We start from the raw sequence: 55,030 nt of genomic DNA on the forward strand, positions 1-55,030 counted from the left end.
GCCGCGTGCGGTCAGGGCGTCGGCGGCGGGGCCACCGCGCCGGGCGAGGACGTCGACCTGCCAGTCGTCACCGCCGCGGCCGGAGACGTCGAGGAGCTCACGCGCGACGGCCGAACCGATCCCGCCGGTACCGCCGAGGACGACCGCGCGTCTGCTGCTCATGTGCCCACGCTAGCCGTGCCGGGACGGTCGCACGTGCCGGGTCTGCCGGGTCGGTCTCGCCGGGCGCCGGGCCGCGGTCGGCCCGGTCGGCTGCCGGGTCAGGACGCGAGCGCCTCGGGCTCGTGCCGCCACCAGTCGGCCAGCGACCCGTCGTACACCCGCACCCGGTCGTGCCCCAGCACCGTCAGGGCGAGCGCGTCGACGCAGGCGGCGCTGCCGACCCCGCAGTAGGTGACGATCTCGTCGTCGCCGATCACGTCGGCGAACGCCCGCGCCAGGGCAGGCCCGCGCAGGTACGTGCCGGTGGTCGGGTCGAGCAGCGAGTCGGCCGCCACCGAGGTGCTGCCCGGCACGAGCGGCGGGTGGTCGTCGCCGAGCGCCGACGCGGGCGCCGCCAGCACCAGCGACGCGGGCTCGTCGCCGGACACGGCCCGCAGGACCCGGTCGCGGTCGGCCCAGAGCGGACGCTCCTGACCCGCCAGGAACGCGCGGTGCGGCAGGGCGGAGTCCGCCGGCGAGGTGTGGAGGGCACCGACCCGCACAGGGCGCCCCTCGTCACGCCACTTGGCGAACCCGCCGTCGAGGACCGCGACGGCGTCGAAGCCGAACGAGCGGAAGATCCACCAGAGCCGTGCGGACCACTCACCGCTCCCGTCGTCGTAGACCACGACGGTGGCGGTGTCGGTCACGCCGAGGGCTGCGGCGGCGGCCTCGAACCGGTCGGCGTCGGGTCGGGTGAAGGGGAGCTCGGCGTCCGGCGTCGAGAACGCTCGGATGAGGTCGGCGTACCGCGCTCCCGGTACGTGGCCACGCTGCTCGTGGGCGTCCCGCGCGCTGTGCCAGGTCGTCCCACGCCCGGCACCGTCCGTGTGCACCGAGGCGTCGAGCACGATGAGCTCGTCAGCACCGAGGTGGTCTGCGAGCCACTGCGTCGACACGAGCGGCGAGGTCAGGACGGGGGCCATGCCGCACACCATAACTCCGACCCCTGACGGCTGCGAGGGGAACGGACACACGGCGCAACGGGGTGTCGGGACGGGCGCTTCGGTCGGTCGGTGCGCTCCCCCGTTCTGGTGCCACCCCGGCCGGTTCGTGCTCGGTATGTTGGTTCCCCGGATCACCCGGGGGAGGGCCACCACGTGAGCACGCGGGAACAGCACGTCGGATCAGGGACCGCGGAGGCCTTCGCGGACCGTCTGCAACGGCTGCGCCGCGCTGCCGGGGACCCGTCGTACGGGGACGTCGCCGCCCGGATCACCGCACGCCGAGTCGCCGTCGGGACACCGGAGGCGGCGGCTCGCATCGCCCGGTCCACCGTGTACGACGTGTTCCGACCCGGGCGGACCCGACTGAACGTCAGCCTCGTCGGCGAGGTCGTCCGTGTCCTCGGCGTCGCGGACGGCGACGTCGAGGAGTGGCAGCGCGCGGCGCGCTCGCCGGTGGTCGCGCGTCCGGGGCCGGGACCCGCAGGACCCGTCCGACCCGAGGTCGGTCCGGCTCCGTCCGCCCAGTCGGAGGCCGACGAGCGGCCGACCGGGAGGCCCGGGTCGGCTCGACTGACCAGCTCGGCCTCCGCGGTGGTCGCGTCGTCCCTGCGCCGGTGGCCGGACCGGTTCCGCCACGACCTCGACGCGGGTTCCGTCGTGCTGCTCGTCGCTGCCGCTGTCGGACTCGACCTCTTCGGCGCCAGCGTCTCCGAGCAGTTCCACCTGCCGATCTGGCTCGACACGATCGGCACCGCCGTCATCGCCCTCCGACTCGGCCCGTGGGCAGGCGCCGGGGTCGGTGCCGGGGCGGTGCTCCTCAACCAACTCGCCCACGGGCCCACCTCCTTCTGGTTCGCCCTCGTCGGCGTCGTGGCCGGTCTGCTCTGGGGTGCCGGCGGCCGGTTGCGGGGCCTGCAGCGGTCATCCTGGCGGTTGCTCGTGCTCGGCCTCGTGGTGGCCGTCGGGTGCACAGCGGTGGCGACGCCGGTCACCGTCCTCGCCTACCAGGCGTCGGTGACGCACGGTACCCAGGCGTACATCGACCTGCTGTCGGCAGCGGGCGACGGTCCGTGGGTCGCCGTCGCCCTGGCGAACCTCGGAGCGTCTGTCCTCGACAAGGTCCTGACCACCTTCGTGGCGTTCGCGTTGCTCGTGCTGCTCGAGCGACGGATGACGCGCGCACAGGAGACTCCGCTCCCGGACTGAAGCGCTGTCCGGGTTTGTGCGGACAGCGGTCCGGACACCGGTCCGGACACGTCCGCACACCTACGGTCGGCGGTGTGAACCAGCTCCTCTCCACGACGGCCTCGGCGGTCGCGCTCGTCGGCGGCATCGTGCTCTTCGTCGCGCTCTTCACGCCGCGACGGTTCCGGGCGCGTCGTCCGGCCCGTTTCGGGATCGGCTTCGGCCTGCTCGGGGTCTCCGCCGTCCTCTGGACGGTGGCGGGGCGGAGCTGACGGTGCGCTCGACGAGAGGAACGAAGATGAGCGGTCCGCTGGAGACCCGACGGCGGAGGTTCGCGCGTACCGCGGACATCCTGGTGGTGGTGCTGACGATCCTGAACGGTCTGAGCTGGGTGGTGGGCGGCCTGACTTCCCCCGCATGGTTCGCCGTGGTCCTCGGCCTGGCACTCGCCGGCCGGGTGACGCGAGACCACTTCCGGCCCCGGTCGGGCGTGCTCGGCACCATCGTGGCCGTCACCGCGCTCGCCACCGCGGTCCTCGGCGGGATCGTCACGGCGTCGTCGTCGCCCGTCGCCGGCCACGTGCTTCCTGTGCACCTGCTGTGGTCGCTCGTGATCGTCGCCGCGACGATCGCTCGCCCGGTCGTCGCGACGAGCATCCGGACCGGCGCCGCCGCCGACACGGCCAACCGCATCCGTGCCGCCGAGGAAGAGCGGATCCGGTCCAACCGTGAACGGGAACTCGACCACGTCGCCCGCGTCGAACGCGACCGCAAGTGGGCAGCGCGGCCGTCGGGTGACGGCGAGCGCACCGGGTACGAACCGAGCGAGCTGGTCGACGTCGAGATCGGGCCGAACGCCTGGATGTACGGGGAGCCCGGTGCCGGCCTCGGTGGGTCCGGCTTCGACGCGCGCGCGATCGAGCGCGGGCGTGAGGGAGAGGTCAACTTCGCGAAGGTCCTCGAGCAGCGCGGCCTGCTCGGACGCTTCGCGACGTTCTGGTCCGTGCACATGCCGGACGAGGGCGTCGGAGCGAGCAAGCAGTTCCAGACCGACATCGACTGCGTGGTGGTCACCGGCTCCTCGATCTGGCTCGTCGACGTGAAGAACTACGACCAGGGCGGCGTGCGCTGGACCGTCGAACGTGAGGACCCCCAAGGCCGTTCCTCGGCACCGACGCTCATCGCGATCGACCTGCAGACCGAGGGCGCGGTCGGGCACCCGCGCAAGATGTCCGGGAACATGAAGCTCGCCCGCGAGCGTTTCGGCCTCAAGATGCGCAACCTCGGCATCCGGACGATGGTGAAGCCCGTCGTCGTCATGATGCCGCGGGACGACGGCCTCGGCCGGATCCAGGACGTCGCGTGGCCGGGGGACATCCCCGCGGCCGGCCTGCCGGACCTCCTGCGCTGGCTCGAGGACGAGCCGGACTTCGTCCCCTCCGACGAGAACGCGAGGCTCCTCGTCCCGATCCTGTCGGCGCTGCTCAAGGACGAGAGCGGCTCCGCGCCGGTCGTCGGAGAGCGCCGGCGTCCGTCGCCCGCGGCGACACCGACCCGCACCGTGTCGACCGCCCGTGCCACAGCCACACGACCGGCGACGGCGCCGAGCACGACCGAGGACGCCGGGTCGCGCAGTTGCTCCTCGTGCGGAGCGACCGTGACCGCGGAGATGGGCTTCTGCGAAGCGTGCGGGGCGGCGTGACCACCTGGTTGCTCGAGGTCGAGGTCGACGACCTCCGGGCCGCACTCGCGCACGTCGCCCCGTTCGCAGCGGCTGCGAACCCGTCCCCCTGGGACCGCATCCGCATGCACGTGCTGTTCGAGGGCGGCGTGGCGGACCTGCACCTGCTCGCCGGGTCGGACCGGAACCTCGCCGACGGAGCGATCGCACACGTGAGCGGGCGGACGCTCCGCGAACGGGACGACCGCGTGTTCTTCGGGACCGATCTGGTCCGTTCGGTCAGTGTGTCGTTGCCCTCGAGCGGCCTCGTGCAGATCGGCGTCGACCCGGGCGCGGTCTCCGTCCGCCACGTCGCGGACGGAGCGGTGGTCAGCACGTCGGCGGTCGTCGCGCGGATCAGCGTCGGGTGCTTCCCGACAGGAGCGGGGTGGCGGACCCTCGTCCCTGCTTCGCGCTGGACCAGGGGCGGACGAGCAGAGGTGTTCGAGGTGTTCGAGGACGACTACAGCTCGGAGCTGGTCGAAGCTGCGCCGACCGCGGTGGTGGTCGCCCCGGTGACGGGTCCGTCGACGACCGACACCGCACCCGGCGCGCCGGCGCCGACGCCCGCGAAGGCCAGGCCGGTCGTGATGCCGTCCCTCCCCGCGCCCGCAGCCGACCCCGCGCCGCGACGGACGCCCGTGCCGGCTCGTCGGACGGGTCACCTGTCAGCGGACGGCCGACGGTGAGCGTCGGACGGATCAGGGACGTCGAGCAGGTCCTCCGGCTCACGGTCGGTGCCCTCCGCCGTGCCGTCGCCAGGACCGACGGGTTCCGAACCTCCGACGGCTCGGGTGTGCTGGACGGCGTTGGCCTGTGGGTCGACGAGGGCACTCGTGTCCAGCTGATCGCGTCGGACGGCGTGCACGTCGCCCTCGAACCGGTCCTCGACGCGGTCCCGATCCTGACGACCTGGCTGACGTTGCCGCCGAGCTTCGTGGTCGAGCTCACCGGCCACTTCGGCGACGACGACGAGGTGTCCATCGGGCTCGGCTGGGGCGAGGACGGTCGGCAGGTCGTCGTCCAGGGCGCCGCCGACGAGCCGGTGCTCCACCAGGCGATGTGGACGTCGCCGCGTCTGCTGGAGCACCTCAAGGGCTCGTACGCGTTCTTCGGCGACGGGGAGGCGAGTCTGGTGACCGTCGACCGGAACGCGTTCATGAAGACCCTCGTGACCGCTGAGGCCGTCGAACCGTCATCGATCGTCACCCTCGCCCTCGCGCCCGAACGCGTCCTCGTCCGGGGCGCCGCCGGGTTGCTCGGCGATCCCGTGGCGGGGATCCTCGCCGGCCGACCCCGCCGGCTGCACGTGCCCGTCGAGCGGCTCCGTGCAGCGGTGCGCTTCGTCTGTTGGACCGCCGAACAGCGGTACGACGCCGTGGCGCTGCAGGTCTCGGGCGACGGATCGCGCGTGCGACTCTGGGGGACGGACGCCGACGGTGCGTCGGACGGTCCTGAGTGCTTCGTGCGGACGAGCTCCGACGAAGCCGGTGCTTCGCTCCGACGGATCGCTCGCGACGAACAGGCGGCTGGCCGGGAGGAGGCCGAGCCGGACGACGGGCTCGAGGTGCTCTCACCGCTCCCGCCGGCACAGGGGCCCGAAGCCGTCGCCGCCGTGCTCGCGGAGCTGGACGCGATCGTCGGGCAGGCCCAGCTCAAGGCGCAGGTGCGCAACGTCGTCGCGCAGGCGGAGCTCGTGCAGCTCCGCAGGGAGAAGGGCTTCCACGGCGAGCTGACCGCCGGACACCTGCTGTTCGTCGGGCCTCCCGGGACCGGGAAGACCACCATCGGCCGACTGATCGCCCGGCTCTACCACGCGCTCGGGTTCCTGCCCACGGACACCCTCGTCGAGGTCGACCGTGCAGCCCTCGTCGCAGCGCACGTCGGCGGCACCGAGGAACGCACGACCGCCGCTGTGGAGCGGGCGATGGGCGGCGTCCTGCTCGTGGACGAGGCGTACGCCCTCACCAGCGGCGGCGAGAACGACTTCGGCCGACAGGCGCTGGACACCCTGCTCAAGGCGCTCGAGGACCGCCGCGGGTCGTTCGTCTGCATCGCCGCCGGCTACCCGGCCGAGATGGACGCCTTCACCGCGGCGAACCCGGGCATCGCCTCGCGGTTCCCGCAGCGCATCGAGTTCACCCCGTACTCCGCGGACGAGCTCGTCGCGATCGCCGTGCAGATGGCGTCGGACTCCGGTGCCGTCCTCACCCACGAGGCGGTCGAGCGGCTCGGGCTCCGACTCCGCGAAGCCGAGGTCTCCGGTCGCTTCGCGGAACGCACGTGGGGCAACGCGAGGACGGTGCGGACCGTGGTCGACCGAGCGGCCGCCGCTCGGGACGCCCGCCTCAGCGCGCTGCTCGCCGGTGCGCCCGGACTCGGGGGCGACACCATCGACGGAGCCGCCCTCGTCGAGATCCGGGAAGAGGACATCGTCGTCGCGTGCGACGACCAAGGTGTCGGCCGTCCGTCGGCCCCGACCGAGGACGTCGAGACCGTGCTCGCGGAACTGCGCGCCCAGATCGGGCAGGACCAGGTCGCCCGGCAGGTCGAGTCGCTCGTCGCCAACGCCCGCGCGGCTCGTGCGGCGGCCGATCGTGACGAACGTGCGACGGTGCCGGACATCCCGCACCTGCTCTTCACCGGTCCGCCCGGCACCGGCAAGACCACGATCGCCCGGCTCATCGCGCGCCTGTACCGTGCGCTCGGGCTCCTGCCGGGTGGCACCGTCGTCGAGGTTGACCGTGGCGACCTCGTCGCCGGGTTCGTGGGACAGACCGCGACGAAGACGACCGAACGGATCGACGAGGCGATGGGCGGCGTGCTCTTCGTGGACGAGGCGTACGCACTCACGGCCGGAGGCGACGCCTTCGGGCGGGAAGCCGTCGACACGCTGCTCAAGCGGATGGAGGACGACCGCGGCCGGTTCCTCGTCATCGCCGCCGGGTACCCGGAGCCGATGAGGGACTTCCTGCGGTCGAACCCAGGACTCGCCCGGCGCTTCCCGACGACCGTCGAGTTCCGGTCGTACTCGGCCGAGCAGCTCGCCGAGATCGCGACCTCGATGGCGGCGGCGAGGAACGAACGGTTCACGGAGGACGCCGCACAGGTGCTCCGCGCCCGGTTGTCGGGGGCCGAGCGCGCCGGCCTGTTCGCCCGGGCCGACTGGGGGAACGCCGGAGCCGTCCGGAACCTCGTCGACGAGGCGGTCCGGGTCCGCAACACCCGCGTGTTCGCCGACGATCGCACCCCGCCGGTCGGTGCCGGCCTCGACGAGCTCGACGCGTCGGACGTCGAGGCGGCGTGCAGGTCGGTCCTGGCGGACGACGGGCCGGCCGTCGAAGCGGTGGGGGACGTCCTGGCGGAACTCGGCGCACAGATCGGGCAGCCCGGGGTCAAGGTCCAGGTCGAGTCACTGATGGCCGGGGTCCGCGCCCAGCAGGCGCGTCTCGCCCGGGGCATGTCGACCGGGCAGTCCCTGGTCGAGCACCTGGTGTTCACCGGCCCGCCCGGGACCGGCAAGACGACGATCGCCCGGCTGCTCGCGCGGCTGTACCGCGCACTCGGCGTCCTGCCGTCCGGACACGTCGTCGAGGTCGACGCCGCGGGACTCGTCGCGGGCTACGTCGGTCAGACGGCGACGAAGACGGAGGAACGCATCGCGGAGGCCCGGGGCGGCGTGCTGTTCATCGACGAGGCGTACACGCTCGCCGGCGACCGGGACAGGAGCTTCGGGCAGGAGGCGATCGACACGCTGCTCGCTCGCATGGAGAACGACCGGGGAGCCTTCATGGTGATCGTCGCCGGGTACCCCGACGAGATGGCCGGGTTCCTGCGTTCCAACCCCGGACTCCCGTCGCGCTTCACCCAGACGATCGCGTTCCGCCCGTACTCGTCCGACGACCTCGTCGGGATCGCGGAGCACATGGCGGTCGGAGCGCACGAACAGGTCACCGAGGACGCTCGCGAGCTGCTGTTGCGCCGTCTGACGGCAGCGGAGGCGGCCGGACGGTTCTCCGACCGGGAGTGGGGCAACGGGCGTGCGGTGCGGAACATCCTCGACGACGCCGTGCGTGCCCGGGACCTGCGGTTGTTCGCGGATCCGTCGTCCGAGCCGACGTCGGACGAGATGGTGACGATCGAGGCCGTGGACATGACCGTCGCCGCCGACGCTGCTGCGCTCCCGGCCGGGGTCCCAGCAGCCTCCTGACCGAGCGGGCGAGCGGGTAGGCGGGGCAGTGGGGCAGCGTCGGGCCCTGGCCTCGGGAGCGCGCGGCGCGGGGTCCGCGACAGGACACGCGTCGATCGACACGTGGTTCGTCGGATCATGCACGCACAGAGGTTGCGCGCGCGTATTCCGTCGGACCACCTGTCGTTCGACCGGTGGTTCGTCGCACCATGCGCAGGCATGCGCCCGGCCGCCCCGCCGCCCACCGCCCCGCGTCACGGCCCGCCGCCCCACTGCCCGCCGCACGCACGACGGCCCGCCCCGGTCTCCCGGGACGGGCCGTCGCAATCGTGCTGCGGTGGATCGGCGTCAGTGAGCCGCGGCGGGGATGCTCCCGGTCGTGGCGGACCCGGCGCGGGCGAGCCGCTCGAGTCGCACGGACTGCCGGTTGATGAGCAGGCCACCCGCGAGGGCGACGAGCACCAGCACACCGGCCGAGATCCCGAAGGCCACGTGGTAGCCGTCGAGCACGGCCTGGGCCTGCTGCAGCTTCGTCGGGGCCGCGTTCAGCCCGGACAGGCTGTTCGCGACGACGTCGGCGAAGATCGTCGAGAGCAGCGCCGTGCCGATCGAGCCGCCGATCTGCTGCATCGTGTTGACCGTGGCAGAGGCGACGCCGGCGTCGGCGCGGGCGACCCCCGTCGTCGCGGTGTTCATCGCGGACGAGAAGATCGTGCCCATGCCGAGGCCGATCACGATGAGCGCCGGCAGGACGGTGCCCGCGTAGGAGCTGTCGAGGTCGGTGCGGAGCAGCAGGAGCAGCCCCGTCGCGGCGACCAGGCCGCCGGCGAAGATGAGCACCTTCGGGCCGACGCGCGGCAGCAGGCGGCCGCCGATCTGCGTCGCCGAGATCATGATCGACGCGGGCATCGGCAGGAACGCGAGACCGGTCTGCAGCGAGCTGAACCCGAGGGTCTGCTCGAGGTAGTAGGTCAGGAACAGGAAGATGCCGAACATGCCGATCGCGACGAGGCCGATGGCGATGAACGAGCCGCCGCGGTCGCGGTCGAGCACGACGCGCAGGGGGAGCAGCGGGTGGGCGACCCGGGTCTCGATGAGCACGAAGGCCGCGATCAGCAGGACACCGCCGGCGAGCATGACGATGGTGAGCGGAGCGTCCCAGCCGTTGGTCTCGGCGTTCGAGAAGCCGTAGACGACGCCGACCAGGCCGAGGGTGATGGTGAAGACGCCGGCGACGTCGATGCGGGGACGCTCGACCTTCGGCGGGCGCTCCATGAAGACGAGGGCGCCGATCACGCCGAGGACGGCGAAGACGACGTTGACGTAGAGGCACCAGCGCCAGGACGCGTACTCGGTCAGGACACCGCCGAGCAGCAGGCCGATGGCCGCACCCGAACCGGCGATCGAGCCGAAGATGCCGAACGCGCGGCCGCGTTCCTTCGGGTCGCGGAAGGTCGTGGTGAGCATGCCGAGCGCCGACGGGGCGAGCAGCGCGCCGAACACGCCCTGCAGCGCGCGGGCGGCGACGAGCAGGCCGAACGAGTCGGCGAGGCCGCCGAGCACGGAGGCGAGCGCGAACCCGACGAGGCCGATGATGAACGTGTTCTTGCGTCCGAACAGGTCGCCGAGGCGTCCGCCGAGCAGCAGGAGCGACCCGAAGGCCAGCGAGTAGGCGGTGACGATCCACTGCCGCTGGTCGGTGCCGAAGTCGAGGTCGGCCTGGGCCGAGGGGAGCGCGATGTTCACGATCGTCGCGTCGAGCACGACCATGAGCTGGGCGAGGGCGATGACCGCCAGGGCGATCCAGCGGCGGCTGCTCTTGGCGGGGGTGGTGCCCGGAGTCGTGGGTGCTGCCCCGGTGGGGGTCGGCATGGTCTGTTCTGCCGTCACGGCAGCCTCCTTCATGAAGGTTGGAGGGGGACTCGGAGCGCGCACCGTCGGGCACTCCGAAAGGAGAGGGGTCGAACCGGATGCACTGCATCCGCTTGTGGCCAGTGTAGACCGAAACGGAGGAACCGCATCCACTTGTTCCCAGATAGTTCAACTAGGTTCGTCCTCGTGAGCACCACCGAGTCCGCGTCCGACCTCGAGCGACCGCTGCGCGCCGACGCCGCGCGCAACCGCGAGCTCATCCTGCAGACCGCGCGGAAGTGCTTCGCCGAGCGCGGGCTCTCGGTCACGCTGAACGACATCGCGCACGAGGCCGGCGTCGGCGTCGGGACGGTCTACCGCCGGTTCGCCGACAAGGACTCCCTGATCGAGGCGCTGCTCGCCACGAAGTTCGAGGCCATGAACGAGGCCGCCGCACGCGCCGCCGACGTCACCGACCCGCGCGAGGCACTCCGCGTGTACCTGATGGGCGTGTTCGAGTTCCGTGCGCGGGACCGCGCCCTCGCCGACGCCATCGTCCGCGCCGGCAAGGCCCGTCCGTCGATCGTGCTCGAGCGCGACCGGCTCGAGCGTCAGGTCGCGACGATCATCGGCCGCGCCGAGACCGCGGGTGTCGTCCGTGCCGGCTTCGACTACCGCGACCTGCCGATGCTCACGACGATGGTCGGCTCCGTCGCCGACGCGACCCGCGCACACGACCCGAACGCCTGGCGTCGGTACGCCGAGGTCATCATCGAGGGCGTGCTGCCCCGCGGCGGCACCGGTGCTGCCGAGCCGATGCTCGGTGCGCCCCTCGACCGCGAGTCGATCGAGCGCGCCCTGCACGCCCAGCCCTGACGCGACGGCGCGACCGGGACGCGAACGCGCAGACGCGCGAGCGCGCATCGCGGCGCGAGCGCGGCCCTCGCGCCCTCCTGCCCTCCTGCCCTCCTGCCCGAACGGACGAACGGACGAACGGACGGGCAGGCGGACGGACCGGCAGGCGGACGGACGGATGGCCGGACGGACGGGAGGCACGTGCCGGCGCCGACCCGCGCCTCCCGTCCGACGGTCCGACGGTCCGACGGCCGGGGCGCGACCGGCGCGCCGGTCAGGACCCGCGCGCTACAGCCAGCTCGGCACCCAGTAGTGCGACCGGACGAAGTCCCACGGCACCTGCACCGCCGTCCACATCGGGTACCAGTAGACGGACGCCAGCACGACGACGCCCAGGTACACGCCCACCCACACGACCGCCCGGGTGCGTCGGCGTCGTGGATCGTCCCGCGAACCGAGCACCAGCGCGATCGCGGCGGCGAGCGCCATCACCATGAAGGGCTCGAAGGCGATCGTGTAGAACTGGAAGACCGTCCGGTTCGCGTACGCGAGCCACGGCAGGTAGCCGGCTGCGACCCCGAGCAGGACGAAGCCGTACTCCCAGCGGCGGCGCAGGACCCAGAGCACGAGCAGGGCCACCGTCGCGACGACCGACGCGTACCAGATGAACGGGTTCGCGATGCCGGTGATCGCCGCCCCGCACCGGTCGACGACGCAGCCGTCCTGGCCGGCGCTCGTGCCGAGGTAGTACATCGACGTGGGGCGCTGCATGACGAGCCAGAGCAGCGGGTTCGCCTGGTACGAGTGCGGGGTGTGCAGGCCGATGTTGAAGCCGTAGATCTCGGTCTGGTAGTGCCACCAGTTCTGCAGGCTGTCCGGCACCCAGGCGAGCACGCCGGTCCACCGCTCGCCGCCGCCGGCGATCCAGTTGCGGTCCCAGCCGTCCTTCGACACGAACCAGCCGGTCCACGACGCCAGGTACGTCACCGCGGCGACCGGGACCGTGAGCAGGAACGACACCGGTGCCTGCTGCAGCAGCGCGCTGGACGACCAGAACGCCACCCCGGCACGGCGGCGGGCCATCATGTCGCTCAGCACGGAGTACACGGCGAAGAACGCCAGGAAGTACAGACCGGACCACTTCGTGGCCGAGGCCAGCCCGAGCGCGAGCCCCATCGCGAACAGCCACGGGCGCCACCAGAGCACCGGACCCCACAGGGTGTCGCGGCCGGCGGCGGCCCGGCGGGCGACCCACGCGTCGAGCTGCCGCTGGCTGCGTCGGCGGTCGAGGAGCAGCGCACCGAAGCCGAGCACGACGAAGAACGTCACGATGCCGTCGAGCAGCGTGACCCGGGACATCACGATCGCCTGGCCGTCGATCGCGAGCAGGCCGCCGGCGAGCGTGCCGACCAGGGTCGAGCGGAACAGCGACCGCGCGATCACCGCCGTGAGGAACACCGTCGCGATGCCGAGCACGGCGACGGCGAAGCGCCAGCCGAAGGCGTTGTCCGGGCCGAAGAGCAGCATGCCGAGGCCGATGAGGTACTTGCCGAGCGGCGGGTGCGCGATGAACTCGGCGGCGCTCGTGAAGATGTCCGTCTCGCCCCGGACGAACCGGTCGTCGGTCGTCGGGGCGTCGTCACCGCTCGGGTTCGCCGGCCAGGTGCCCTCGTAGCCGAGGTGCACGATCGACCAGCCGTCCTTGACGTAGTACGTCTCGTCGAACACCAGCGCGTGCGGGTTGCCGAGGTTCACCAGCCGCAGGACGGCGGCGAGCAGCGTCACCGCGAGCGGCCCGGCCCAGCGCCACACGGCGACGCGCTGCGTGGTGGACAGCACCCGACCCCACCAGTCGTCGAGGCGCGAGCCGACCGGCCCGTCGGGCACGGCCGTGCGGTCGTCGGTCAGCTCGCTGGTCATCGAAAGAGCATCTTACGGAGCGACCGCGTGTCCCCGCTCGGACGGCCGTGCACCCACAATGGGTGGGTGATCGTCCTCGCAGCAACGCCCATCGGCAACCTCGGGGACGCCTCGCGCCGTCTCGTCGAGGCCCTCTCCAACGCCACGGTCGTCGCGGCGGAGGACACGAGGACCGCCATCCACCTCATGCGTGCCCTCGGCATCGAGAACCGTCCGCGGCTCATCGCCCTGCACGAGCACAACGAGCGGGCGAAGGCGTCCGAGGTCGTCGAGCTCGCGCGTGACGAGGACGTCGTGGTCCTCACCGACGCCGGCATGCCCGCGATCAGCGACCCCGGCTTCCCGCTGGTCGAGGCAGCAGCAGCGGCCGGGGTCACCGTCACGGCGCTGCCCGGGCCGTCGGCCGTGCTCATGGCGCTCGCCGTGTCCGGGCTGCCCACCGACCGGTTCACGTTCGAGGGGTTCCCGACCCGCAAGGCCGGGGAGCGTCGCCGGGCGTTCCAGGCGCTCGCGGGGGAGCAGCGGACGATGGTGTTCTTCGAGTCGCCGCACCGGCTGGCGGAGACGCTGGCCGACATGGCCGTCGGGTTCGGCGGCGACCGCCGCGCCGCGGTGTGCCGTGAGCTCACGAAGCTCTACGAGGAGGTCCGTCGCGGCTCGCTCGACGAGCTCACCGCGTGGGCGTCCGACGGGGTCAAGGGCGAGATCTGCATCGTCGTCGCCGGGGCGGCCGAGGCGACGGAAGAAGCGACGCTCGACGACGGCGTGCGGCTCGTGCTCGAGCGGGTGGCCGCCGGCATGCGCATGAAGGAGGCCGCGGCGGCGGTCGCGGACGCGACCGGGCTGTCGAAACGCGACCTGTACGAAGGTGCGCTCGCGGCGCGGTAGACGGCCGGGCCGTCCCGGACGGGAGGCGCGGGTCGGGCCCGCCACGGGCCTCCCGTCCGGTTCTCCACAGGCCGGGCGCGGGGCGCGTCATGCGGCTCGTGCGCGCCCGTAGGATGGTCGGCATGTCCGACGGGTCCTCGTTCAGCATCACCACGCCGATCTTCTACGTGAACGACGTGCCCCACATCGGGCACGCGTACACCGAGGTCGCCGCGGACGTCCTCGCACGCTGGCACCGGCAGCGCGGTGACGACACCTGGCTGCTCACCGGCACCGACGAGCACGGGCAGAAGATCCTGCGCACCGCCTCGGCGAACGACGTCACGCCGAAGGAGTGGGCCGACCGCCTGGTCAACGACGCCTGGAAGCCCCTGCTCGACACGGTCGACGTCGCGAACGACGACTTCATCCGCACCACCGACGAGCGTCACGAGCGCGGGGTGACGGCGTTCCTGCAGAAGCTGTACGACGACGGCTTCATCTACGCCGGCGAGTTCGAGGGCTTCTACTGCGTGGGCTGCGAGGAGTACAAGCAGCCGGGCGACCTCGTCGCCGGCACCGGGGCGTACGAGGGCCAGCAGGTCTGCGCGATCCACTCGATCCCGGTCGAGGTGCTGTCCGAGCGCAACTACTTCTTCCGGATGTCCGACTTCGAGCAGCGCCTGCTCGACCTGTACGAGTCGAACCCGCTGTTCATCCAGCCCGAGAGCGTCCGCAACGAGATCGTCTCCTTCGTCAAGCAGGGGTTGCGCGACCTGTCGATCTCGCGGTCGAGCTTCGACTGGGGCATCCAGATCCCGTGGGACAGCGACCACGTGCTGTACGTCTGGTTCGACGCCCTGCTCAACTACGTCACGGCGCTCGGCTACGGCACCGACGACGACGAGGCCTTCCGCCGCCTCTGGCCGAGCGTGCACATCGTGGGCAAGGACATCGCCCGCTTCCACGCCGTCATCTGGCCGGCGATGCTCATGGCCGCCGGTCTGCCGGTGCCGGAGCGCGTCTTCGGCCACGGCTGGCTGCTCGTCGGCGGCGAGAAGATGTCGAAGTCGAAGCTCACCGGCATCGCGCCGTCGGAGATCACCGACACGTTCGGATCCGACGCGTTCCGCTACTACTTCCTGCGCGCCATCACCTTCGGGCAGGACGGCAACTTCAGCTGGGAGGACATCTCCGCCCGCTACCAGGCCGAGCTCGCCAACGGCTACGGCAACCTGGCGTCCCGACTCGTCGCGATGCTGCAGAAGTACCGCGACGGCGAGGTCCCGGCCCGCGGCGACCTGACCGGGTCCGACCAGGCGATCGACAGCCTGGCCGTGTCGGTCACCGAGCGTGCGGACGCCGCGATCGCCGCCTTCGCCCCGCACGAGGCGATCGCCGCCGTGTGGGAGCTCGTCGACGCGCTGAACGGGTACATCACCGAGCAGGCGCCGTGGGCCCTCGCGAAGGACGACGCGAACCGCGAGCGCCTCGACACCGTCCTGACGACCGCGCTCCGCGGCCTCGGCACCGTGACCGTCCTGCTGTCCCCGGTGATGCCGAAGGCCACCGAGAAGCTCTGGGCCGCGATCGGCGCCGGGGGGTCCGTCGCCGAGCAGCGCGTCGACCGCGCCTACGAGTGGCAGGGCGCCTCGCACGTGGTGCCGCTCGAGAGCGGGCTGTTCCCGCGCATCGAGCAGGTCTCCCCGTGACCGACGCCGAGTCGCACGTCCGGTCCCGCGGGGACGGGTCGTCCGGTGGCTCGAAGCGCGACCTGACGTACCCGCCGCTGCCGCAGGCGCTCGTGGTGCCGGTCTACGACAACCACACCCACATGGAGATCGCCGACGGTGTCGGCGACGGCGGCGACGGTCCGCTCGACTACCGCGAGCACCTCGACCGCGCGTCGAGCGTCGGCGTCCGCGGTGTCGTGCAGGTCGGCACCGACCTCGCCACCTCGGAGTGGTCCGCGTCGATCGCCGCCCGTGAGCCCCGGGTCCTCGCCGCCGTGGCGCTGCACCCGAACGAGGCGCCCGTGCTGCAGGAGCGGGGGCTGCTCGACGACCACCTCGCCGGGATCGAACGGCTCGCCGCGCTGCCGCGGGTGCGGGCGATCGGTGAGACCGGCCTCGACTTCTTCCGCACCGGCGAGGACGGCCGCGACGCCCAGGTCCGCTCGTTCGAGGAGCACATCCGCATCGCGAAGGAGCACGACCTCGCGCTCACCATCCACGACCGCGACGCGCACGACGCCGTGGTCGAGGTCCTCGACCGGGTGGGCGCGCCCGAGCGCACCGTCTTCCACTGCTTCTCCGGCGGACCCGACCTCGCCCGGCTCTGCGCCGAGCGCGGCTGGTACATGTCCTTCGCCGGCACCGTCACGTTCAAGAACGCTGCGCCGCTGCGCGAGGCCCTGCTGGTCGCACCGCGCCACCTGGTCATGATCGAGACGGACGCCCCGTTCCTGACGCCCACCCCGTACCGGGGTCGGCCGAACGCGCCGTACCTCATCCCGCTCACCCTGCGGTCGATGGCCGAGACCCTCGGCACCGACGCCTCGATGCTCGCGGCGCAGATCGCGTCGAACACCGAGCTCGTCTACGGCGCGTGGGACGCCGAGCCCGTCACGGTGGACGAGTAGCCGTGGGCGCACTGCTCGGCCCGGCGGAGATCCGGGACCTCGCGGCCGAACTCGACGTCACCCCGACGAAGAAGCTCGGACAGAACTTCGTGCACGACGCCAACACCGTCCGACGCATCGTGTCCGTGGCCGGCGTGACGCCGTCGGCCCGGGTGCTCGAGATCGGGCCCGGCCTGGGGTCGCTCACCCTCGGACTCACCGAGACCGGCGCACCCGTCACCGCCGTCGAGATCGACAAGCGCCTGGCCGCCAAGCTCCCCGCGACCGTCGCCGCCATGCAGCCCGACGCCACGCTGACCGTCGTGCAGCAGGACGCCATGACCGTCGCCGCGTCGGACCTCGACGTCGAGCCGACGCACCTGGTCGCGAACCTGCCCTACAACATCTCGGTCCCGGTGCTGCTGCACCTGCTCGCGACCTTCCCGTCGATCGAGCGCTCCCTCGTGATGGTGCAGGCCGAGGTCGGGTACCGCCTCGCGGCCGGACCCGGCAGCAAGGTCTACGGGTCACCGAGCGTCAAGGCCGCCTGGTACGGCGCGTGGAGCACCGCAGGACTCGTCAGCCGCCAGGTCTTCTGGCCGGTGCCGAACGTCGACAGCGTCCTCGTCGCGTTCGACCGGCACGAGCCCCCGGGCGACGAGGTCCTGCGGTCGCAGGTGTTCGCCCTGGTGGACGCCGCGTTCCAGCAGCGGCGCAAGATGCTGCGGCAGAGCCTGTCCGGCGTGCTCGGCGGCAGCGGTCCCGCCTCCGAGGTCCTGACGGCCTCGGGCATCGACCCGACCGCCAGGGGCGAGGCGATCGGGGTGGACGACTTCGTGCGGCTCGGTCGGACGGTCCTCGAGGCGGCGGATTAGTCCGTCCCGTCTTCCAGGCCGGCGACATACGGAATGTTCGGGCACGGCCGTTCGACGTCTCTACGGTTGACCGCATCAACGAAGGAGACATCATGCGGCCCACCGACTCGCCCCGCCCCTCCCGAAGTGCCCTGACCGAGGAACAGATCGTCGAAGGTCGTCTCCGCGCGCTCCGGCGAGCGGAACCCGACGGAGTGCATTCGTCGAGCGCGACCACAGCAGCCGAGCGCCAGGCGCTCTTCGCACGGACGCCACGGCCTGAAGGAACGTTCGAAGAGCGCCGCGAGCGTCGGCGGCGTGCGATGGAAGCGATCGATCCGGACTGCCGGGTCGTACCGATCGAGCGGTTGCACTGGGTGTCCTGACCATGTTCGCGTCTCTCGGACCCGACGACTTCGACGAGCACCGAGTTTTGGAGTTCGACCAATGCTCTGGCCGACCCGCTGCAGTCCTCGTGGAGACGAGCTTCATCGAGTGCGTTCTCCACCGCGCGGAGCCACAACACGCCCGAGCCGCGGCGTTCTGGGACCATCTCGACCTGGCCGACACGAGCATCGTGTACAGCGGTTTCGCCGAGTTCGAGATCTTCGAATCAGCGCAACGCGAAGGACCGCAGGCGACACATCAGCACGGCACGGCCTGGCGGGACCTGCTGAGTTCGACCCAGATGCACTGGGCCAGTGTCGATGCGATCGCCGATGACGTCCCGGACCTCATGGAAACGTTCGGCCTGACCGCTGCGGGTGCCGTGCACGTCGCAACGGCCGAACACTGGGAGGTCGACGGCTTCGTGACCGTCGACCCCTCGTTCGCTGTGGTGGACAAGGCGCGCCTCCCGCTCATGATCGACGCTGCGGGAGCACAGCACGCGCGACAGCTGCGGATCGGTCGCGACTCGTGACTCGGCATCGACCCGACCGCCATCGCCGCGGCACGACCAGGCGGGGCCGGGCGCCGCACGACCACGGTGCGATCGAACCGTGTCGGTGCTCGGTGCCGGTGCACTCCGGTCGTGCGGGGCGACGAACGCGACGCGACCGCCGCCCCGGGGACCGGGCTCAGTGCTCGCGGGACGCCAGCATCTCGAGGATCTGCTGGTGGTTCCCGTTGCGCTCGGCGAAGCGCAGCGGCTGCACGTTCTGCACGAGGACCTCGGTCGCGTCGCCCGCGCGCAGGATCGCCATCACCTCGTCCGCGAACTCGTCGAGCGGCATGCCGCCGAAGTCCGCGCCGCCCATCAGGTCGGTCCGGACGGCGGGCGGTGCGAGCTCGAGCACCTCGACCGACGACCCGACCAGCTGCTGGCGGAGCGTTTGCGTGTAGGAGTGCACGGCGGCCTTCGTGGCGCTGTAGGTCGGGGTCGCGGTGAGCGGCACGAACGCCAGCCCTGACGAGACGGTCATGACGGTGGCGGTCGGCTGCTCGAGCAGGTGCGGCAGGAAGGCGTCGATGAGGCGGATGGTCCCGACCAGGTTGGTCTGGATCGTCTCGAGCGCGTCGCCGATGTGGTCGGGGGAGCGCAGGTCCTCGTTGCGCATGATGCCCGACATGGTGACGAGGGCGTTCAACGACGGGTGGTCCGCGAGCACCGCAGCGGCAGCGGCCTCGATCGACGACGCGTCGGCGACGTCGATCTGCACGGTGCCGAAGCCGTGCTCGGCGGCGAGGGAGTCGAGGAGTTCCTGTCGGCGACCGCCGATGACGACGGTGCTGCCGTCGGCCTGCAGTCGCTGGGCGAGGGCGAGGCCGATGCCCGAGGTCGCGCCGGGGATGAAGACGGTGGAGTTCGTGGTGTCCATGACGACCACGATGCTCCGCGGTCGCTGCGCCATCCAGAGCGGGGTCATCGGGGGATCCGCGATCCCTGGCACGGCACGCGGTGCCGGACCATGATCGAGGCATGGACCGTGCCGCGCTCGCAGACTTCCTCCGCCGTCGCCGCGAGCTGCTGCGCCCGGAGGACGTCGGCCTCGGGCAGGGGCCGCGCCGTCGGACGCCGGGGCTCCGCCGCGAGGAGGTCGCCGCGCTCGCCGGCATGTCCGTCGACTACTACACGCGACTCGAGCAGCAGCGCGGTCCGCAGCCCTCCGAGCAGATGATCGCGGCGATCGCGCGTGCGCTGCGCTGCAGCCTGGACGAGCGCGACCACCTGTTCCACCTGGCGGGGCAGAACGCACCAACCCGGATGCGCCGTGCCGACCACGTCGACCCGGCGATCCTGCGGGTGCTCGACCGGCTCGAGGACACCCCGGCGATCGTCGTGAGCCACCTCGGCGAGACCCTGGTCGAGAACCGGCTCGCCGCGGCGCTCCTCGGCACCTCGGCCGGGCTGCCCGGCAACGAGCGGTACCAGGCGTGGCGGTGGTTCGTGTCCGGCGGGGAGCGCGCGAAGTACGCGCCGGAGCAGCACGAGCGGCTCGGACGGGTGGTGGTCGCCTCGTTGCGGGCCTCGGTCGGGCTCGCGGGTCCGGGCGACCGACGGGCGACGGAGCTCATCGCGGAGCTGCAGGCCCGCAGTCCCGAGTTCCAGGAGATCTGGGCCATGCACGAGGTGGCCACACGTTGGTCGGACAACAAGACGATCGTGCAGCCCGAACTCGGTCGGATCACCGTCGACTGCCAGGTGCTGCACACCGACGACCAGGCGCAGGCGCTCCTGCTGTTCACCGCGCCGCCCGGCACCGAGGACGCGCAGAAGCTCGAGCTCCTCGGTGTCGTCGGACAGCAGACCTTCGCCGGCTGACGGCGCGTCCGCGGGCGCTCGGCCGTACCGACGGCCCCACTTTGCACCGGCAGAGCGACAGGCCTGCCGGAAGCTGCGCCGTCCGTGCTGCGAAAGCGACAGTCTGCCGCGAACAGTCGGCGGCAGACTGTCGCTTTCGCGAACAGCACCAGCGCCAGCACCGGCACCGGCACCGGCACCGGCGCCAGCGCCAGCGCACGAGCAGCACCAGCACCAGCACCAGCGCCACCGCACCCCGCGGTGCAACGCCGCGTCACACACCTGGCAGCGTGCGGGTGACCGTGCCTAGGGTGGGGCCGTGAGCACTCCGCGCGTGTACGTCATCCACGAGAACCCCGAGTGGTTCCCCCCGCTCGCCGCGGCCTTCGAGGCCGAGGGCGTGCCGGTGCAGGAGGTCCTGCTGACCGAGGGCCAGATCGACCTCGCGGCCGATCCGGAGCCGGGCGTCTACTGGTCCCGCATGTCAGCGAGCTCGCACACCCGCGGCCACGAGCACAGCAAGGAGTACACCCGGGCGGTCCTCGGCTGGCTCGAGCGTGCCGGCCGCCAGGTCGTCGGCGGCAGTCACGTGCTCGAGCTCGAGGTGTCGAAGGTCGCCCAGCACGGGCTCCTGCAGCAGGCCGGGTTCGACGTGCCCCGCACCACCGCCGTGTTCGGCACGACGACGCTGAAGGACGCCGCCCGCACCTTCACCGACGGGCAGGACGTCCCCTTCATCACGAAGCACAACCAGGGCGGCAAGGGCCTGGGCGTGCGGCGGTTCGACTCGCTCGCCGAGTTCGACGCCTACGTCGACAGCCCCGAGTTCGAGGCCCCGGTCGACGGCATCACCCTGCTGCAGGAGTACCTGACGGCCCGCGAGCCCTTCATCACCCGCGTCGAGTTCGTCGGCGGCGAGTTCGTCTACGCCGTCCGCGTCGACACGAGCGCCGGCAGCTTCGAGCTCTGCCCGGCAGACGCGTGCGAAGTCCCGCAGACCATCGCGGGTGCGGTCTGCGACGTCCCCGGCACCGAGACCGCCGGGGCGCCCCCGGCGTTCAGCGTCCGCAAGGAGGTCACCGCCGAGCACCCGCTGGTCCAGCAGCTCCGCACGTTCCTCGCCGACCAGCGCATCACGATCGCGGGCGTCGAGTTCATGGAGACGACGGACGGCCGCACCGTGGTCTACGACATCAACACGAACACGAACTACAACCCCGCGGTCGAGGAATCCGCGCCGGCCTCCGGCCCGCGCTCCATCGCGCGGTACCTCGGTGGCCTGCTGGAGACGCAGTACGCGGCGCAGCTCACGGCCTGAGAACGCAAGACCCACCGGACCGGAGGCCCGTGGCGGGCCCGCCACGGGCCTCCAGTCCGCCTTCCCACACCCCAAGGAACCAACGTGCGATTCGGATACTGGACCCCGCTCTTCGGCGGCTGGCTGCGCAACGTCGACAACGAGAACATGCCGGTCACCTTCGACTACGTGAAGCGCCTGGCGCAGCGCGCCGAGCGGATCGGCTTCGACCTGACGCTCGTGCCGGAGCTCAACCTCAACGACATCAAGGGCACGGCGGCGCCCTCGCTCGAAGCATGGTCGCTCGCGGCGGCGATCGCGGCGACGACCGAGCGCCTCGAGATCATGGCGGCGATGCGTCCCGGGTACCACCTGCCCGCGGTGACGGCGAAGCAGGCGGCGACGATCGACGACATCTCGTGCGGCCGGTTCACCTTCAACGTCGTCAGCGCCTGGTGGGCGGAGGAGGCGAAGCAGTACGGCGGGATCTTCTCGGAGCACGACGACCGGTACAAGCGCACCGCGGAGTTCGTCGAGGTCATGAAGGGCCTGTGGCGCGAGACCCCGTACTCGTTCTCGGGCGAGTACTACGACATCGAGAACGCGCACCTCGAGCCGAAGCCCCGCGTGACGCCGCGCATCTACGCCGGTGGTGAGAGCGAGGCCGGCAAGGCCGCGATCACCGGGTACGCCGACGCCTACGTCACGCACGGCGGCACGGTCGAGGAGCTCCGCGCGAAGATCGACGAGATGAAGCAGCGCCGCGTCGACGCCGGCCTGCCGCCGTTCGAGGCGTTCGGCATGGCCGCGTACGTCATCGTGCGCGAGACCGAGGAAGAGGCGCAGGCCGAACTCGCCCGGATCACGGACGTGCAGCACGGCGGGGCGTACGAGTCCTACCAGGACTTCATCTCGAAGTCGCAGCTCGAGCACGTGCCGTCGCTCGAGGACTACTCCGTGTCGAACCGCGGCCTGCGCCCCGGGTTCGTCGGGACGCCGGCGCAGGTGGCGGCCCGCATCCGCGAGTTCGAGGACGCCGGCGTCGACACGCTGCTGCTGCAGTTCTCGCCGCAGCTCGAGGAGATGGACCGGTTCGGCGAGCAGGTCATCCCGCTCGTGCGCCAGACCGCCGGCGCCACGGCATGAGCACCGAGGACGACTGGGCGTTCGAGACCCGCCAGATCCGCGCCGGCTTCAAGGCCGACCCGGGCTGGGGCGCGAACGTGCCGCCGATCGCGCAGAGCGCCGCGTACGTGTACCCGTCGGGCGAGGACGCCGCGGCGCGCTTCATGCTCGACGCCCCGGGGCACACCTACTCCCGCGTGAACAACCCGTCGGCGGCGGCGCTCGAGCGCCGGATCGCCGACCTCGAGGGCGGGATCGGCGCGCTGGCGCTGGCGTCCGGGCAGGCGGCGACGACGCTCGCGGTGCTCGGTGTCGCGCGCGCGGGCGACCACGTCGTGTCGAGCGCCTCGCTCTACGGCGCGACCTACACGCTGTTCGCGTCGACCCTGCGCGACCTCGGCATCACGTTCACGTTCGTGCAGGACCCGACCGACCTGTCCGAGTGGGCGGCGGCGGTCCGACCGGAGACGAAGGCCTTCTACGGCGAGTCGATCCCGAACCCCCGCGGGGACGTCCTGGACTTCGTCGGGGTGGCCGGGGTCGCGCACGAGGCCGGTGTGCCGCTCATCGTCGACAACACCATCGCGACGCCGTACCTGGTGCGCCCGATCGAGCACGGTGCCGACATCGTCGTGCACTCGGCGACGAAGTACCTGGCCGGGCACGGCAGTGCGATCGCCGGGCTCATCGTCGACAGCGGGAACTTCGACTGGGCGGCGCACGCCGAGCAGTACCCGCAGCTCACCACGACCGAGCAGTCCGGGTTCGCGAACACGGACTTCGCCGCGAAGTTCGGACGACGGGCGTTCATCCAGCGCACTCGCTCGAAGCTCTCCGCCGACCTCGGGCCCGCGATCGCACCGTTCAACGCGTTCCTGGTGCTGCAGGGCATCCAGACGCTGTCGCTCCGCATGGACCGGCACGTGTCGAACGCCGCCACGGTGGCGTCCTGGCTCGACGCGCACGACCAGGTCGAGCACGTGCACTACGCCGGACTGCCGGACTCGCCCTGGCACCACCTGCAGCAGCGGTACGTGCCGAAGGGGCCGTCGGCGGTCCTGGCGTTCGACCTGGCGGGTGGGGTCGCCGCGGGCCGACGGTTCGTGGCGGCGCTCGAGCTCTTCGACCACGTGTCGAACCTCGGTGACGTCCGGTCGCTCGTCGTGCACCCGGCGTCGACGACGCACGTGCAGATGACGTCGGCGGAACGTGCCGCAGCCGGGGTGGGGGACGGGCTCATCCGCCTGTCGATCGGCCTCGAGCACATCGACGACATCACCGCCGACCTGGCCCGGGGCTTCACGGCAGCCGCAGCGGGATAGGTTGGGGGCATGACCACGTTGGCCGCCCCGACCCGCGTGCGGACGCGCGCCCCCGGCAAGATCAACGTGTTCCTGTCCGTCGGTGCGCTGCAGGACGACGGCTACCACGACGTCGCCACGGCGTACCAGGCGGTGTCCCTGTACGAGGACGTCACCGCCGAGCCCGCCGACGACTTCTCGGTCACCTTCACCGGCCCGATCGACACGAGCACCGTGCCGGTCGACGAGTCGAACCTGGCGATCCGCGCGGCCCGGCTCGTGGCCGATGCGGCCGGTCACCGCGGCGGCGTCCGGCTCACGATCGACAAGCAGGTGCCGGTCGCCGGCGGCATGGGCGGTGGCTCGGCGGACGCCGCGGCGACCCTGCTCGCCGTCGACACGCTCTGGGGCACCGGGCTCGGGCGCGAGGAGCTGCTCCGCCTGGCGGCCCAGCTCGGCGCCGACGTGCCGTTCGCCTTCGCCGGGGGCACCGCCGTCGGCACCGGTCGCGGTGACGAGCTGAGCCCGGCGCTGGCCAAGGGGGAGTTCCAGTGGGTCCTCGCCCTGAGCGACGACGGCCTGAGCACCCCGGCCGTCTACCGTGCGCTCGACGAGCACCGCGAGCGGTACCGCGCGGACATCTCCCCGGCGCCGTCGCACCCCGTGGTCGAGGCGAACGTGCTGCAGGCCCTGCGCGCCGGCGACCCCGACCTGCTCGCCGACTGCGTGCACAACGACCTGCAGGCCCCGGCCATGCGGCTGCAGCCCCGGCTCGCGGCGACGCTCGAGCTCGGTGAGCGGTCCGGCGCGCTGGCGGGTCTGGTGTCGGGCAGCGGACCGACCGTGGCGTTCCTGGTCGGCGACCGCGACGCCGCCCTCGAGCTGCAGGTCGAGCTCAGCGCGGCCGGGCTCGTCGCCCTGCGTGCCACGGGCCCGGTGCACGGCGCCCGCGTCGTGCACTGACGACCGGCAGCAGCGTCAGCGGCTGTACTTCCAGATGATGACCGTGCCGGTGTGCCACCAGCGCACGACGTGGAAGCCCTGACCCTCGAGCGTCTCGGTCACCTGCGGTCGGATGTTGCGTGACTTGCCGCCGACGAAGAAGACCTCGTCGACGTCGTCGAGCCGCGCCGGGACGGTCGTCGCGATGTCGCCGTTGACGTTCCAGAGCTGTCCGCGCTCGGCGCCGGTCTGCGTCACGGCGAGGTCGCGCATGCCCCGGAACGCGTCGGGGTAGGTGTCGGAGATGGCCTGCGTGGTCGTCGTCGGGTGGCCCCAGACGCTGCCGTGGATGATGCCGACGTCGCCGTCGGTGCCCCAGTTGCGCTCCCGGTCGACGATGGCGGCGGCGGTCGCCCAGTGCGAGTCCTGCTTGGCGTGCGGCAGACGGACCTTCGTGCTCGTCGGCACGGACACGAGCACCATCGCGACGACCGCGAGCGCGAGCCAGCGACGGGGGCGGATCGCGGTGATCGCGAGGCCGATGAGCAGCGCGACGAACGGCAGGCTCAGGCTCGCGTACTTCGGCGTGTACAGGTGCTCGCCCGCGGCGGTCGCCCCGACGAGCAGCGCGGTCGGCACGATGGTCAGCGGCACCGCGACGCGGACCGCCTGTATGCGGAGCACGTCGCGGGTGTCCGGGTGTGCGGCCCGCACCGCGCGTGCGGCCATGACGACACCGACGGTCATGAGCACCCAGGCGAGGGCCGCGTACGGCCACACCGCCCCGAACCAGGCGGTGGCCAGGACCTGCCGCGCGGTGGCCCAGCCGATGCCGGTGATCCAGCCGACCTGCTTGGTCTGCCCGGCGGCGAGCAGCACGAAGGGCGAGACGGCGGCGGCGGCCGCGACCGAGGCGACGGCCCAGCGCACGACCACCCGTCGGTCGACCATGGCCGGTGCCACGCGACCGGTGCGCGCGGTCACCGCGGCGGTGCGGCGGGCGTCCCGGTCGGCGACGCCGGTCCACAGGAGCACGACGCCGTGCGCGACGACGGCGAGCGCGAGGTAGACGTTGAACAGCACGGACACGGCGGCGACCGCGCCGTAGGCGACCCACCACCGGGTGGCGTGCCGGCCGGAGCGGGTGCGCCGCACCGCGGTCAGCCCGACCAGGGTCAGCAGCACGGAGAGGGTCGTGACCGTGGCGTAGGGCCGACCCTCGGTGCCGGCCCACGCGACGCGGGGGAGCACGAGGAACACGAGCCCCGAGACGACGCCGAGCCGGACACCACCGAGGCGACGGCCGAGGGCGACGACGAGCCCGGCGGCGACGCCGATCGCCAGGGCGCTCGGCAGGCGGAGCGTGAAGGGGGTGTAGCCGACGAGGGCGAACCACACGTGCATGAGCGCGTAGTACAGGCCGTGCACCGCGTCGACGTTCTGCAGCTCGGCCCAGAGCGCCGGCCAGCTGCGTTGCGCGCTCGTGACGGTGGCGGCCTCGTCGTACCAGACGGACGGCACCCAGGCGAAGGCCGCGGCCACCACGACACCGACGGCACCGACGGTGAGCTCGGGGGTGCGGACGACGGCGTCGCGTCCTGCCAGGGCGAGGTCCCGCAGCCGTGCGCGCAGCGTCCGGGCCGACGACGTGTGTCGGACCGTGATGCTGCCGGTACGGGGGGAACTCACGACCGCGACGGTACCGACCTGCACTGGGCAACAGCAGAGTCCCGGACGAGGATGCTCACATGCGTCGGGGCGCCCGACGGGCGAGAATGACGGGATGGACCCCCTCGTCGAGCCCGCCGCCCCGCTGTCGCCGTGGCGCACCCGGCTCGGGTCGCGGACGGCCGCCCTGGCCGACGTCGGCGCGACCGGCCTCCGACGCCTGGCCGCTTCACGCGTCCTGGTGGTCGGGGCCGGGGGACTCGGGGCACCGGTGGTCGCCTACCTGGCGGGCGTCGGGCGGCTCACGGTCGTCGATCCGGACGTCGTGGACGCCTCGAACCTGGCGCGGCAGACGCTGTTCACGGCAGCCGACGTCGGGTCGCCGAAGGCCGAGGTCGCCGTCGCCTGTGCCCGTGCCGTCGACCCGGAGGTCGAGGCCGTCGCGGTGGTGGGTCGGTTCACCGCCGACCTCGTCGCCGGCCACGACGTCGTGGTCGACGCCGCCGACTCCGTCCTGGTCACCCGGGCCGTGTCCGACGCCTGCTCGGCCGCCGGGGTGCCGTTCGTCTGGGGCACGGTGCTCGGGCAGGACGGCCAGGTCAGCGTCTTCCACGACGCCGGACCGGACGCCGTGGACTTCCACGACCTGCACCCGGACGCCCTGCCCGACGAGGGCTCCTGCGCGCTCGACGGCGTCGTCCCGGCACTCTGCGGAGCGGTCGGTTCGGTGATGGCGGGGCAGGTCACGGCGCTCGTCACGGGGTCCGGCGACCCGCTGCTCGGCCGGGTCCTGACCGTCGACGCCCGGCGCTGGCACTGGACCGAGAGCCCCGTCCGGCGCGGGCCCGCGTCGCGTCGCCCCGCTCCGGCGACGGAGCCCTCCGTGTCCCGGATCGCGCCGGCCGCGCTCGCCGCGCGGCTCGCCGACCCGCAGGACGGGGTCGTCGTCGTCGACGTCCGCACCGCCGCCGAGCGTGCCGAGGGCGTCGTCGCCGATGCCGTCACCGACGACACGGAGGCGACGGACGTGGTCGTGTACTGCGCCCGGGGTCCGCGTGCGGTCGCGTGGGCTGCGGCGCAGCCGGCCTGGAGGCACGTGGCGGTCCTCGACGGCGGCTTCGAGGCCTGGCGTCGCGAGGGGCAGCACGTGGCGCACGAGCACACGCCCTGACCCAGGGCCGTCGCCATCACCCCCCGTTCCTCCGCACGTGCGGGTAGGATCGGGGAATCATGACGCAACTGCGGATCAAGGATGCGGCGGTCTTCCTCGGGGTGAGCGACGACACCGTCCGGCGGCTCGTCGACGGTGGGACCCTCACCCGTGCGGTCGACGACGCCGGACGTGCGGTCGTTGACGGTCGCGAGGTCGCCGAGCACGCCCGCGCCCGGAGCACCGAGCTCGCCGACCCGGCCACCGGTGTGCGGAGCTCGGCGCGGAACCGCTTCGTCGGCATCGTCACCGACCTGGTCGTCGACACGGTGATGGCGCAGGTCGAGCTGCAGTGCGGCCCGCACCGCGTCGTCTCGCTCATGAGCGCCGAGGCGGTGCGCGACCTCGGGCTCGAGGTCGGGTCCGTCGCCGTGGCGTCCGTCAAGGCCACGATGGTCGCGGTCGAGGCGCCCGCTCACCAGGAGGACCCCCGATGACCCGTCGTTCCCGTCTGCTGCTCATGCCCCTCGTCATCGTGGTGGCGCTCGGCCTGTCGGCGTGCTCGACCGCCGACGCCCCGGCAGGGTCGTCCTCGTCGGGGTCGACGACCGCGACGGACCGCGGTGCGACCGGCTCGATCACGGTCTTCGCGGCGGCCTCGCTCCAGCAGACGTTCACCACGCTCGGCAAGGACTTCGAACTCGCGAACCCCGGGGCCTCGGTCCGGTTCTCGTTCGCGGGGTCGAGCGACCTCGTCACGCAGATCGAGAACGGCGCGCCCGCCGACGTGTTCGCATCCGCGGACGAGGCGAACATGGCGAAGCTGTCCGCGACCGACCTGGCGAGCGGCTGGCCGCGCGACTTCGCCACGAACACGCTCGAGATCGCGGTGGCCCCGGGCAACCCGCAAGGCATCACGAGCCTCGACGACCTGACCGGCTCCGACGTGCAGCTCGTCACCTGCGCCGCCCCGGTGCCGTGCGGCGCCGCGACGGCGAAGGTGGAGTCCGCCTCGGGCGTCGACCTGCACCCCGTCAGCGAGGAGCAGTCCGTCACCGACGTGCTCGGCAAGGTCGAGTCCGGGCAGGCCGACGCCGGACTCGTCTACGTCACCGACGTGCAGGGCGCCGGCGGGAAGGTGGACGGCGTGCCGTTCGACGAGTCGAGCGAGGCCGTCAACACGTACCCGATCGGCGTGCTCCGGGAGTCCGAGGACCCGGAGCTCGCGCAGGCGTTCGCCGAGTACGTCCGCTCCGCGGCCGGCCAGCAGGTGCTCACCGCCGCCGGCTTCGGGAAGCCGTGAGCCGTGGCCTCGCGGGCTGACGGACGGCCGCCGGTCGCGTGGTGGTTGCCGCTGCCCGCGGTGCTCGGCGGCCTGTTCGTCGTCGTGCCCGTGCTCGCGATGGCCGGACGGGTCGACTGGGCCGCGTTCCCGGCGCTCGTGACGGCGCCCGCGTCCCGCACCGCGCTCGGCCTGAGCCTCGGCACCGCGTTCGCCGCCACCGGGGCCGCGTTCGTGCTCGGCTACCCGCTCGCCGTGCTCTTCGCGCGGTCCCGCTCGCGGTGGGTGGGCGTCGCCCGTGCGGTCGTCCTGCTGCCCCTCGTGCTGCCGCCCGTGGTCGGGGGGCTCGCGCTCCTGGCGGCGTTCGGGCGGCTCGGGGTGCTCGGGGCGTTCCTCGACGACCACGGGCTGCACATCGCGTTCACCACCACGGCCGTCGTCATCGCGCAGACCTTCGTCGCGATGCCGTTCCTGGTGTCCTCGGTCGAGGGTGCCCTGCGGGTCGAGGGCGACCGGTACGAGCGGGTCGCCGCGACCCTCGGCGCCGGACCGACCCGGGTGCTCCTGACGGTCACGACGCCGCGGGTGCTGCCCGGCATCCTGTCCGGACTGGTGCTCTGCTTCGCCCGCGCGCTCGGCGAGTTCGGCGCGACCCTGACCTTCGCCGGCAGCCTGCAGGGCGTCACGAGGACCCTGCCCCTGGAGATCTACCTGCAGCGCGAGGTCGACCCGGACACGGCCGTGGCCCTGGCGATCGTGCTCGTCGTGGTCGCCGTCGTCGTCATCGGCGCGTCGTCGCTCCGCAGCCGGGCGGTGGCGGCGTGACCGGAGTGCGGGCGCGGGTGGTGGTCCGGCGGCGCGACGTCGACGTCACGCTCGAGGTCGGCGCGGACGAGTGCGTCGCGGTGATCGGGCCGAACGGCTCGGGCAAGTCGACCGTCGTCGAGGCCCTGGCCGGCCTGCTGCTGATCGACGACGGCCACGTCGAGCTCGGCGGGGCCCGGGTGTCCGACGGCCGCCGCACCGTGCCGCCGCACCGCCGCCGTGTCGGCCTCGTCGCCCAGCGGCCCGACCTGTTCCCGTTCCTCGACGTGCTCCGGAACGTCGCCTTCGGACCTCGCGCCACCGGTGCCGGTCGCGCCGCCGCCGATGACCGGGCACGACGGGCCCTGGCCGCGGTCGGCGCCGATCAACTGGTCGACCGCGCACCGGGCACGCTGTCCGGCGGGCAGGCGCAGCGGGTCGCCGTCGCGCGGGCCCTCGCCACCGACCCGGCCGTGCTGCTGCTCGACGAACCGACCTCCGCCCTCGACGTCGCCGCGCGCGACGAGGTCCGGTCGGCCGTCCGGACCGCGGTCGCCGGTCGGTCGAGCGTGCTCGTGACGCACGACCCCGTCGAGGTCGTCGCCCTGGCCGACCGCGTCGTCGTGCTCGAGCACGGTCGGGTCGTGGAACAGGGCGACCCGACCGCCGTCCTCGGCCAGCCGACGAGCGCGTTCGCGGCGGCGTTCTCCGGGCTCGCGCTCGTGCGCGGGATCGCCACCGGGGGTGGGATCGCACCCGACGGCGGCGGCGAGCTGACGTCGGCGACGCACGCCGTGCCTCCCGGCCGGCCCGCCCTGGCCGCGTACCACCCGACGGCCGCCGTCCTGACCCGGGACGGTGGCGGAGCGGGGCGCACCGTGACGGCGCTCGAACCGCGCGACGGCCTGGTGCGGGTGCGGGCCGGTGACCTGCTCGCCGACCTGACCCTGGCGCGGGTCTCGGCACTCGGACTGCGCGTCGGCGAGCCGGTCCGCATCGACGTGCCCGCCGCCGAACTGACCGTGTACCCGCCGGGTGGTTGAGACAATGGTCTGATGACCTCCTGGTTCCCCAAGGTGTGGCCCGTGGCCACCCCGCTGCTCGCCGCCGTCGTGCTCGCGTTCTCGTACGGGCGCTACGGACTCGGCACCGCGGTGGTCGTCGTGGTGGCCGTCGTCCTGGCGGCCACGATCCTGGCGGCGGTGCACCACGCCGAGGTCGTCGCCCACCGGGTCGGGGAGCCGTTCGGCTCGCTCGTGCTCGCCGTCGCGGTGACCGTCATCGAGGTCGCGCTCATCATCTCGCTGTCGAGCTCCGGCGGGGCGCAGGCCGAGACGCTCGCGCGGGACACGGTGTTCTCGGCGGTGATGATCACGATGAACGGCCTGGTCGGGCTCGCGATCCTGATCGGGACGCTCCGGCACAACACCGTCCGGTTCAACCAGGAGGGCGCGAGCGCCGCGACCATGACCGTCGCCGCGCTGGCCGTGCTGACCCTCGTGCTGCCGACGTTCACCACCGGCACCGACGACGCGTCGTTCACCGGCACGCAGCTGGTCTTCGTCGCCGTGGCGTCGCTCGTGCTCTACGGACTGTTCGTCGTGACGCAGACGGTGGCCCACCGGGACTTCTTCCTGCCGGTCAACCGTGCCGGCGGGGTCCTGGAGGAGTCCGAGGACGCCCACGCCGCACGACCCACGGGTCGGGCCACCCTCGTCTCGCTCGGGCTGCTCGTCGTCGCGCTCGTCGCCGTCGTCGGGCTGGCCAAGGTGGAGTCGCCCGCGATCGAGGCCGGCGTCGCCGCGGTCGGGTTCCCGCCGTCGTTCGTCGGCGTCGTGATCGCGCTGCTCATCCTGCTGCCCGAGGGGATCGCCGCGTCGAAGGCCGCCGCCCGCAACCGGATCCAGACGAGCCTGAACCTGGCGATGGGGTCCGCGATGGCCTCGATCGGTCTGACGATCCCCTCGATCGCGGTCGCCTCACTGTTCATGCCGGGGACGCTGCTGCTCGGCCTCGGCTCGTCGCAGATCGTGCTCCTGGCGCTGACGATTGTCGCCGCCGTGCTCACCGTGCTCCCCGGCCGCGCGACCCGCCTGCAGGGCGGCGTGCACCTGGTGATCTTCGCGGCGTTCATCGTGCTGTCGGTGTCGCCGTAGGGGGTGCTGGGGGCGGGGGCTGTTGCTGGGGGCTGGTGCTGTTTCGCGCGTAGGAGGTCGTTCCGCGCGTGGTGAGCAGGTTCGCGCGTAGGCGGTACTTCTTTCCTGCCGACTACGCGCGGAACTGCTTCCCATCTCAGGCGCGATGGGTCGAAGCGTGCGGCGAACAGGGTGCGCGGCCTGCTCGGCGGGTGCGGGTACCGGGTGCTGTTCCGCGCGTGGGAGGTCGTTCCGCGCATGGAGAGCGGTTCCGCGCGTAGGAGGCACTTCTTTCCTGCCGACTACGCGCGAAACTGCTTTCCATCCCGAGCGCGATGGGAAGAACCGACCGGGGTCGCGCGGCCCGGAGCAGTTCCGCGCGTGGGAGGTCGTTCCGCGCGTAGTGAGCACGTTCGCGCGGAGGAGGTACTTCTTTCCTGCTGACCACGCGCGGAACTGCTTCCCACATCGAGCGCGATGGGAAGGGCTGCGCATGGCGGGTCAGACCGCTGGCCACTCCGCCGCACGCGATCAGCCCCGCTGCACGCGCTCCGGAGCCGACCCGAGCGACCGTGCACCAGCCGCTCCGCCCCTCACCCCCCGGCGAACGGGGGCATGACGTCCACGAGCGCGACTCCCTGCAGCGAGGTCGCACGGTCGCGGGTGGTGACGCCGTCGACCAGGTACGAGCACCGCTCCTGCAGCGCTGCCCAGCGCTCGGGGTCGGCGGCCTCGACCGCGTCGAGGGCCTCACCGAGCGTCGACGCCGACGCCGCTGTCGCCGACGCCGCGGTCGTCGCCGTCGCCGCGGTCGCCATCGCCGAGTCCGACACCGCAGGAGCCTCGACCGAGTCCACCCCCACGGCGGCGCGGGCGGCGGCGAAGAACCGGATCGTGGTCACGTCTCAGCCGCCGATCGCGCTCATGCCGCGGGTCGGGTGCACGAGGTCGTCGGTGTCGTCGCCGTGGTCGCGCGGCTTCGCCCACATCGCCCGCTGCCAGAGCTCGGCGACCTCGTCGTCCGGGGCGCCGGAGCGCATCGGGCCGAGGACGTCGGTCTCCTCGTCGGAGAACAGGCAGCTCCGCACGTGGCCGTCGGCCGTCAGACGGGTGCGGGTGCAGTCGGCGCAGAAGGACTCGGTGATGCTCGCGATGATGCCGACGGTGCCGAGCGGTGCGCCGGTGCCGGCGTCCTGCACCCGGTAGCGCTCGGCGGGGGCACCGTCGCGGGGCGCCTCGTCGGGGGTGAGCACGAACGACGTGGCGAGCAGCGTGCGGATCTCGTCCGCGGTGATCATCTCGGTGCGGTCCCAGGCGTGGTCGGGGTCGAGCGGCATCTGCTCGATGAAGCGGAGTTCGTAGCCGCGGTCCAGGCACCAGCGGAGCAGTTCGGGGGCGGCGTCGTCGTTGACCCCGCGGAGCAGCACCGCGTTCACCTTGATGTCGAGCCCGGCGTCGTGGGCGGCGGACAGCCCGGCGATGACCTTGTCGAGGAAGGGGCGGCGGGTCACGGTCGTGAAGGTGTCGGGGTCGACGGTGTCGAGCGACACGTTGACCCGGCGGAGCCCGGCGGCGTACAGGGCCGCGGCCCGGTGGGCGAGGCCGATCGCGTTCGTGGTGAGGGACAGCTCCGGGGCGTCGGGCAGTGCGGCGCACCGGGCGATGACGTCGACCAGGTCGTGCCGCAGCATCGGCTCGCCGCCGGTGAACCGGACCTTGCGGACACCGAAGCGCGACGAGCCGATCCGGACGAGCCGCTCGATCTCGGCGGCGGTCATGAGGGCGTCGTCGGGGGCGAAGGGCAGCCCGGCGGCGGGCATGCAGTACGTGCAGCGCAGGTTGCAGCGCTCGGTCAGCGAGACCCGCAGGTCGATCGCACGCCGTCCGAAGCGGTCCACGAGCCCGGACGAGCCGAGCAGTCGCGCAGGAGCCATGAGCGTCAGCGTACGTGCTCAGGCGACCGGAACGTCAACCGCGCCCACCAGCGCTGCCAGTCCGTCCGGCTCGTGCGGACGAGCGTGACGGCGAGCACGACGGCGACGGCGGCGAGCAGCCACCACCGGTAGGCGTCGGTCGACGGCCACACGCCGCGCAGCGCGATCGCCAGGGCCACCGCCGACCACTCCCACCGGCCGGACAGCACGACGAAGGGGATGAGCAGCAGGGCGTACCAGGGGTACCGGGGCGTGACGGCGAGGAAGGTGACGCCGATGAGCAGGACCTCGCCGGACCACGGCCGGGACGGGTCGGACAGTCGCCACGCGACGAACGCGGCGGCGAGCACCAGCAACCCGACGACGACGGTGGCGGCGTCGCCGTGGAACACGAGCGAGACGAGGGCGAACCGGGAGCCGTCCTCGTAGCCCTCCTCGCTCAGGTAGCCCGGCAGGTAGCCGAGCACGGCGGGTCCGGTCGAGATGACGTAGGGGACGTAGAGCAACCCGAACACGGCGATGCCGACCGGGATCGCCCACCAGTGGCGCCACCGGCCGAGCAGCGGCGGGTAGACGAGCGCGGGGATGAGCTTCGTCGCGGTCGCCGCGCCCAGGGCGATCCCGCCCCAGATCGGCCGGCCGAACACGACGAGCACGGCGCCGGCGGTCGCGAGCGCCGCGCCGAGGGCGTCGACGTGGGAGTTCGTGACGGCCTCGGCGGCGACGAGGGGCGACCAGGCCCAGAGCGCGGCCCACCACGTCGGTCGGCCGGTGCGGCGGAGCACCGCGAGCAGGCCGAGGGTCACACCGAGCGAGAGCAGCAGCCCGGCGACCTGGAAGGGCATGTACTGCGCGGTGGCCGGCACGAACGCGCGGACGCCGGCGAACCACAGCTGCGCCATCGGCGGGTAGATCGTCGTCACGTCCGGCCGGTTGATCGCGACGCAGTGGCCGTCGGCGCCGTCGCCGAGTCCGCGGTAGCGCGGCTTCAGCGGTTCGCACGTGCCGTCGACCTTGTCCGGGAAGAGCCAGTCGGGTCGCAGGCCGGTCAGCGCGGTCGACTGGGGCGTGTGGGCGTACGGTGAGACACCGGCCTGTTGCACGATGCCGTCCCAGGCGTAGCGCGCCGAGTCGGTGCTCGTGTTCGGCGGGCCGGCGAGTGCTGCGACGCCGACCACCACGGCTCCCACGACGACCAGGGCGGTCGTCCACCGGGCCGGCACGAACCGCAGCGCGAGCACGGCGACCACGAACACCGTCCAAGCGATCAGTGTCCACGCTACGAATGAGGAACGATGGCCAGCCCGGAGAAACCCCAGATGCGTGATGCCGTAGGCGATCGCGCCCGCCAGGGCGACCACCGCGACGACGGTCACGACGGTGGCGACGAGGTCGGCCGGCCGGCGGGCGAGGGGCGGTCGGACGGCACGCTGTCGGTCGCTCATGGTCCGTCGAGGGTATCCGTCGTCGGCCGTGCCCTGTTCGACGCACGCGCCGCGTTGGCCTCGCCGAACCGGAACGCGCGTTCCGCGGTGGTGCTCGGCCGCCTGCTCGGCATCGCGTTCCTCGTCTGCTTCGGCACCGGCATCTACAGCCACCTGCTGCAGGAGCCGCTCGGCTGGATGCGGTTCCCGACCCGTCCGACGCAGCTCTACCAGTTCACCCAGGGTCTGCACATCACGACCGGCATCGCGATCATCCCGCTGCTGCTGGCGAAGCTCAACACGGTGATGCCCGCGCTGGTGCAGGTCCCACCGGTGCGCGGGGTGCTGCACCTGCTCGAGCGCGTGTCGATCGCCGTGCTCGTGTCGGCGTCGATCCTGCAGGTCGGGACCGGCCTGCTGAACACCTACCAGTGGTATCCGTGGCCGTTCCCGTTCCGCCAGGTGCACAACGCCATGGCCTACGTGATCATCGGGTCGCTCGTCGTCCACGTGGCCGCGAAGCTGCCGGTCATCGCCCGGTACTGGCGGAAGCGCGACTCCTACGACGAGCACGGCCGGTTCATCGCGGACCCCGCGTCCGGCAGCGAGCTGCTCCCTCCCGCTCAGGAGGCCCGGGTGCAGTCCGCCGCGCCGGCTCCGGCCCCGCAGACGGCCGGCCCCACCGCACGCGGCCTGACCGGACGGCTGTTCCGGTGGATCGACGGCTCCGACGCCGCAGCCGCCGGCGGCGGCTCCCGTCCCACCGGGCGGCACGCGGTCCCGGACACCCGCGTGGGGTCCGAGGAACCGACCACCGACGGAGCGGAGGCCGACACGGCGGAGGCGAGCCGGGCCTCCCGGCCGGTGCCGGAGGTCGCACAGGGCCGACGTGAGCGGATCGCGCGTCGCGGGTTCTTCACCGGCGTGACGGCCGCGGCCGTGGGCGTCGTCGCCCTGACGGCGGGGCAGTCCTCGAAGCTCGCCGAGCCGTTCAACGTGTTCGGCGCCCGTGGGCGCGGTCTCGGTGCGAACGGCCTGCCGGTGAACCGCACGGCGCGTGCAGCGGGGGTGCTCGCGACCGCGACGGCCGCCGACTGGACGCTCACCGTCGTCGGACGGGACGTGACCCGGACGTTCGTGCGGGCCGAACTCGTCGCGCTCGGCACCGCGCAGGCCGACCTGCCGATCTCGTGCGTGGAGGGGTGGAGCCAGATGGCGAGCTGGAAGGGCGTGCGGATGCGCGACCTGCTCCGCGCCGTGCAGGCGGAGCCGGGGTCGCACGTGCGGGTGACAAGCCTGGAACGCCACGGCGGGTACCGGATCATGGACATGGGACCCGAGTACGCCGAGGACCCGACCACCCTGGTCGCCCTCGAGCTGAACGGGGCGACGCTCGACCTGGACCACGGGTTCCCGGCGCGGATCATCGCTCCCGGGCGGCCCGGCGTGCTGCAGACCAAGTGGATCGAGAAGATCGAGGTGCTGCGATGAGGGCCGCGCGGACCGTGCTCGTCGTCGTCGGTGTGCTCGTGATGGCCTTCGGCGGGTACGTGCTCGTGACGTCCGTCTCCCCGCAGCGCATCGGTGGCCTGGCGACCTGGCTGCTCGGGGCGGTCATCCTGCACGACGCGATCCTGTCGCCGTTCGTCGTCGTGGCCGGGCTGCTGCTGCGCCGGGCCGGTCGGTCGCTCCGTGCCTGGGTGCTCGTCGTCGTGCAGGCGGCGATCGTGGCCGGCAGCGTGCTCGCGCTCGTGGTGCTGCCGGAGATCGCGGCGCAGCGGCACGGGCAGAAGAACCCCACGGTGCTGCCGTTCGACTACGGCACGCGCCTGCTGCTGGTCGAGGGAGCGCTGCTCCTCGTGGTCGTGGCGGTGCTCGTCATCGGCGTGGTCCGGGCCAGACGGGGGACCGTCGCACGAACCTCTGGTTGAAGCGACAACCTTTCGGTAGGATGCATCCATGACCGACGAGACCCCGTGGCTCACCCGCGAGCAGCTGCGCGCGTGGATGAAGCTCGTGGCCGTCATGGAGCTCCTGCCGGCGACGCTCGACCAGCAGCTGCAGCGCGACGCCGACCTGACGCACTTCGACTACATGGTCATCGCGATGCTCTCCGAGACGGACACCCGCACGCTGCGGATGTCCGCCCTGGCCTCGGCCACGAACGCCTCGCTGCCGCGGCTGTCCCACGTGGTGTCCCGGCTCGAGAAGCGCGGGCTCGTCGCACGCTGCCCGTCCACCTCGGACCGCCGGGCCACCGACGTGCGGCTGACCGACGACGGGTACGCCGCCATCGTCCGCGCCGCCCCGGACCACGTCCGGACCGCCCGCCGCGTCGTGATCGACGCGCTGACCGACGAACAGGTCGCGCAGCTCGACGGCATCGCGGTCGCGCTGCTCTCACGGCTCGACCCCGAGGGACGGTTCGCCGCCCTGACCTACCCGCGGGGCGACGACGACACCGCCATCTGCGAGGAACGGCTGACGGGCGCCTCGAGCGACTGAGCGCCGTGCCGTCGGCGTTGCCGGCCGGGCCGTGCCGCCGGCTGCGCTGCGCTGCCGGCCGGGCCGCGCTGCCGGGTGTGGCGTGCCGCTGGTCGAGTGTTTGCCGTGTCGGTGGTCGGGTGGTGCCGTGTCGCTGGTCGACTGGTGCCGTGCCGCCGGTCGGGTGGTGCCGTTGCAATAGGCTCGCGGCATGACCGACCCCGCCGCGCCGTCCGACACGTACTCCTACCTCGGACCGGCCGGCACCTTCACCGAGGCGGCCCTCAAGCTCGTCGAGGCGGCGGCGGGCAAGCCCTGGCGCAGCGTCAACAACGTCGGCGAGGCCCTCGACGACGTCGTGACCGGCCGCTCCGTCGGCGCGGTCATCGCGATCGAGAACAGCGTCGACGGCGGGGTGAGCGCCACCCAGGACGCCCTGGCCCGGATCCCCGGCGTGCGGATCACGGGGGAGTACCTGGTCCCCGTCGACTTCGTCCTCGTCGCCCGACCCGGCACCGCGCTCGCCGACGTCCGCACCGTCAACGCCCACCCGGTGGCCTACGCGCAGACCCACCACTGGCTCGAGGCGAACCTGCCCGGCCACGGCCACATCCCGGCGTCGTCGAACGTCGCCGCCGCGACCGCGCTCCTCGACGCGCACCCCACGGCGGACGCCGCGGTCGCCCCGCCCGGCATCACCGAGCACCACGACGTCGTCGTGCTCGCGTCGTCGATCGGCGACAACGCGTCGGCCGTCACCCGCTTCGTGCTCGTGTCGAAGACCCTCGCGCTGCCGGAGCCGACCGGCGCCGACAAGACGAGCGTCATCGTGGAGCTGCCCGCCGACCACCCCGGCGCCCTTGTCGACATGCTCGAGCAGTTCGCGACGCGGGGGATCAACATGGGCCTGCTGTCGTCACGGCCGATCGGCGACGAACTCGGTCGCTACCGCTTCAACATCGACCTGGACGGCCACGTCCGTGACGAACGCGTCGCCGACGCGCTGCTCGGCCTGCGCCGCTTCAGCCCCCGGGTGACGTTCCTCGGGTCGTACCCCCGCGCCGACGGCGCACGACCCGAGGTGCCGGCCCGCTATTCGGACGCCGCGTTCGTCGAAGCGCGGGACTGGCTGCGCGGGATCGTATCGGGCGAGCCCGACGCGGACTGACGCCGCCGGGTCAGTCCGTTCCGGGCGAGCCCGACGCGGCTCGACGCCTCCGGGTCAGGGCACTTGACGCGAGCCGTGGCGATCGTCCGCCGGGTCTGGCACGCGCACGGAGAGCCCCATCGGGTCGATCCGCGAGCGGAAGGCGATGACCTCGCCCACCGGGTCGCCGTCGATCTCGAACTCGTCGGGCCGCTCGAGCCGGGCGGTGAACTCCTGCCCGCGCAGGTAGCGCAGCGGCCGTTCCTCGCGCGACTTCGACACGATCCGCTGCCCGACGACGGTGTTGCTGAGCTTCGAGCGGCGGAACGCCCGCAGGATCCCGTTCTCGTAGAACACCCGGGCGCCGATCCGGACCCAGCCGAAGAAGCCGCGGGGTCGCATCACCGCGATGTCGAAGACACCGTCGTCGATCTCGGCGTCCGGCAGCAGGATCGCACCGGCCTGCAGCATGCCGCAGTTGCCGACGATCAGGGAGTGCGCACGGAGCGAGCGGTTGCCGTCGTCGTCCAGCTGGTAGCGGAACTCGAAGGCGTCCGCGTCGCGCACCGAGCGGAACAGCGAGTCGACGTAGGCGAGCCAGCCGACCTTCTTCTTCAGCTCGGGGCGGGTGTTCACGAGCATCCGGGCGTCGAGGCCCAGGCCCGCCATCACCAGGAAGCCGTAGCGCTCGCGCTCGCCGCCGGGCCGCTCGATCCGGAGCATCCCGAAGTCGATCTTGCGGTCGTCGCCGTGGAAGATCGACCGGACGCTGGCGGTCAGGTCGTCGAGCGGCAGCTTCATGTTGCGCGCGAGCAGGTTGCCGGTCCCGCTCGGCAGCAGGGCGAGGGTCGAGCCGGACTCGTGCACGACCTCGGCGACCGCACGGACCGTGCCGTCGCCACCCGCCGCGGCGATGACGTCGGCACCGGCCTCGACCGCGGCGCGGGCCATGCCGCCGCCCGGGTCCTCCTCCGACGTCTCGAACCACAGGGTCTCGGCCCAACCGGCCTGTTCCTGGTGTTCCTGGACCGTGCGCTTGAGGGTCGGCAGGTGGACCTTGACCGGGTTGTAGACCACCGCGGCCGTCCGCTGCTCGGTGGGGAGGGCGTCCTGATCCGCGGGCGCGGTCTCCGAAGGGGTCGACATACGTCAACGCTACCGATCCGCGCTGCGTGCCGTCCGCCCCGGACGGAGAAGGGTCCCGTGCCGTCCGCCCCGGGGGGAGAAGGGTCGCGTGCGGCCAGCCCTGTCTAGGATGGTGCGGTGATCGACCCACAGCTGCTCCGCGACAACCCGGACGTCATCAAGGCTTCACAGCAGGCACGTGGTGCCTCCGAGACCGTCGTGGACGAGGCCGTCGCCGCCGACTCCGCACGTCGCAGCGCGATCACCTCGTTCGAGTCGCTCCGTGCCGAGCAGAACGCCTTCGGCAAGACCGTCGCGAAGGCCCCGAAGGACGAGAAGGCCGCGCTCGTGCAGCAGGCCCAGGCCCTCGCCGGTCGGGTGAAGCAGGCCCAGGCCACCGTCACCGAGGCCGAGGCGGCCTTCGACTCGGTCGTCCGCGGCATCCCGAACGTCGTCCTGCCCGGGGTCCCCGCCGGCGGCGAGGACGACTTCGTCACGCTGCGCACCGTCGGCACGAAGCCCGAGTTCGACTTCGAGCCGAAGGACCACGCCGACCTCGGCGAGCACCTCGGCATCATCGACATCCCGCGCGGCGTGAAGGTCTCCGGCTCGCGCTTCTACTTCCTGCGCGGCATGGGCGCCCGGCTCGAGATCGCGCTCATGTCGCTCGGCCTCGACCGTGCGGTCGCAGCCGGCTTCGAACCGCTCATCACCCCGACGCTCGTGCGCCCCGAGACGATGGCCGGCACCGGCTTCCTCGGCGAGCACGCCGCCGAGGTCTACCGCCTCGAGGCGGACGACCTCTACCTGACCGGCACGAGCGAGGTCGCCCTCGCCGGCTTCCACGCCGACGAGATCCTGTCCTTCGACGAGTCGACGGACGCGCACCGCTACGCCGGCTGGTCGACCTGCTACCGCCGCGAGGCCGGTTCCGCGGGCAAGGACAACCGCGGCATCCTGCGCGTCCACCAGTTCAACAAGCTCGAGATGTTCGCCTACGTCCACCCGGACCAGGCCGAGGCCGAGCACGAGAAGCTCGTCGCCCACCAGGAGCAGATGCTCCAGGACCTCGGGCTGCACTACCGCGTCATCGACGTCGCCGCGGGCGACCTCGGCACGAGCGCTGCGAAGAAGTACGACATCGAGGCCTGGGTGCCGACGCAGGGCACCTTCCGCGAGCTCACCTCGACGTCGAACTGCACGACGTTCCAGGCCCGCCGCCTCGACATCCGCTACCGCACGGAGAGCGGCAAGACCGCCCCCGTCGCGACGCTGAACGGCACGCTCGCCACCACGCGCTGGATCGTCGCGATCCTCGAGACCCACCAGCAGGCCGACGGTTCCGTCGTCGTGCCGGAGGTCCTGCGCCCGTACCTGGGCGGCGTCGAGGTGATCGAGCCCCGATGAGCACGCAGGGACGGTTCGTCGACGGCACCTCGCAGGACGCGGGTGGCGCCGCGCCCGCCCGCACGAAGCGCTGGTTGGTCGCGCTCGATGTCGACGGCACCACCATGCGCGAGGACGGCGTCGTCACCGAGGCGGTGGTCGCCGCGCTCCGCGACGCCGAGGCCGCCGGCCACGAGGTGATGCTCTCCACCGGGCGCAGCGAGGGCATGACCGTGCCCCTGCTCGACACGCTCGGCATCCGACCGAAGTACCTGGTGTGCGCGAACGGTGCGCTGACCCTGGCGCGCCGGCCCGACGGGTCCTACGAGCGCGTCCACGTCGAGCGCTTCGACCCCTCCGAGGTCCTGCGGACCATCCACGGCGCGCTCGAGAACGCCGCGTTCGGCGTCGAGGACGAGACCGGGCACTTCCTGCTCTCGGGCAACTTCCCCGACGACACCATGACGGTCGCCGGCGAGCACGTGCCCTTCGAACGGCTGCTCGGGGTGGAGGCCACGCGCGTCGTCGTCATCTCGCCCGGCCACGACACCGAGGACTTCCTGCAGGTCGTCGAGCAGATGGGCCTGCACAAGGTCTCGTACTCGGTCGGCTGGACGTCGTGGCTCGACATCGCCCCCGAGGGCGTCACGAAGGCCACCGCGATGGAGCGCGTGCGCGAGTGGCTCGACATCCCGCGGTCCCGCGTCTTCGCCGCCGGCGACGGACGCAACGACATCGACATGCTGCGGTGGGCCTCGACCTCCGGTCGCGGCGTCGTCATGGGCCAGGCGCCCGACGACGTCGCCGACGCGGGCAACGAGCTCACCGGCGGCGTGACCGACGACGGCCTGGCAGCAGCGCTCGACTCCCTGCCGCGCTGATCCGCGCAGGCACTGACGCGCAGCCGGACGGGAGGCCCGGGTAGACTTCCCGGGACGCGGTCACGTCTCGCCACGTGGTCGCGTCACTGGAGGGTTGTCCGAGCGGCCGATGGAGCCTGTCTTGAAAACAGGTGGGCAGAGATGTCTCGTGGGTTCGAATCCCACACCCTCCGCCATCACCGAGGCGCATCGAGCACCGGGCACGTCCGGGTCCGGTCTGCCGACGCCCGTTCCGGATGTCAGGTGCGGAGCGTGGTGCTCGGGTTCTCGCCGAACTCCTGCAGGTAGTACCCGGCGAACCGGCCGAGGTGTCGGAAGCCCCAGCGCAGGGCGATCTCGGCGACGGTGACGCGGGTGGGGTCCGCCTGCTGCAGTTCGCTCCGGATGCCGCGGAGCCGTGCCTGCCGGATGAGGACCGTCGGCGCGGCGAGGTCTGCACGGTTGAGCGCCTCCTGCAGGCCGCGCAGGCTCAGCCCCGCCGCAGCAGCGACGTCGTGCGAGGTGATGGGGTCGCCGTTGCGGTCGGCGATGAACCGCAGGGCGCGACCCACGTTGCCGTGGTACTCCCCGAACAGCCCCTCGTCCGTCTCGGCGAACGCGTCGAGGACGAGCCGTCCGATGCTCTGCGTCAACAGGCGTCGCCGCAGGGGGAGCAGTGTCGGGTCGAGCAGTTCGGGCGCTGCGGCGGCGAGCCGGCGCTGGAGCACGGCGAGCGGTTCGGGTGCGGGGTGCCGCCTGAAGCGCAGCGGACGGGGTTCGGCGTTCCGGCGACTCGCGTCGAGGTCCCGGAGGAAGGTCGCATCGAAGTCGACGGCGTGCGGCACCGTGTCCGCGGGGGCCTCGAGGGTCAGGGCGCGGCCGGTCGGGTACATCGCGGCGGTGCCCGGGCGCAGGACCTGTTCGTGGTCGGTCCCGGCGTCGATGGCGGCGGTGCCGTGCTGCGCCCAGGTCAGCAGGTAGCGGCCCTCGGGCTCGATGCGCCCCCACCGGTCCGCCGTGAGCGTCGAACTGCGGAGCGTCATCGAGGGGTCGCCGACCGCCCGGACCCGGTACGCGAAGGGCCTGCCGGACGCGGTGAGCGACACGCGGCGTGCGTTGTGGAGGTGCTCGTAGAAGGCCGTCGCCTGGTCCACGTCGTGGCCTGAGGCTTCACGACGGACGGCGGGGTCCGGGTGAGCGCTCGAGCCGTCGCTGCTGGTCATGTCGAAGGCATCCTAGACCGAGGGCGAGCCGCCTCAGTTGTACTGTCGGCAGTCCTCGTGACCGTGCGGCTCGAGGTCCGACCCGACGCGGACGAGTTCCCAGCACCGCGGGTCACCGGAACCACCGTCGATGCCGAAGGCTATCGTCATCTCGCCCTGCCTGCCGGTCGCGAACCCGCCCCCACCACAGTCGGGCGTCGGCGACGACAGGTGGAAGTCCTGGACATCGACCTGCAGGTCCCAGGTCCCGGTGCAGCTGACCGTCGCGGGGGTGCCGGGGTCGACCGGGGCGCTCGTGTCACCGCGCGTGACCCAGGTGCGCAGGGACCGGCCGACCTCGCCGGCACGTGGACGCACGCGTCCAGCCGCCTGACGCTGCACGGGGACGGGACCTTCGAGATGACCGACATGCCGCGTTCGGGTAGCGGTCGAAGAGCCCCGCGCAGCCGGTCAGGGCGCACGCGGTCACCGCCAGCACGACCGCGGTCGTGACGAACCTGCGACGTTGACGGAGGCGCATGGTAGAACGCTGTCCGGCCCCGTCCGCGGGCGGCCGCGCCGGGGCGTGACCCGGTCCGCCGACGATCAGCCCAGACCCAGCCCGAACGGAGGCGACCGAGATGCCGCTGGACCACCGCGACCGCCCGGGTCATGCGCCCTCCGATCCGGGCACCAGGCTGCGCCCGATCCGCGTCGAGGACGCAGCCGTCCTGGCGTCGGTCATCACGTCGAGTGCGGACCACCTGCGGCCGTGGGAGCCGGCACGCTCACCGTCGTACTACACGGAGCGCGGGCAGCACGACGTGATCGTGCAGGCGCTCGCTGCGAGTCGGGCGGGGACCGCGGTGCCGTTCGTCATCGAGTCCGGCGACGGCGAGCTGCTCGGCCGCATCACCCTGAGCGGGGTCACCCGGGGTGCGCTGCAGTCGTGCGCACTCGGGTACTGGGTACGGGCCGACCGGACGCGGCAGGGGCACGCCACCCGCGCGGTCCGTGCGGCGGTCGACCACGCGTTCGACGTGCTCCGGCTCCACCGGGTGCAGGCCGAGACCCTGCCCGAGAACGTCGGCTCGCAGCGGGCCCTGGCCGCGGCGGGCTTCACCCGGTACGGATTCGCGCCCGAGTACATCAAGATCGACGGGGTCTGGCGGGACCACGTCATGTTCCAGGTCATCGCTTCGTGACGGGGTCGCCGTGATCGAGGTGGTCGCGTACCGGGCGTCGTGGCCGGAGCGGTTCGCGGCGCTGCGGGACGCGTACGCCGCCGCACTCGACGCGGCCGGTGCTCCGTTCCGGAGCATCGAGCACGTCGGCAGCACCGCCGTGCCGGGCCTGGCGGCGAAGCCGGTCGTCGACGTCGACGTCGTGGTGGACGCCGCCGACGTGCCCGCCGCCGTGGCCGCGCTCGCGACGATCGGGTTCGAGCCCCGCGGCGAGCTCGGGGTGCCGGGCCGGCAGGCGTTCCGGACCCCCGAGCGCTTCGCGCCGAGCAACACGTACGTCGCCACCGCCGGGTCGCTCGCGCTGCGGAACCACCTGGCCGTCCGCGACGTCCTGCGGTCGGACGCGGTGCTGCGCGACGCGTACGCCGCGGTGAAGCGCCGTGCGGCCGGACGGGCGTCGGACATCGACGAGTACATCGCGATGAAGAGCGACGTGCTCGGTCGCGTCCTGCGCGCCGCCGGGCTGTCCGACGAGGACCGCGCGGCGATCGCCGCGACGAACCGCCGGATCACCGGACGCGGCGCCGGCGGCTGACGGTCACGGCCGGAACGGCTGCGGGTACGGCACCAGCAGGTCGCCGCCGGTCAGCGCGAGGAGGCCCGCCAGACCGACCAGCGAGGTCGCGACCAGGGCGACGAGCGCGAACCGGACCGCGGAGCGACGGTCGTGCCGGGCGACCCGGGCCGCCATCAGGAGCAGGAGCAGACCGAGCAGGTGTGCCCCGACGACGACCGGCAGCCCGAGCGTCACCGCCCCCTCGTGCGGGTTCGAGAAGTCGTCGGCCGTGCTGCGGTTGTCGACGTCGGACGCGAGGTACAGGAACAGCCACGTCAGGAAGCCGGCGACGGCGCCGAGCCCGGCGGTCAGCCAGAACAGCACCGCCCAGCCCGTGGCGGTCCAGCCGGTGCGTCGCTCGGTGTGATGGGTGGCCGTCACCGCTCGGACTCCTCCGACGGGCCGTGCTCCGCCTCCCACTCGTCCTTGCGGGCGACCGCCTCGTCGAGCTGCCGGTTCCGGGCAGCTCGGTCGGCGAGGTCCTGCCCGACGTACGCGGCGACGGCGAGCAGCGCGCACCCGACCCCCATGAGGACCCGTGAGAGGCGACCGTCGGCGGTCGTCAGTAGCCAGATCGCCAGCAGGCCGAACCCGGCCAGGCCGAAGCGCGCGAGTGATCCGAGGGCCTGCACACCGTCACCCTACGGCGGTCAGCGACCAAGTGCCTCCCGGCCGACACGTGCCTCGGCGACCGCCGGACGGAAGTCGACGACGCGGTCGTCGACCGCGAAGCGGTACCGGTCGAGCCGGCGCACCCGCGGCTGGTGGTCGAGGAACGACGCGAGGTCGGCGCGTTCGTCCGGCGTGAGCTGCTGCACCGGATCCGAGGTGGACCGGAAGCCGCAGACGCGGGCGAGGTCGGCGAGCAGGGCGCGCTGGTCGGCGTCGAGGGTCCCGGCGCCGGCGCGGAAGGACACGACGTCCGGGTCGATCCGGTACAGCGGGTGCATCCAGACGCGCTCCAGCGGGCCGACCAGTCCGTTGAGTCCGCCCTCGTGGCTGGGGTCGGGGACGGTGGCGTCGTTCTTCCAGAACGATGCGGTGTCGGGTCCGGCGCGCATCGCGTCGAGCACGCCGATCGACGCGAGCATCGGCGCACCGCAGCCGAGCAGGTGCACGTCGTCGCCGACCACCCGGCGGATGAGCGTGATCGCGTCGCGGTACACCTGTTCGCGGTCGCCCGCGCGGTGGCGGACGCCCCGCAGGGCCGCTGCGGACAGGAAGTCGAGCTTGAGGTATCGGAAGCCCCAGCCGACGACGGCACGGAACACCTCGGTCAGGTGCTCCTGGACGGCCGGCAGCGTCGTGTCGAGCGCCCAGTAGTGGGTGTCCCAGTTGTGGCCGGCGACGATGGGGCCCTCGCCGTCCTCGCGCTGGACGAGCCAGTCCGGGTGCTCGAGCGCCGTGCGGGAGTCGGGCAGGCAGATGAACGGCGCGAGCCACAGGCCGGGTCGCGAACCGCGTGCCGCGATCCGTTCGGCGATCGGTGCGAGGCCGTCGGGGAAGTCCGCGTTCGGCACCCAGTCGCCGACGATCTCCTCCCAGCCGTCGTCGACCTGGACGACGTCGAACGGCAGGTCGCCGAGGGCGTCGACGGACTGCTCGATCCGCTCGGCGTCGATGTCCTCGAAGAACGAGTACCAGCTGCACCAGACGGTCGACACCGAGCCAGCGTCGGGCGACGAGCCGAAGTGGGCGGCGAGCTGCGCGGCGTAGGCGTCGAACACGCCCGCCTCGTCACCGACGCCGAGGAACCACTGCCCGCCGACGTCCTCGGTGCGGCCCCACAGGTGCGTGCCGTCGGCCCCGGCGCGGGGGAGCCCGAGCCCGACGGCACCGAGCAGCACCACCCGGCCGTCGGCCAGGGCGACGGCGACCGCGCCGTTGCCCTCGTGCCGGTCCGGGGTGTCGTTCGCTGCGTCGTCGGCGGTCACCGTCCGGTCCGGGTCGCCGGCGATGCGCAGGGGTGCGTCCTCGATCGGCGTCCACCCGGTCGGCGACCACGAGGTCCAGCCGTGCCGGTGGACCTCGACCGCCTCGCCGTCGTGCGCGACGGTGAGCGGGCCCGGCTCGAGCAGCCAGCCACCCGTCACCGGTGTCGCGGTCGGGTCGTCCGGCCCGGACGCGTGCAGGCGCACGGTCCGTCCGGTCCGGGGGAGCTGCTGGGTCGGGGCGTCGTCGTGGTGCACGGTCGGCAGTATGCCGTCGCCGGCCACGCCACGACCAGCGCCGACGGGCAGGTGCGCAGTCGGTCTGCGCGATCGTCCTGCGCGGCCCCGCCGCGCGCTCAGCGCGGCTCGGGTGTCTGGCTCGCGACGACGTGCACCCGCACGCCGAGGTCCGCGATGCGTCCGAGCTCGGCCCGGTCGGCGCCGTCGTCGGTGACCAGGTCGTGCACGGCCTGCATGCCGACGACGGGCGCGAGCGTGGTCCGGCCGATCTTCGACGAGTCGGCGACGACGATCGTGCGCTGCGCGTTGCGGAGCATCGCGGCGTTCGTCCTCGCCTCGATCTCGTCGTGCGTGGTGGCACCGCCGGCGGCGCTGACCCCGTCCATCCCGACGAAGGCGGCCCCGACGTTCATCGCGCCGAACGCGTTCTCGGCCAGGACCCCGACGAGCTCGAACGAGTGCGGCCGGATGGTGCCACCGGTCATCACGACCCGCAGGTTCGGCCGCGCGCCGATCTCGCCGGCGGTCGTCAGCGAGTTCGTGACGATGGTCAGACCGTTGCGGAAGACCAGGGAACGGGCGACCGTCGCGGCCGTGGTGCCGCCGCCGATCGCCACGGCCAACGGGCCGTCGGGCAGCAGCGCTGCCGCCGCCCGCCCGATGCGCTGCTTGACGGCCTGCGAGCGCCCCTCGCGCAGCCGGACCGGGATCTCGGCCGTCGGGACCGCGATCCGGGCACCGCCGTGCGTGCGGGTCAGCAGCCCCTGCTGCTCGAGGTCGGCGAGGTCGCGGCGGGCCGTCGCCGCCGACACCCCGAGCGACGTGACGAGGTCCTGCAGCGAGACGGCGCCCTGCTCGGACAGCAGTTCGAGCACGGCGAGCATGCGCCGCGACCGCTTGCCCGACCCGGAGGCGGGGGACGTCTGCGACGGCGACGAGGAGCGGTCATCGATCACGAGTGCGATCGTAGCGGTCAGTCATTCTGATCGTTTCGCTCGGAATGTTGGACGAACGGCGATTCCACTCCATGATTCCTGAGCATGACCCGTGTTGCGTTCATCGGTGCCGGCAGTGTCGTCTTCACCCGACAGCTGCTCGCCGACCTCCTCGGCTTCGAGGACCTGCCCCCGCTCGACCTCCGACTCCACGACGTGGACGAACGGCGGCTCGCCGTCGCCGAGGGCACCGCCCACCAGGTGAGCGAGCGGTTCGGCCGATCGATCCAGGTGACCGCGACGACCGACCGCCGCCGCGCACTCGCCGACGTCGACTTCGTCGTCAACATGGTGCAGATCGGTGGGGTCGACGCGACCCGGCTCGACCTGGAGATCCCGGCGCGGCACGGACTGCAGCAGACCATCGGCGACACCACCGGCGTCGGCGGCGTGTTCCGCGCGCTCCGCACCTTCCCGTTCCTGACCAGCCTGCTCGAGGACATGCGGGCCGTCGCCCCGGGCGCGGTCCTGCTGAACTACACGAACCCGATGGCGATGAACGTCTGGTGGGCAAACGTCGCCGCCCCCGAGATCACGACCCTCGGCCTCTGCCACAGCGTCTACTGGACGGCGAACGACCTCGCCGAGCTCGTCGGCCTGCACGTCGACGACACCCGGTTCCGGGCCGCCGGCGTCAACCACCAGGCGTGGCTCCTCGACTGGACCCACGACGGTGAGGACCTCTACCCGCGCCTGCGCGAGCGGATCCGACAGGACCCCGAGCTGCAGCGCCGGGTGCGCGTCGAGATCTTCCGACGCATCGGCGCGTACCCCACCGAGACGAGCGAGCACTCGTCGGAGTACCTGCCGTGGTTCCTGCGCTCCGCCGAGCAGATCGACCGCTTCCGCCTGCAGCCGCTGGAGTACGTCGGGATCTCGGAGGAGAACCTCGCCGAGTTCCAGGCAGCGGAGCGCGCCCTGGCGAACGGCGAACCGCTCGAGCTCGAGCAGGGCGCCGCCGAGTACGCACCCCAGGTGATCCACTCCCTGGTCACGGGCACCGAGCGGGAGATCCACGCCAACGTCGTCAACCACGGGCTCATCGACAACCTGCCGGCCGGCTGCGTCGTCGAGGTCCCGACGACCGTCGGCGCCGCGGGCATCGCCCCGCGGCCGATGGGGGCGCTGCCCACGGCGGCGGCGGCGCTCAACCGCTCGTACGTCTCGGTCAACGAGCTCACGATCCAGGCCGCGCGCGACGGCGACCCGCTCGCGCTCCGCCAGGCCGTCCTCGTCGACCCGAACGCGTCGTCGACGCTGACGCCCGCGCAGATCTGGGACCTCTGCAACGAGCTGGTGGCCGCCCACGGCGACCTGCTGCCGGAGCCCCTCCGGGTGCAGCTCGACCCGGCCGCGATCTGACGACGGCGCCGACCGACCGACGCACGCGACGACGAAGGAGTCCGCAGTGACACGAAGAGGAACCCGCGCCACCCCGACCGGCACCGGTCGGCGCCGCGCGCGCTGGACCGCGGCGGCCGCCGTCCTGGCGGTGGTCGGCTCGGCGCTCGCCGGGTGCGCCACGCAGGGTGCGACGACGCTCGACACCTCGGCCCCCGTGCACCTGACCATGTGGTCGGGGCAGAGCGACCAGGCCGAGAAGCTCCTGCAGGCGCTCGTCGACGAGTACGAGGACGACCACCCGAACGTGACCATCGACATGTCGCCGGGTGCGTCCTCGACGGACGAACTGCTGCAGAAGCTCGCGGCGTCCTTCGCCGGGAACGACTCCCCGGACATCTCGTACACGTTCGGGTCGTGGGCGAGCCAGCTCGAACGCTCGGACCGCACGCTCGACCTCCGCGACACCATCGAGGAGCCGGACGTCGCCTGGGACGAGTTCACCCAGGCCGCACGGAACACCGCCCAGCCCACGGGCGGCAAGGTGATCGGGTTCCCCGCGGTCGTCGACAACATCTCGCTGCTCTACAACACGACCGTCTTCGACCGGGCCGGTGTCGCGTACCCGACCGCCGACTGGACGTGGGAGGACTTCCGCAAGGCCGCGAAGCAGCTCACCGAGAAGGACAGCAACACCTTCGGGTACGGCTACTCGGTGTCCGGCAGCGAGGAGACCACCTGGCAGATGTGGCCGCACCTCTGGCAGAACGGCGGGGCGATCCTCAGCGAGGACGGCAAGCAGGCGGCGTTCGACTCGGCCGCCGGCGTGGACGCGCTCTCGTTCCTCCGCGACATGGCGGTCGACGACCGGAGCGTCTACCTCGACCAGACCGACACGAAGTTCGCGCAGCTCTTCGAGAGCGACCGCATCGGCATGATCACCTCGGGCCCGTGGGAGCTGTCCGCGCTGAAGACCGCGGGGACCTCGTACGGGGTCGTCCAGCTGCCGGGGACCGACGGGGACCACCAGACGGTGTCCGGCCCCGACCTGTGGACGCTGTTCGACAACAAGGACGTCAACCGCGCGTACTGGGCCACGGACTTCGTGAAGTGGTTGACCGCGAAGGAGCAGGACGAGCGCTTCAACGTCGCCGTCGGCAACCTGCCGCTGCGTTCGAGCGAGGCGACCAGCGAGGCCTTCCTGCAGCAGGCGAAGGCGCTCCCCGGCCTCGACGTCATGCAGGAGAACTCCGCCAACGCGAAGCAGACCCGTCCGACCGTGCCCGGCTACAACGGCCTCTCCGAGGCGTTCGGCAACGCGGTCGCGCACGTGCTGCAGGGCGACGGCGACCCGAAGACCGCACTCCGGCAGGCGAGCGACGCCGCCGACAAGGCACTCCGCCAAGGCTAGGAGCACCCATGACCACCTTCGCACTCCGCCCCGCCGAGCACACGGGGCAGCCGGACGGGCCCGGCTCCGGCCGACGACGTCGTCGTCGCTCCGCCGGCGCCGTCCGCGAGGGCCTGGCGGGCTGGGGCTTCGTCGCCCCGGCGCTCGTCATCGTCCTCGGGCTCACCCTGTTCCCCGGCGCCTGGGCGCTCCTCCTGTCCTTCCAGAGCTGGGACGGCTTCAGCCCGGCGACGTTCATCGGCGGCCAGAACTACGCCGACCTCGTCACCGACGACGGCGTCCGCGCCGCGGTGCTGCACACCGTGCTCTACACGGTGCTGTTCGTGCCGGCCTCGCTGCTGCTCGGGCTCGCGCTCGCCGTCGCGCTCAACCGCCGGATCCGGTTCATCGGGCTGTACCGCACCGCGATCTTCGTGCCGTTCGTCGCGTCGGCCGCGGCGACCGGCATCCTCACCACCTACCTGTTCAGCCCGCAGTTCGGCATCGTGAACAACGTGCTCCGGGTCCTGCACCTGCCCCAGCAGGGCTGGTTGGAGGACCGCAGCGAGGCGATGCTCGTCATCGTCATCATGTCGCTGTGGGGGCAGGCCGCGTTCACCACGGTGATCTACCTGGCGGCCCTGCAGGACGTCCCCGGTGACGTCATCGAGGCCGCCCGGATCGACGGCGCGAACGCGTGGCAGACCTTCTGGCGCGTGGTCTGGCCGCACCTCGGCCCGGTGACCGCGTTCGTCGCGATCTACCAGACCCTGCAGGCGATCCAGCTCTTCGACCTCGTCTACGCCACCACCCGCGGCGGGCCGCTCGACGCCACGCAGACCATCGTCTACTTCCTGTGGAAGACCGCGTTCCAGAACCTGCAGTTCGGGTACGGCTCGGCCATCGCCTACGGGATGTTCTTCGTCACCCTCGTCGCCACCGTCGTCGTCACGCTCGTGCAGCGGCGCGCGGGAAGGAGCTCGCTCTGATGTCCACCGAGACCCGGGTCCTCGACACCCCGCTGCGGCGGGACGCCGTCGTCGCCGCCCGCCCGAGCACGACCGGTCGCCGTCGACGCCGCTGGCCGTTCAGCCCGTGGCACCTGCTCCTGCTGCCGGTGTCGGTGCTCTTCCTGCTGCCGTTCGTCGAGATGTTCCTCACCTCGATCGAACCGGCGTCGGAGATCAACAAGTTCCCGCCGTCGTTCATCCCGACGCAGTTCACCCTCGGCGGCTACTCGCGCCTGTTCGCCGAGTCGGACATCCTGCACTGGCTGCTCAACACGGTCATCGTGTCGGCGTCGGCCATCGCGTCGCACCTGGTGCTCTGCTCGCTCGCGGGCTACGGCTTCGCGCGACTGCGGTTCCCCGGTCGCACGTTCGGGTTCCTCGCGATCCTCGCGACGATCATGATCCCGTCGCAGCTGCTCATGATCCCGACGTACGTCATGTTCGCCCGGCTGCACCTCGTCGACCACCTCGGCGCCGCGATCGTCCCGTGGCTCGCGTCCGCGTTCGGCATCTTCCTCATGCGCCAGTTCTTCCTGTCGCTGCCGGCGGAGCTCGAGGAAGCCGGCATGATCGACGGCTGCAACCGGCTGCAGGTGTTCTTCCGGATCGTCCTGCCGCTCGCACGCCCCGCCCTGGCGACGCTCGCGATCTTCACGCTGCTCGGGTCGTGGAACGACCTGGTCTGGCCGCTCGTCGCGATCAACAACGACCACGCCTTCACGCTCCAGCTCGGCCTGACCAACTTCCAGGGCGTCCGTCGCACGGACTGGTCGTTGCTCATGGCGGGGAACGTGGTCGCCACGCTCCCGCTCATCCTCCTGTTCCTGGTCGCCCAGAAGCAGTTCGTCGCGACGATGGCGTCGGCGGGCCTCAAGGGCTGACGCCCGCCCCCGTCCCGTCGCACCCCGGAAAGGAACCCCGTGACCACCGACGTCACCACCCCGTCCAGCGCCACCCTCGGCGAGATCCACCAGCAGCCCCGCGCATGGCGCGACCTCGCCGTGCTCCTCGACCAGGCGCGCGGCCCGCTCGACGCCTTCCTCGAGCGGGCACTGCGCGACCCGCGCACCCGTGTCGTCCTGACCGGCGCCGGCACCTCGGCCTTCGTCGGCCGGATCGTCGCCGAGTCCCTGCGGGGGCGTCTGCACCGCCGCTTCGACGCGGTGTCGAGCACCGACATCGTCGCCGACCCGCGCACCGTGCTCGCCGAGGACGTCCCGGTCCTGCTCGTCTCGTTCGCCCGGTCGGGCAACAGCCCGGAGAGCGCCGCCGCCACGGAGCTCGTCGACGCGATCGCACCGAGCGCCCACCACCTGGTCGTCACGTGCGACCCGACCGGCGCGCTGGCCGTCGGCCACCGGGACCGCGAGGACTCCTTCGTCCTCACGATGCCCCCGCAGACGAACGACACCGGCTTCGCGATGACGTCGAGCTTCTCGAGCATGCTGCTCGCCGCGCTCCTGGCGTTCGTGCCGTCGGACGCCGCGGAACTCGACCGCGTCGTCGCGACGGGGGAGCGCGCGCTCGCCGCCGAGGACGGCCTGGACCGGATCCTCGACCGGTCGCCCCGACGCATCGTGTTCCTCGGCGGCGGCGCGCTCGCCGGACTCGCCGAGGAGTGCGCGCTGAAGACCCTCGAGCTGACCGCCGGCACCATCGCGGCGTTCCACGACACCCCGCTCGGCTTCCGGCACGGACCGAAGGCGGTCCTCGACGACGAGACGGTCGTCGTGGTGCTCCGCTCCGCGGACCCGCGGGTGCGCCGGTACGACGACGACATCGTCCGCGAGATCCGTGCCGACCGGCCGGACCAGGTCGTCGTCGTCGGTGCCGACGAGCACGGGACGGCGACCGACCTCGACCTCGTGTTCCCCGAGGCCGAGGGGCTCGACGACGGACTGCGCGCGGTCGGCTTCGTCGCCGTCGCGCAGCTGCTCGCGCTGCACGCCTCGGTGCGGCTCGGCTGCACGCCGGACAACCCGTTCCCGGACGGCACGGTGAACCGCGTCGTCCGCGGGGTCACCATCCACCCGCTCGAGGCGGTCGACCCCGCACGGGGACGGGCATGACGCTGTTCCTGGGCCTGGACGGCGGCGGCACGAAGACCGCCGTCGTCCTGGCCGGCGGCGACGGCCGGGTGCTGGCGCGCTGGCGCGGACCGGCGTGCTCGTGGCTCGACGTCGGCGTCGCCGCGGTGGCGGACGTCGTCGGAAGCGGGACGCGGGCCGTGCTCGCCGCGGCGGGGCGCTCCGCCGACGACGTCACGCACGCGTTCCTCGGTCTGCCGGGCCACGGCGAGTCCGCGGGTGCCGACGTGCTGCTCGACGCGATCCCGGAGCCGGTCCTCGGCCACCGCCGGTACACGGTCGGCAACGACATGCTCGCCGGCTGGGCGGGGTCGCTCGGCGGCCACGACGGCATCAACGTCATCGCCGGCACCGGCTCGATGGCGTACGGCGAGCGAGGTTCCCGCACACACCGGGTCGGTGGGTGGAGCGAACTCATCGGCGACGAGGGGTCGGCGCACTGGATCGCGCGCCGCGGCCTGAACGCCTTCAGCCGGATGGCCGACGGGCGCCTGCCGCGGTCGGCGCTGTACGACCTGCTCCGCGAGCGGACCGGCATCGCCGCCGACCTCGACCTCGTCGGCCTGGTCATGCACGACTGGCAGGCCGGCCGCACCGAGGTCGCGGCGCTCTCCCGTGTCGTGACAGCCGCTGCCGGTGCGGGCGACCCGGTGGCCGCCAGCATCCTCGACGACGCCGTCGAGGAGCTCGTGCAGCAGGTCCGCGTCGTCGCGCACCGCATCGGGGACGACGGCGACGGTCGTCCGACGGCCGTGTCGTCGTCGGGCGGCGTCTTCTCGGACGCCGGCTTCCGCAGCCGCTTCGCCGCCCGCCTGGCCGCCGAGCGCGGTGCCGACACCGGTCGGCGGTTCACGCTCGTCGAGTCGGTGCTGCCGCCCGACCTCGGTGCCGTCGTCTACGCCGTGCGTCGCGCCGGCGAGCCCGTACCCGAGACCTGGGACACGGCGGAGCCGGCGGCGGTCGTCGACGTGACCGGCTGACGGACGGGAGGCCCGTGGCGACGCCGCCACGGGCCTCC

The 55,030-nt window shown here is 72.5% G+C and carries 52 protein-coding genes and 1 tRNA gene (1 of these 53 cut by a window edge); 37 read left to right on the plus strand and 16 right to left on the minus strand.

Going from position 1 to position 55,030, the window contains the following annotated elements:
* Both BIU97_RS12715 and BIU97_RS12720 read right to left on the minus strand, forming a co-directional pair.
* Positions 1 to 162: the start of an NAD-dependent epimerase/dehydratase family protein gene (locus BIU97_RS12715; RefSeq protein ID WP_071297857.1), read on the minus strand. The gene continues 906 nt to the left of window position 1, outside the view; the window shows 162 of its 1,068 coding nt (coding positions 1-162); it begins with the start codon at positions 160 to 162; its stop codon lies beyond the left edge, outside the window.
* Between the two features lie 98 nt (positions 163 to 260).
* Positions 261 to 1,127 carry a sulfurtransferase gene (locus tag BIU97_RS12720; protein ID WP_175472215.1) on the minus strand — a complete coding sequence of 289 codons (867 nt, stop codon included), beginning with the start codon at positions 1,125 to 1,127 and terminating at the stop codon, positions 261 to 263.
* Between the two features lie 174 nt (positions 1,128 to 1,301).
* Here BIU97_RS12720 and BIU97_RS12725 point away from each other — a divergent pair, with 174 nt between their 5' ends.
* The 5 genes from BIU97_RS12725 (at position 1,302) to BIU97_RS12740 (ending at position 8,263) form a co-directional block, all read left to right on the plus strand.
* Complete coding sequence (locus BIU97_RS12725) at positions 1,302 to 2,354, plus strand: hypothetical protein (protein ID WP_071297858.1); 1,053 nt, start codon at positions 1,302 to 1,304, stop codon at positions 2,352 to 2,354.
* Between the two features lie 74 nt (positions 2,355 to 2,428).
* Positions 2,429 to 2,605, plus strand: coding sequence for a hypothetical protein (locus BIU97_RS18140; protein ID WP_175472216.1), 177 nt, complete (start codon positions 2,429 to 2,431; stop codon positions 2,603 to 2,605).
* 26 nt (positions 2,606 to 2,631) lie between these two features.
* Positions 2,632 to 4,035 (plus strand): nuclease-related domain-containing protein, encoded by a 1,404-nt coding sequence (locus BIU97_RS12730; RefSeq protein ID WP_071260530.1) that lies wholly within the window; start codon positions 2,632 to 2,634, stop codon positions 4,033 to 4,035.
* Complete coding sequence (locus tag BIU97_RS12735; protein ID WP_139196027.1) at positions 4,032 to 4,742, plus strand: hypothetical protein; 711 nt, start codon at positions 4,032 to 4,034, stop codon at positions 4,740 to 4,742. The genes BIU97_RS12730 and BIU97_RS12735 overlap by 4 nt, the downstream gene beginning before the upstream one ends.
* Positions 4,739 to 8,263 carry an AAA family ATPase gene (locus tag BIU97_RS12740; protein WP_071260536.1) on the plus strand — a complete coding sequence of 1,175 codons (3,525 nt, stop codon included), beginning with the start codon at positions 4,739 to 4,741 and terminating at the stop codon, positions 8,261 to 8,263. Before BIU97_RS12735 ends, BIU97_RS12740 begins: the two co-directional genes overlap by 4 nt.
* 327 nt (positions 8,264 to 8,590) lie before the next feature.
* Here the strand turns inward: BIU97_RS12740 and BIU97_RS12745 are convergent, their stop codons facing one another.
* On the minus strand, positions 8,591 to 10,132 hold the full coding sequence (locus tag BIU97_RS12745) for an MFS transporter (protein WP_071297933.1): 1,542 nt from the start codon (positions 10,130 to 10,132) through the stop codon (positions 8,591 to 8,593).
* A 168-nt stretch (positions 10,133 to 10,300) separates the two neighbouring features.
* On the opposite strand from BIU97_RS12745, the gene BIU97_RS12750 reads away from it, so the two are divergent.
* Positions 10,301 to 10,969: a TetR/AcrR family transcriptional regulator gene (locus tag BIU97_RS12750; RefSeq protein ID WP_071260539.1), complete on the plus strand. Its 669-nt coding sequence runs from the start codon at positions 10,301 to 10,303 to the stop codon at positions 10,967 to 10,969.
* Positions 10,970 to 11,236: 267 nt separating this feature from the next.
* On the opposite strand, the gene BIU97_RS12755 is transcribed toward BIU97_RS12750, so the two are convergent.
* Positions 11,237 to 12,868 carry a dolichyl-phosphate-mannose--protein mannosyltransferase gene (locus BIU97_RS12755; protein ID WP_071297859.1) on the minus strand — a complete coding sequence of 544 codons (1,632 nt, stop codon included), beginning with the start codon at positions 12,866 to 12,868 and terminating at the stop codon, positions 11,237 to 11,239.
* A 66-nt stretch (positions 12,869 to 12,934) separates the two neighbouring features.
* On the opposite strand from BIU97_RS12755, the gene rsmI reads away from it, so the two are divergent.
* The 5 genes from rsmI to BIU97_RS12785 all read left to right on the plus strand — a co-directional run bounded on the left by rsmI (position 12,935) and on the right by BIU97_RS12785 (position 18,131).
* Positions 12,935 to 13,756: a 16S rRNA (cytidine(1402)-2'-O)-methyltransferase gene (gene rsmI, locus BIU97_RS12760; protein ID WP_071260544.1), complete on the plus strand. Its 822-nt coding sequence runs from the start codon at positions 12,935 to 12,937 to the stop codon at positions 13,754 to 13,756.
* 122 nt (positions 13,757 to 13,878) lie between these two features.
* Positions 13,879 to 15,447: a methionine--tRNA ligase gene (gene metG, locus BIU97_RS12765; protein WP_071297934.1), complete on the plus strand. Its 1,569-nt coding sequence runs from the start codon at positions 13,879 to 13,881 to the stop codon at positions 15,445 to 15,447.
* On the plus strand, positions 15,444 to 16,376 hold the full coding sequence (locus BIU97_RS12770) for a TatD family hydrolase (protein WP_071297860.1): 933 nt from the start codon (positions 15,444 to 15,446) through the stop codon (positions 16,374 to 16,376). Before metG ends, BIU97_RS12770 begins: the two co-directional genes overlap by 4 nt.
* Before the next feature lie 2 nt (positions 16,377 to 16,378).
* On the plus strand, positions 16,379 to 17,230 hold the full coding sequence (rsmA, locus tag BIU97_RS12775; RefSeq protein ID WP_071297861.1) for a 16S rRNA (adenine(1518)-N(6)/adenine(1519)-N(6))-dimethyltransferase RsmA: 852 nt from the start codon (positions 16,379 to 16,381) through the stop codon (positions 17,228 to 17,230).
* Positions 17,231 to 17,684: 454 nt separating this feature from the next.
* A complete protein-coding gene (locus tag BIU97_RS12785; RefSeq protein WP_217640111.1) occupies positions 17,685 to 18,131 on the plus strand; it encodes a type II toxin-antitoxin system VapC family toxin in 447 nt (148 codons plus the stop codon).
* 157 nt (positions 18,132 to 18,288) lie between these two features.
* On the opposite strand, the gene BIU97_RS12790 is transcribed toward BIU97_RS12785, so the two are convergent.
* Positions 18,289 to 19,029, minus strand: coding sequence for an SDR family oxidoreductase (locus BIU97_RS12790; RefSeq protein WP_071297935.1), 741 nt, complete (start codon positions 19,027 to 19,029; stop codon positions 18,289 to 18,291).
* Positions 19,030 to 19,130: 101 nt separating this feature from the next.
* Between BIU97_RS12790 and BIU97_RS12795 the strand changes: the two genes are divergently transcribed.
* From BIU97_RS12795 to BIU97_RS12815, 5 genes are all read left to right on the plus strand, one after another.
* The gene (locus tag BIU97_RS12795; protein ID WP_071297864.1) at positions 19,131 to 19,973 is read left to right on the plus strand and encodes a helix-turn-helix transcriptional regulator; all 843 of its coding nucleotides are present in this window, start codon (positions 19,131 to 19,133) and stop codon (positions 19,971 to 19,973) included.
* Between the two features lie 298 nt (positions 19,974 to 20,271).
* Positions 20,272 to 21,270, plus strand: coding sequence for an ATP-grasp domain-containing protein (locus BIU97_RS12800; protein WP_071297865.1), 999 nt, complete (start codon positions 20,272 to 20,274; stop codon positions 21,268 to 21,270).
* Positions 21,271 to 21,354: 84 nt separating this feature from the next.
* Complete coding sequence (locus BIU97_RS12805; RefSeq protein ID WP_071297866.1) at positions 21,355 to 22,395, plus strand: LLM class flavin-dependent oxidoreductase; 1,041 nt, start codon at positions 21,355 to 21,357, stop codon at positions 22,393 to 22,395.
* Positions 22,392 to 23,696: an O-acetylhomoserine aminocarboxypropyltransferase/cysteine synthase family protein gene (locus tag BIU97_RS12810; RefSeq protein ID WP_071297867.1), complete on the plus strand. Its 1,305-nt coding sequence runs from the start codon at positions 22,392 to 22,394 to the stop codon at positions 23,694 to 23,696. The genes BIU97_RS12805 and BIU97_RS12810 overlap by 4 nt, the downstream gene beginning before the upstream one ends.
* Positions 23,697 to 23,705: 9 nt before the next feature.
* Positions 23,706 to 24,638 (plus strand): 4-(cytidine 5'-diphospho)-2-C-methyl-D-erythritol kinase, encoded by a 933-nt coding sequence (locus BIU97_RS12815; RefSeq protein ID WP_071260562.1) that lies wholly within the window; start codon positions 23,706 to 23,708, stop codon positions 24,636 to 24,638.
* A gap of 15 nt (positions 24,639 to 24,653) precedes the next feature.
* Here BIU97_RS12815 and BIU97_RS12820 read toward each other — a convergent pair whose 3' ends face one another.
* Positions 24,654 to 26,306, minus strand: coding sequence for a glycosyltransferase family 39 protein (locus BIU97_RS12820; RefSeq protein WP_083420934.1), 1,653 nt, complete (start codon positions 26,304 to 26,306; stop codon positions 24,654 to 24,656).
* A 94-nt stretch (positions 26,307 to 26,400) separates the two neighbouring features.
* Between BIU97_RS12820 and BIU97_RS12825 the strand changes: the two genes are divergently transcribed.
* The 6 genes from BIU97_RS12825 to BIU97_RS12850 are packed head-to-tail and all read left to right on the plus strand — an operon-like array spanning position 26,401 to position 31,677.
* Positions 26,401 to 27,456, plus strand: coding sequence for a HesA/MoeB/ThiF family protein (locus BIU97_RS12825; RefSeq protein ID WP_071297869.1), 1,056 nt, complete (start codon positions 26,401 to 26,403; stop codon positions 27,454 to 27,456).
* A gap of 59 nt (positions 27,457 to 27,515) precedes the next feature.
* Positions 27,516 to 27,932: a TOBE domain-containing protein gene (locus tag BIU97_RS12830; protein ID WP_071297870.1), complete on the plus strand. Its 417-nt coding sequence runs from the start codon at positions 27,516 to 27,518 to the stop codon at positions 27,930 to 27,932.
* Complete coding sequence (gene modA, locus BIU97_RS12835; protein ID WP_071297871.1) at positions 27,929 to 28,738, plus strand: molybdate ABC transporter substrate-binding protein; 810 nt, start codon at positions 27,929 to 27,931, stop codon at positions 28,736 to 28,738. Before BIU97_RS12830 ends, modA begins: the two co-directional genes overlap by 4 nt.
* 3 nt (positions 28,739 to 28,741) lie before the next feature.
* Positions 28,742 to 29,542 carry an ABC transporter permease gene (locus tag BIU97_RS12840; RefSeq protein ID WP_071297872.1) on the plus strand — a complete coding sequence of 267 codons (801 nt, stop codon included), beginning with the start codon at positions 28,742 to 28,744 and terminating at the stop codon, positions 29,540 to 29,542.
* The gene (locus BIU97_RS12845) at positions 29,539 to 30,564 is read left to right on the plus strand and encodes an ABC transporter ATP-binding protein (RefSeq protein WP_254782990.1); all 1,026 of its coding nucleotides are present in this window, start codon (positions 29,539 to 29,541) and stop codon (positions 30,562 to 30,564) included. The genes BIU97_RS12840 and BIU97_RS12845 overlap by 4 nt, the downstream gene beginning before the upstream one ends.
* Positions 30,565 to 30,576: 12 nt before the next feature.
* Entirely contained in the window at positions 30,577 to 31,677 is a 1,101-nt protein-coding gene (locus tag BIU97_RS12850) for a calcium:proton antiporter (protein ID WP_071297874.1), read from the plus strand.
* Positions 31,678 to 32,249: 572 nt separating this feature from the next.
* Here the strand turns inward: BIU97_RS12850 and BIU97_RS12855 are convergent.
* From BIU97_RS12855 to BIU97_RS12865, 3 genes are read right to left on the minus strand one after another with little or no spacing between them, the layout of a single operon-like run.
* Positions 32,250 to 32,558 (minus strand): MoaD/ThiS family protein, encoded by a 309-nt coding sequence (locus tag BIU97_RS12855; protein WP_071297875.1) that lies wholly within the window; start codon positions 32,556 to 32,558, stop codon positions 32,250 to 32,252.
* 3 nt (positions 32,559 to 32,561) lie between these two features.
* Positions 32,562 to 33,590 carry a GTP 3',8-cyclase MoaA gene (moaA, locus tag BIU97_RS12860; protein WP_071260584.1) on the minus strand — a complete coding sequence of 343 codons (1,029 nt, stop codon included), beginning with the start codon at positions 33,588 to 33,590 and terminating at the stop codon, positions 32,562 to 32,564.
* A gap of 5 nt (positions 33,591 to 33,595) precedes the next feature.
* Positions 33,596 to 35,035 (minus strand): glycosyltransferase family 87 protein, encoded by a 1,440-nt coding sequence (locus BIU97_RS12865; RefSeq protein WP_083420936.1) that lies wholly within the window; start codon positions 35,033 to 35,035, stop codon positions 33,596 to 33,598.
* A gap of 54 nt (positions 35,036 to 35,089) precedes the next feature.
* On the opposite strand from BIU97_RS12865, the gene BIU97_RS12870 reads away from it, so the two are divergent.
* From BIU97_RS12870 to pheA, 4 genes are all read left to right on the plus strand, one after another.
* Entirely contained in the window at positions 35,090 to 36,505 is a 1,416-nt protein-coding gene (locus BIU97_RS12870) for a molybdopterin-dependent oxidoreductase (RefSeq protein ID WP_175472451.1), read from the plus strand.
* Positions 36,502 to 36,945, plus strand: a complete 444-nt coding sequence (locus BIU97_RS12875) for a hypothetical protein (RefSeq protein ID WP_071297877.1) — start codon at positions 36,502 to 36,504, stop codon at positions 36,943 to 36,945. Before BIU97_RS12870 ends, BIU97_RS12875 begins: the two co-directional genes overlap by 4 nt.
* Before the next feature lie 28 nt (positions 36,946 to 36,973).
* The gene (locus BIU97_RS12880) at positions 36,974 to 37,519 is read left to right on the plus strand and encodes a MarR family winged helix-turn-helix transcriptional regulator (RefSeq protein WP_071297878.1); all 546 of its coding nucleotides are present in this window, start codon (positions 36,974 to 36,976) and stop codon (positions 37,517 to 37,519) included.
* A 190-nt stretch (positions 37,520 to 37,709) separates the two neighbouring features.
* On the plus strand, positions 37,710 to 38,666 hold the full coding sequence (gene pheA / locus BIU97_RS12885; RefSeq protein ID WP_071297879.1) for a prephenate dehydratase: 957 nt from the start codon (positions 37,710 to 37,712) through the stop codon (positions 38,664 to 38,666).
* Positions 38,667 to 38,720: 54 nt separating this feature from the next.
* Here pheA and BIU97_RS12890 read toward each other — a convergent pair whose 3' ends face one another.
* A complete protein-coding gene (locus tag BIU97_RS12890) occupies positions 38,721 to 39,791 on the minus strand; it encodes a diacylglycerol/lipid kinase family protein (protein ID WP_083404794.1) in 1,071 nt (356 codons plus the stop codon).
* 117 nt (positions 39,792 to 39,908) lie between these two features.
* Between BIU97_RS12890 and serS the strand changes: the two genes are divergently transcribed.
* The 3 genes from serS to BIU97_RS12905 all read left to right on the plus strand — a co-directional run bounded on the left by serS (position 39,909) and on the right by BIU97_RS12905 (position 42,213).
* Positions 39,909 to 41,177, plus strand: coding sequence for a serine--tRNA ligase (gene serS, locus BIU97_RS12895; protein WP_071260594.1), 1,269 nt, complete (start codon positions 39,909 to 39,911; stop codon positions 41,175 to 41,177).
* Positions 41,174 to 42,037, plus strand: coding sequence for an HAD family hydrolase (locus tag BIU97_RS12900; RefSeq protein WP_083404795.1), 864 nt, complete (start codon positions 41,174 to 41,176; stop codon positions 42,035 to 42,037). Before serS ends, BIU97_RS12900 begins: the two co-directional genes overlap by 4 nt.
* Positions 42,038 to 42,125: 88 nt before the next feature.
* Positions 42,126 to 42,213: transfer RNA gene (locus BIU97_RS12905), tRNA-Ser, on the plus strand.
* 63 nt (positions 42,214 to 42,276) lie between these two features.
* On the opposite strand, the gene BIU97_RS12910 is transcribed toward BIU97_RS12905, so the two are convergent.
* Entirely contained in the window at positions 42,277 to 43,239 is a 963-nt protein-coding gene (locus BIU97_RS12910) for a helix-turn-helix domain-containing protein (RefSeq protein WP_083420937.1), read from the minus strand.
* A 33-nt stretch (positions 43,240 to 43,272) separates the two neighbouring features.
* Positions 43,273 to 43,596: a hypothetical protein gene (locus tag BIU97_RS12915; protein ID WP_071297881.1), complete on the minus strand. Its 324-nt coding sequence runs from the start codon at positions 43,594 to 43,596 to the stop codon at positions 43,273 to 43,275.
* Between the two features lie 263 nt (positions 43,597 to 43,859).
* Between BIU97_RS12915 and BIU97_RS12920 the strand changes: the two genes are divergently transcribed.
* Together BIU97_RS12920 and BIU97_RS12925 are read left to right on the plus strand one after the other, a co-directional pair.
* A complete protein-coding gene (locus BIU97_RS12920; protein WP_071297882.1) occupies positions 43,860 to 44,423 on the plus strand; it encodes a GNAT family N-acetyltransferase in 564 nt (187 codons plus the stop codon).
* A gap of 10 nt (positions 44,424 to 44,433) precedes the next feature.
* Positions 44,434 to 44,997, plus strand: coding sequence for a GrpB family protein (locus tag BIU97_RS12925; RefSeq protein ID WP_071297883.1), 564 nt, complete (start codon positions 44,434 to 44,436; stop codon positions 44,995 to 44,997).
* Between the two features lie 3 nt (positions 44,998 to 45,000).
* On the opposite strand, the gene BIU97_RS12930 is transcribed toward BIU97_RS12925, so the two are convergent.
* From BIU97_RS12930 to BIU97_RS12945, 4 genes are all read right to left on the minus strand, one after another.
* Positions 45,001 to 45,399 carry a hypothetical protein gene (locus tag BIU97_RS12930; protein ID WP_071297884.1) on the minus strand — a complete coding sequence of 133 codons (399 nt, stop codon included), beginning with the start codon at positions 45,397 to 45,399 and terminating at the stop codon, positions 45,001 to 45,003.
* Positions 45,396 to 45,650, minus strand: coding sequence for a hypothetical protein (locus BIU97_RS12935; RefSeq protein ID WP_071297885.1), 255 nt, complete (start codon positions 45,648 to 45,650; stop codon positions 45,396 to 45,398). The genes BIU97_RS12930 and BIU97_RS12935 overlap by 4 nt, the downstream gene beginning before the upstream one ends.
* Before the next feature lie 18 nt (positions 45,651 to 45,668).
* On the minus strand, positions 45,669 to 47,207 hold the full coding sequence (locus BIU97_RS12940; protein WP_083420953.1) for a glycoside hydrolase family 36 protein: 1,539 nt from the start codon (positions 47,205 to 47,207) through the stop codon (positions 45,669 to 45,671).
* A gap of 98 nt (positions 47,208 to 47,305) precedes the next feature.
* Positions 47,306 to 48,145: a DeoR/GlpR family DNA-binding transcription regulator gene (locus BIU97_RS12945; protein ID WP_254782991.1), complete on the minus strand. Its 840-nt coding sequence runs from the start codon at positions 48,143 to 48,145 to the stop codon at positions 47,306 to 47,308.
* 84 nt (positions 48,146 to 48,229) lie between these two features.
* On the opposite strand from BIU97_RS12945, the gene melA reads away from it, so the two are divergent.
* The 6 genes from melA to BIU97_RS12975 are packed head-to-tail and all read left to right on the plus strand — an operon-like array spanning position 48,230 to position 54,992.
* On the plus strand, positions 48,230 to 49,546 hold the full coding sequence (gene melA, locus BIU97_RS12950) for an alpha-galactosidase (protein ID WP_071297886.1): 1,317 nt from the start codon (positions 48,230 to 48,232) through the stop codon (positions 49,544 to 49,546).
* 46 nt (positions 49,547 to 49,592) lie between these two features.
* Positions 49,593 to 50,936 (plus strand): ABC transporter substrate-binding protein, encoded by a 1,344-nt coding sequence (locus tag BIU97_RS12955; protein ID WP_083420938.1) that lies wholly within the window; start codon positions 49,593 to 49,595, stop codon positions 50,934 to 50,936.
* 8 nt (positions 50,937 to 50,944) lie between these two features.
* Positions 50,945 to 51,904 (plus strand): carbohydrate ABC transporter permease, encoded by a 960-nt coding sequence (locus BIU97_RS12960; RefSeq protein WP_071297887.1) that lies wholly within the window; start codon positions 50,945 to 50,947, stop codon positions 51,902 to 51,904.
* On the plus strand, positions 51,904 to 52,806 hold the full coding sequence (locus tag BIU97_RS12965; protein ID WP_083404796.1) for a carbohydrate ABC transporter permease: 903 nt from the start codon (positions 51,904 to 51,906) through the stop codon (positions 52,804 to 52,806). Before BIU97_RS12960 ends, BIU97_RS12965 begins: the two co-directional genes overlap by 1 nt.
* 39 nt (positions 52,807 to 52,845) lie before the next feature.
* Positions 52,846 to 53,994, plus strand: coding sequence for an SIS domain-containing protein (locus BIU97_RS12970; protein WP_071260616.1), 1,149 nt, complete (start codon positions 52,846 to 52,848; stop codon positions 53,992 to 53,994).
* The gene (locus BIU97_RS12975; RefSeq protein WP_217639507.1) at positions 53,991 to 54,992 is read left to right on the plus strand and encodes an N-acetylglucosamine kinase; all 1,002 of its coding nucleotides are present in this window, start codon (positions 53,991 to 53,993) and stop codon (positions 54,990 to 54,992) included. Before BIU97_RS12970 ends, BIU97_RS12975 begins: the two co-directional genes overlap by 4 nt.
* Positions 54,993 to 55,030 lie beyond the last annotated feature (38 nt).

Origin of the sequence: Curtobacterium sp. MCBA15_009 (genome assembly GCF_001864895.1) — a bacterium.
GTDB lineage: Bacteria > Actinomycetota > Actinomycetes > Actinomycetales > Microbacteriaceae > Curtobacterium.

What these genes read in the sequence shown, in the direction of transcription:
- BIU97_RS12720 (WP_175472215.1), bottom strand. Translation starts at nt 1,127, where the DNA reads ATGGCCCCCGTCCTGACCTCGCCGCTCGTGTCGACGCAGTGGCTCGCA.
- BIU97_RS12730 (WP_071260530.1), top strand. Translation starts at nt 2,632, where the DNA reads ATGAGCGGTCCGCTGGAGACCCGACGGCGGAGGTTCGCGCGTACCGCG.
- BIU97_RS12755 (WP_071297859.1), bottom strand. Translation starts at nt 12,868, where the DNA reads ATGACCAGCGAGCTGACCGACGACCGCACGGCCGTGCCCGACGGGCCG.
- metG (WP_071297934.1), top strand. Translation starts at nt 13,879, where the DNA reads ATGTCCGACGGGTCCTCGTTCAGCATCACCACGCCGATCTTCTACGTG.
- BIU97_RS12790 (WP_071297935.1), bottom strand. Translation starts at nt 19,029, where the DNA reads ATGGACACCACGAACTCCACCGTCTTCATCCCCGGCGCGACCTCGGGC.
- BIU97_RS12795 (WP_071297864.1), top strand. Translation starts at nt 19,131, where the DNA reads ATGGACCGTGCCGCGCTCGCAGACTTCCTCCGCCGTCGCCGCGAGCTG.
- BIU97_RS12810 (WP_071297867.1), top strand. Translation starts at nt 22,392, where the DNA reads ATGAGCACCGAGGACGACTGGGCGTTCGAGACCCGCCAGATCCGCGCC.
- BIU97_RS12815 (WP_071260562.1), top strand. Translation starts at nt 23,706, where the DNA reads ATGACCACGTTGGCCGCCCCGACCCGCGTGCGGACGCGCGCCCCCGGC.
- BIU97_RS12825 (WP_071297869.1), top strand. Translation starts at nt 26,401, where the DNA reads ATGGACCCCCTCGTCGAGCCCGCCGCCCCGCTGTCGCCGTGGCGCACC.
- BIU97_RS12830 (WP_071297870.1), top strand. Translation starts at nt 27,516, where the DNA reads ATGACGCAACTGCGGATCAAGGATGCGGCGGTCTTCCTCGGGGTGAGC.
- modA (WP_071297871.1), top strand. Translation starts at nt 27,929, where the DNA reads ATGACCCGTCGTTCCCGTCTGCTGCTCATGCCCCTCGTCATCGTGGTG.
- BIU97_RS12850 (WP_071297874.1), top strand. Translation starts at nt 30,577, where the DNA reads ATGACCTCCTGGTTCCCCAAGGTGTGGCCCGTGGCCACCCCGCTGCTC.
- moaA (WP_071260584.1), bottom strand. Translation starts at nt 33,590, where the DNA reads ATGGCTCCTGCGCGACTGCTCGGCTCGTCCGGGCTCGTGGACCGCTTC.
- BIU97_RS12865 (WP_083420936.1), bottom strand. Translation starts at nt 35,035, where the DNA reads ATGAGCGACCGACAGCGTGCCGTCCGACCGCCCCTCGCCCGCCGGCCG.
- BIU97_RS12875 (WP_071297877.1), top strand. Translation starts at nt 36,502, where the DNA reads ATGAGGGCCGCGCGGACCGTGCTCGTCGTCGTCGGTGTGCTCGTGATG.
- BIU97_RS12880 (WP_071297878.1), top strand. Translation starts at nt 36,974, where the DNA reads ATGACCGACGAGACCCCGTGGCTCACCCGCGAGCAGCTGCGCGCGTGG.
- pheA (WP_071297879.1), top strand. Translation starts at nt 37,710, where the DNA reads ATGACCGACCCCGCCGCGCCGTCCGACACGTACTCCTACCTCGGACCG.
- BIU97_RS12890 (WP_083404794.1), bottom strand. Translation starts at nt 39,791, where the DNA reads ATGTCGACCCCTTCGGAGACCGCGCCCGCGGATCAGGACGCCCTCCCC.
- BIU97_RS12900 (WP_083404795.1), top strand. Translation starts at nt 41,174, where the DNA reads ATGAGCACGCAGGGACGGTTCGTCGACGGCACCTCGCAGGACGCGGGT.
- BIU97_RS12910 (WP_083420937.1), bottom strand. Translation starts at nt 43,239, where the DNA reads ATGACCAGCAGCGACGGCTCGAGCGCTCACCCGGACCCCGCCGTCCGT.
- BIU97_RS12920 (WP_071297882.1), top strand. Translation starts at nt 43,860, where the DNA reads ATGCCGCTGGACCACCGCGACCGCCCGGGTCATGCGCCCTCCGATCCG.
- melA (WP_071297886.1), top strand. Translation starts at nt 48,230, where the DNA reads ATGACCCGTGTTGCGTTCATCGGTGCCGGCAGTGTCGTCTTCACCCGA.
- BIU97_RS12960 (WP_071297887.1), top strand. Translation starts at nt 50,945, where the DNA reads ATGACCACCTTCGCACTCCGCCCCGCCGAGCACACGGGGCAGCCGGAC.
- BIU97_RS12965 (WP_083404796.1), top strand. Translation starts at nt 51,904, where the DNA reads ATGTCCACCGAGACCCGGGTCCTCGACACCCCGCTGCGGCGGGACGCC.
- BIU97_RS12975 (WP_217639507.1), top strand. Translation starts at nt 53,991, where the DNA reads ATGACGCTGTTCCTGGGCCTGGACGGCGGCGGCACGAAGACCGCCGTC.